Here is a 57,671-nt window from a genome sequence, read left to right as displayed (position 1 = left end):
AGATGGCCAGCGCCTTCAACGCGATGCAGGCGGGTTATCAACGGGTGGTCAACACGGTTGCGCGCACCGCCAGGCAACTGGACGACGGCGCCGCACGCCTGGCCAGCAGCATGAACGAGGTGCAGCACGGCATGCTCGGCCAGCAAAGCGAAACCGACCAGGCCGCCACGGCGATCAACGAGATGACCGCCACCGTCTACCACATCGCCCAGCACGCCGGCGCCACCCGCGACCTGTCCCAGACGGCCGACACTCTCGCCGGCAGCGGCCAGGAAGTGGTCAGCCGGGTACAGCGCTCGATTGCCGGGCTGTCCACCGGCGTGCAGCAGACCGCCGAAATGATCCAGAAGCTGGCCGAGGACAGCCAGAAAATCAATGGCGTGGTCGGGGTGATTCACAGCATCGCCGAACAGACCAACCTGCTGGCCCTCAACGCCGCCATCGAAGCCGCCCGCGCCGGCGAAATGGGCCGGGGTTTTGCCGTGGTCGCCGACGAAGTGCGCAACCTGGCCAAGCGGGTGCAAAGCTCTACCGATGAAATCACCCGCATGGTGTCCGCCCTGCAAGCCGGCACCCGGGACGCGGTGGATTTCATGCAGGAAAGCTCGTTCAAGGCCGACGACTGTGTGCAACAGGCTCAAGAAGCCGGGATTGCCCTCGCCGAGATCACCGGCGCGGTGGCGCAGATGCGCGAGAGCAACACGCAGATTGCCGTGGCTGCCGAGCAGCAAAGCCATGTGGCCGAGGAAATGAATCGGGCGGTGGTGAGCATTCGGGACGTCACCGAAAACACCGTGCAGCAGACGGTAGACTCGGCGACCACCAGCAATGAGCTGGCGACCCTGGCCGGGGAACTGAGCAAGGCCATCGGCCAGTTGCGGCTTTAACCCCTGAAGGGGTGGCTATGGCCCCCATAGCCATCCTTGATTCGCGGCCCCACCCTGCCCGACCTAAACTCTGCTCAAGATGTTTCAACGGACAGAGGAATCACGATCATGGGCAAACGTCATCCAAATATTCCCGCCTGGCAATGGCGCACCCACCCGCAAAATCACCAGCACGGGACCAATCAAGTGTTGCAGCTGATTGCGCTGCCACTCCTGGTCATCGGTTTTCTGTTGATGGCATCGGGCGTGTTCAGCGAGAACCTGGCGAGTGCCGCCATCGGTATCGTCGGCATTCTGGCAGCCCTCGCATTGCAGCATCACGGTCGTCGCCTGGAGGCACGCGGCAGCGACGCCTCCAGCGATCAACACTTGCTGGTCTGAGGACTCAGGCGAACACCACCACCGACTGGCGGCTGATAGCGATCAACTGGCCGTCGGGGCTCCACAACTGCGCAGCCGCATGGCCATAGCCATCGCGGGCGTGCTCGATGTGGACCAGGTATTGGCACCAGTCCAGGGTGCTCAGGTTTTGCAGCGGTTGGACAAACTCGATGGTCCAGGTCAGGGTGCTGCCGGCCGCCGGTTGTTTCAGGTGCGGCAACACCGACGGTGGCCACGCATCCACCAGCGCGAGGATGTGCGCTTCGGTCAGCGGCTCTTCTTTTACATCGCCACGCAAGCGCACCCAGCCGCCCATCTCCCGAGATGTATTGCCGGTGAAAGGCAGGCCACCGACGCTCCAGCGCATCGCCAGGTGGCGCATGAACTCCGGCGTCACGCCTTTGATGTAGGGCAACTCCTGGCATTCATCCCAATGCTTGAAGGTGGGCGCCGGTTCGGCGGCGACGTCAATCTGCGAAGGCCGTGATGCGCCAAAACTGGCCTGCACCAGGGTCATCGTTTCACCGCTCTGCACAACACGTCCCAGCACTTGGCTGACGGCCTTGCCTTCGCGCAGCACTTCGACCTCGTAGCGGGCCGGCACATCCGGCGCCACCGGCCCCACAAAGGTGATCGCCAGTGAGCGCAACGGGCGATCCGCCGGGACTTTCGCCCGCAAGGCCTCGTACTCCAACGCCACAACCAGCCCGCCAAAGCTGGCGCGGCCCTGGGCCCATTCGGCCGGGATCGAAACGTCCAACGGGTGGCTGCGGGCAGCGTCGAGCAAATCACTAAAGCGCATGGCGGTCTCAACTTGAAAAAGGAGTTGAGGGATCTTAACCAGCCGGCCTACACCATGCAGCGCCTATTCCGGCCAAAATCCCGGACAGATAGGTCGCAGGGTCAAGCGAAGCAGTCGGCGTTCAACTTATCCAAAACCCGATCCGCCTGCCCTTCCGCCTCGGCCATGGTGCGGTGCCAACCAGGCACGCACGGCTGCAAATCGGGCTCGTGCCCGGCTTGCGCCAGCCATTGCCAGCAATCGTGCCAATCACCCAGGGCGCCCTGGGCCGCCTTGAGACGCGATATGGCTTTGGGCGGTAGCTTGTTCAGCTCGGGATAAGCCTCGGCCGCATAACGCACGCGCTTGATCAACAGGCGCAGGCGATGACGGTCGTGGTTGGGGTCGTGCAGCGCTTCGCCGAGCTTCTTCCATTGCTTGGCCAGGCGTTTTTCAATGCGCGTGCGCAGGCCCTTGAGCAACTTCTGCCGTTGGGAAGCGCGGATAAAGCGGGGGAATGCTTCGAGGATCAACAGCAGTTGCGCCAGCTCAGGCCCTTGTGCAACCGAGCGGTAGGTGGCCGGCTGCTGCCGGATACGCCGCTCGGCCGCCTCATGATGGCCGTGTTGGTGGAGGTACGCCGCCAGCACTTCGCGGTCGCGAAATGGCGTGGTCAGTTGGCCGACGGCACTGGCGGCCGCCTCGAGTTGCTCGACACCGGGCAACCCGCGCAATGGCCGCAACAGGCTGCGCAAGCGCCGCACCGTGGTGCGCAGATCATGCAGGGCCTCGTCGTCCGTGACGGCGGCGAGGCGCGCCTGGCAGCTCAGTAACCCAACTTCCAGGCCGATGACCTGAGCGACTAGCTGATCGACCAAGGCTGACATCCTTTCCTCCTCAATGATTAAACCTTCGGGCTTGAGGCCGCCGACGCAACCTCGTTGCACTCGACAACTGCTACGCGGGGTTAGCGCCCTGCGCGCGACTCACGAATATAGAAGCGGGCTTTCTCGGCCTTGGTCGAGCAGCCTTCGAAGGCTTCGAACTGCTGCTGGGTCTTGGCGCCAGTCAACAACGACAGAGCCTTGGAGTAACTCACGGTGCCGGCGAAACCTTCGGCCTTGGCCAGGTCCAGCTCGTGCCACGCAGCGTCCAGTTGCGTGCCGCAGCTGTCGCGATAAGCGGTTTTCCCGGCACAACCGGCCAGGGCCAACACGATCACAGGCACACACATCCAGGCTTTCATCAAATGACACCTCAAGAAAAGAAAAAACAGTCACAGGTGTAGACGTTGCCTACACCGAAAAGTGCCTTATCCGACTGCCTGAATCCGCAGTCCCGATTGCCAGAGCATACCCGAGCGTGGTGGCCCGCTCGCGAAAATAATCGGTTGTGACAGTGATGATTGAAGCGCGCCCCTCGATGGGTGCATTGTGGTCACCTGTTTTGCGAAGGATCAGGTCATGAAGAAACGTGTTGCATTGGTGCTGGGCTCCGGCGGCGCCCGGGGCTACGCCCATATCGGCGTGATCGAGGAAATCGAAAAACGCGGCTACGACATCGCCTGCATTGCCGGTTGCTCCATGGGCGCCGTGGTGGGCGGGATCTATGCCGCGGGCAAGCTGGAAGAGTACCGAAACTGGATCGAAAGCCTCGACTACCTGGACGTACTGCGCCTGGTAGACGTGAGCTTTCGCCTCGGGGCGATCCGTGGCGAGAAGGTGTTCGGGCAGATCCGCAAGATCGTCGGCGAGATCAATATCGAAGACCTGCGCATTCCCTACACCGCCGTGGCCACGGACCTGACCAACCAGCAGGAAATCTGGTTCCAGGAAGGCTGCCTGCACCAGGCCATGCGGGCCTCGGCGGCGATTCCCAGCCTGTTCACCCCGGTAATGCAGGGCAATCGCATGCTGGTGGACGGCGGCTTGCTGAACCCTCTGCCGATCGTGCCGGTGGTGTCGAGCCACTGCGACCTGATCATTGCGGTCAACCTCAACTCCACCAACCAGAAGCACTACAAGCTTCCGGTGATCCAGCGTCCGCCGGCGTTCAGGAGCCGCTTCGACAACCTGGTGCGTTCACTGGGTTCGCACTTGCCGTTTCGGCGCAAGCAGGCCGAGCAGTTATTGATGCTGGAACAGGAAGCGCTGCTGGCCCAGGCTGCCGATATCAACCCGTGGCTGGACTCTGCCGAACCCGAAGCGCAACAACCGGCGGCGGCACCGGAAAAGGCCGGGGCGCCAAAGTCGGCGACCGGCTCGTTCATCATCGATAACGTGGGGCCTGCATCGCTGCTGGATTTGATCAACCAGAGCTTCGAGGTAATGCAGACGTCATTGGCACAGTACAAGATCGCCGGGTATCCGCCGGATATTCTGATCAACGTGCCGAAGCGCGTGTGCCGGTTTTTCGAGTTTTACAAAGCGCCGGAGTTGATCGCGCTGGGGCGGGAGATCGCGAGCGATACGCTGGATCGTTACGAGAGCGAGCAACACTGAGGTTTGATAAGCAGGGCTTGTGTGGCGAGGGAGCTTGCTCCCGCTGGAGTGCGAAGCGCTCCCAGGATTCTGGGGCTGCTGCGCAGCCCAGCGGGAGCAAGCTCCCTCGCCACAGGTGAGCTAACGCTTCAGGCTTCGGTGTTCAATAGCCGATACCCAACACCGGCCTCAGTCACGATAAACCGTGGCTGGGTCGGATCATCCGCCAGTTTCTGGCGCAGATGCCCCACCACAATCCGCAGGTAATGGCTGTCTTCGGTATGGGTCGGCCCCCAGATATCCTTGAGCAGTTGCTGCTGGGTGATCACCCGCCCGGGATGCCGCGCCAGTTGCGCCAGCACCGCGTATTCCTTGCGGGTCAGCGCCACTTCGACACCGTCCAGCAGCACCCGCCGATAAGCCAGGTCTACCGTCAGCGGGCCAAAGCGCAACGCCGCTTCCTGGGCCTCCCCCGCCGGCGCCTGGCGCAACAACGCCCGCACCCGTGCAAGAAACTCCTGGATGCCAAATGGCTTGGTCACATAGTCATTCGCGCCGTTGTCCAGCGCCTCGACTTTTTGCACTTCACTGGCTCGCACCGACAACACCAGTACCGGTACCGTGGACCACTCACGAAACTCGCGCAGCACCTGCTGGCCGTCCATGTCCGGCAGGCCGAGGTCAAGCACCAGCAGGTCCGGTTTACTCAAGGCGGCCTGCGCCAGGCCTTCGTTGCCGGTGCCGGCCTCGATCACTTTGTAGCCCTGGGAGGCCAGGCTGATACGCAAGAACTTGCGGATCTGCGGTTCGTCGTCAATGACCAAAATCGTCGCAGTCTGGCTCATGGTGTCCAATCAAAATCCGTGAAGAAAAGAGGGTAGCTCAAGGTTCGCTTTCCAGGCCAGGCTGGGCCTGCAATGGCAGGAATAAAGTGATGCAGGTGCCACGGCCCTCAATGCCGTCGGCCACGCTGATATGCCCGCCGTGGGCGCCGACCATGCCCTGGCAGATCGCCAGGCCGAGCCCGGTGCCCTGCCCGCCGCGATCCCCCCTGGCGGCGGTGTAGAACATATCGAAAATTTTCGCCCGCTCCTCCTCGGGAATCCCCGGTCCCTCATCGGCAACAGCAAAAAACAACTGGTTATCCTGCACGCCCGCGCTGAGTTTCAGCCGGCCTTGTGCCGGCGAGAAGCGTGCGGCATTTTCCAGTACGTTGACCAGTGCCTGCTCGATCAACGCGGCATGCACGTAGAGCAGCGGCAGCTCGGGCGGCACGTCGGTGATCACCTGCAGCGGCGCCAATACCGCACGCAAGCGGCCCAGGGAGCTGCCGACGATATCGCCGGGTGACACCCAGTCCCGCGCCAGCTTCAGGGCGCCGTGGCCCAGGCGAGTCATGTCCAGCAGGTTCTGGATGTAGCGATCCAGGCGCTCAGCCTCATCGCGAGTGCCTTCCAGCAGCTCCCGGCGATCTTCCAGGGGAATCGCCTCGCCGAGGGCCAGCAGGCTGTCGATGCTGCCACGCATGGAGGTCAGCGGTGTGCGCAAATCGTGAGACACCGAAGCCAGCAAGGCGCTGCGCAATTGCTCGGTTTCGCCGTGCAGGCGCGCGGCTTCCAGCTCCTGGCCGAGTTGTGCACGGGCCAGTGCCTGGGCCAAGGGCTGGCTCAAGGCCGTGAGCAGGCGACGGCGCTGGCCGCTCAGTTCAAGCCCGGCCTTCGGGCTGACCCCCAGCAGACCCAACGGGCCTTCTTCGCTGGACAACGGCCACCACCACCAGCGCCCGAACGGCAAGGTGCCGGTGCCCATGCCGGCCGGCTGATCGTGCTGCCAGGCCCAGTCGGCGGCGGCGCGTTCGGCTTCGGTAAAGGTGATCGGGCCACCGGTCTCGACCTTCCAGTCGCCCTGCCCGTCGCGGTTGAGCAGGCACAATTGCAGGTCGCTCCAGCCTTCCAGATGATGCGCGGCGGCACTGATCACTGCCTGGCGATCGGTGGCGGCGGTGAGTTTGCGGGACAGGTCGAGCAGCTCGGTGGTTTCTTCCTGGGTATCGCGCAACGCCTGCAACTGCCGGCGCTGGCGTGCAGCGAGATTACCGGTGAGCGCCGCCATCAGCAGGAAGAACAACAGCGTCAGCACGTCTTCTTCACGCTGGATCGCGAAGGAGAAATTCGGCGGGATGAACAGGAAGTCGTAGCTCAGGAATGACAGCGCCGCACACGCCAGCGCCGGCCCCAGGCTACTGCGCACCGCCACCAGCAATACGGCGGCGAGGAACACCAGCGAGATATTCGGCAACGGCAAGGCACTGGCGACACCCCATGCGACTGCGGCCGCGATCACGGTCGCCACCACCGCCAGGGCATAGTCAAACCACACCAGCCCACGCACATCCGGCAGGCGTGGCGGAGCCGGCACTTCGTCACTGTCGAGGACGTTGATTTCCAGGCCCCGGGCATTGCGCAACAAACGCGACGCCAGGCCACCACCAAACACGGTGCGATGCCAGCGCGGCCGGGACTGCCCCACCAGAATCAAGCTGGCGCGACGCTCGGCGGCGTGCTGGATCAGGGTCTTGGCCACCTCCCCCGCTCGCAGCAACACCACTTCACCGCCAAGACGCTCGGCCAGTTGCTGGGCGTTTTGCAGGCGCAGGCGCGATTGTTCATCCCGCACCCGGCCGTTATCCACATGCACCAGGCTCCACGGCAAATGCCGACGCTGGGCTACGCGGCTGGCATGACGCACCAGGCGTTCGGCCTGGGCATCTCCATCCACGCCCACCAGCAAGCGGCCACGCACAGCCGGTGCGGCCTGACCCAATTGGCGATAACCCTGGGCCAGGTCATCGTCGACATGGGCCGCGGCGGTTTGCATCGCCAGCTCGCGCAGGGCCATGAGGTTGGTCTGGGTGAAGAAGGCATCGATGGCAGCACGGGCCTGTTCCGGCACGTAGACCTTGCCGTCCCGCAGGCGCTCCAGCAGTTCCCGGGATGGCAGGTCGATCAGCAGCAGTTCATCGGCTTCCTGCAAGACCCAGTCGGGCAAGGTCTCGCGCACTTGCACGCCGGTAATGCCGCGCACCTGGTCGTTGAGGCTTTCCAGGTGCTGGACGTTGACCGTGGTGAAGACGTTGATGCCCGCCGAGAGCAATTCCTGGATGTCTTGCCAGCGTTTTTCGTGGCGGCTGCCGGGGGCGTTGCTGTGGGCCAGTTCGTCCACCAGCACCAGTTTGGGCTTGGCGGCGAGCAGGCCGTCGAGGTCCATTTCCTCCAGCATCACGCCGCGGTATTCGGAACGCAGCAGCGGCTGTTGTGGCAAGCCGCTGAGCAAGGCCTCGGTCTCGGCGCGACCGTGGGTTTCCACCACGCCGGCAATCAGCCGCACACCCTGGCGCAGCTGGGTGTGGGCAGCCTGGAGCATGGCGTAGGTCTTGCCCACGCCCGGGGCGGCGCCGAGGAAGACTTTGAGCCGGCCACGGCCGTCCCGGGGTAGATCGGCTAACAGGGCATCGGCGCGGCCGGAGTCGCTCATGCGGGCGGTCTTCCTTCAGGTGTTGATGTGGGTTTCTTGAGTCCGCCTTCGCGAGCAAGCCCGCTCCCACATTTGACCGCATTCCAAAGGTGAAACTCAGTCGAATGTGGGAGCGGGCTTGCTCGCGAAAGCGGCGCCACGGCTTACAGTTTTTCCAGGGCCATATTCAGTGCCAGCACGTTCACCACCGGCGGCCCTACCAGCGGGCTTTCGATGTGCTCATCCATCAAGCGCTGCAGGGTCGCCACCGGCAGATTACGCGCGGCAGCCACACGGGCCAGTTGATAGGCAATCGCCTGCGGTGGCAAGTGTGGATCAAGACCGCTGCCGGAGGTAGTCAGCAATGCCATCGGCACCGGTCCCTGGTCTGGCACCAGCAGTTTCTTGGCATCGTCAAATACACGAGTGGCCAGTGCGGGGTTGCTTGGGCCGAGGTTGCTGGCGCTGCTGGAAACCGTAGCAAACGCACCGGCAGATGGCCGTGGGTGGAACCAGCCGTCACCGGTGAAATCCTGGGCAATCAGGCTCGAACCGCGAACCTTGCCGCTGGCATCGTGCACCAGGCTGCCGTTGGCCTGGTCAGGGAACGCGACTTGCGCCACGCCGGTAACAACCAGGGGATAGGCCACGCCGGTGATCAGGCTCATCAACACCAGCAGGCTCAGGGCCGGGCGGATAATGTTGGACATTTCAAATTCCTCAATTCGGTCATTGCAACCTGCAGGCACCGGTTTGCCGGTACCTGCGGGCATCGAGTCAAACCAGGTGCAGCGCGGTCAACAGCATGTCGATCGCCTTGATGCCCACGAACGGCACCACGATCCCGCCCAGGCCGTAGATCAGCAGGTTGCGACGCAGCAACGCCGCCGCACTCGCCGCCTGTACACGTACACCGCGCAGCGCCAGGGGGATCAGCACCACGATGATCAGCGCGTTGAACACGATCGCCGAGAGGATCGCGCTCTGCGGGCTTTGCAGGTGCATCACGTTGAGCACACCCAGTTGCGGGTAGATCGAGGCGAATAGCGCTGGCAGGATCGCGAAGTACTTGGCCACGTCGTTGGCGATGGAAAAGGTGGTCAGCGCACCACGGGTCACCAGCAATTCCTTGCCGATCTGCACCACGTCCAGCAGCTTGGTCGGGTCGCTGTCGAGGTCGACCATGTTGGCCGCTTCACGGGCGGCTTGCGTGCCGTCGTTCATTGCCATGCCGACGTCAGCCTGGGCCAGCGCCGGGGCGTCGTTGGCGCCGTCGCCGCACATCGCAACCAGGCGACCATCGTTCTGTTCGTGACGAATGCGCGCGAGTTTTTTCTCTGGGGTGGCTTCGGCGAGCACGTCATCCACACCGGCTTCAGCGGCAATCGCGGCGGCGGTCAGCGGGTTGTCGCCGGTCACCATCACGGTGCGGATCCCCAGCTTGCGCAGCTCGGCAAAACGTTCGCGGATGCCGGGCTTGACCACGTCCTTGAGGTGAATCGCGCCGAGCAACTTGCCGTCGGCACACACCAGCAATGGCGTGCCGCCGCTCTGGGCGATCTTGTCGATTTCCCGCGACAGCGCCGGTTGCAGGTCGCGGCGTTGCAGGCCAATGAACGCCAGCAGCGAATCCACGGCGCCCTTACGGAACACACGGCCCTGGTAGTCGACGCCGGACAGGCGGGTTTCCGCGCTGAACGGTACCGAGGTCAGCTCATCCGTCGACGGCTCGGCTTGTGGGTGCTGGCCGCGCAGGTATTCGACGATGGACTTACCTTCGGCCGTGTCGTCCGCCAGGGATGCCAGCAGCGCGCCCTCGGCCAGTTCCTTGCCGCTGACACCCGGCGCGGCGATCACGTTGGTGCAACGACGGTTACCGAAAGTGATGGTGCCGGTCTTGTCCAGCAACAGCACGTGCACGTCCCCCGCCGCCTCCACCGCGCGACCGGATTTGGCGATCACGTTGAGGCGCACCAGGCGGTCCATGCCGGCAATACCGATGGCCGACAACAGGCCGCCGATGGTGGTCGGGATCAGCGTGACCAGCAGCGCCACCAGGAACACCAGCGGCAGGTTGCCATTGGCGAAGTGGGCGAACGGCTGCAGGGTCACCACCACCAGCAGGAAGATCAGCGTCAGTCCGATCAGCAGGATGTCCAGCGCGATTTCGTTGGGGGTTTTCTGGCGCTTGGCGCCTTCCACCAGGGCGATCATGCGGTCCAGGGTCGACTCGCCCGGGTTGGCGGTGATGCGAATCATCAACCAGTCCGAGACCAGGCGGGTGTTGCCGGTGACGGCCGAGCGGTCGCCGCCGGATTCACGGATGACCGGGGCCGATTCACCGGTGATGGCCGCTTCGTTGACCGCGGCAATCCCTTCGATGACTTCGCCGTCACCCGGGATCATTTCCCCGGCGACCACGCGTACCACATCACCTTTGCGCAGGCTGGTGGCCGGCACGACCTTGAAGCTGCCGTCGGCTTCCTTGCGGCGGGCGCTGAGGCCCTCGCTGCCGGCCTTGAGGCTGTCGGCGCGGGCCTTGCCGCGGCCTTCAGCCAAGGCTTCGGCGAAGTTGGCAAACAGCACGGTGAACCACAGCCACACGGCGATTTGCACGGAGACGTAGGTCGGTACGGCCACCTCCGGCACAAAGCACAGGATGGTGGTGAGGATCGCGGTCAGTTCGACCACCAGCATCACCGGCGAGCGTTGCAGCTGGCGCGGGTCCAGCTTGACGAACGCCTGGACCAGCGCCGGGCGCCACAGGGCCGACATTGCGGTTTTGGCCGGCTCCTGGGTTTTCACCGGAGCCGCGTTTTTTGCAGGCATATTCATTTTCATATCCCCTTAGAAGCCCATGCTCAGATGTTCAGCGATAGGCCCAAGTGCCAGCGTCGGCAGGAAGGTCAGGCCGCCCACCAGCAAAATGGTCACGGTCAACAGGGTCACGAACAGCGGGCCGTGGGTCGGGAAGCTGTTCTGGCCAATCGGTGCGGTCTTCTTCATCGCCAGGCTGCCGGCCAGGGCCAGTACAGGGAGGATGTAGCCGAAGCGACCGAGCAACATCGACAGGCTCAACATCAGGTTGTGGAACGCGGTGTTGGCACTGAAGCCGCCGAACGCCGAACCGTTGTTGGCACTGGCCGAGGTGTAGGCGTACAGCAACTGGCTGAAACCGTGGGGGCCAGGGTTACTGATGGCACCGGCCGGGCCAGGCAGGCTGGCGGCGATGGCACCGAGTACCAGGGTGCCGACCGGCATCACCAGCAAGGTCACGACCAGCAACTGCACTTCCTTGGCCTGGAGTTTCTTGCCGAGGTATTCCGGTGTACGGCCAATCATCAAACCGGCGAGGAACACCGCAATCAACACGTTGAGCAACATGCCGTACATGCCGGCGCCGACGCCGCCGAAGATCACTTCGCCGACCATCATGTTGACCAGCGACACCATCCCGCTCAGGGGGTTGAGGCTGTCTTGCATACCGTTGACCGAACCGTTGGACGCGGCGGTGGTCGCCACCGACCACAACACGGTGCCAGTGGTGCCGAAGCGCGCTTCTTTACCTTCCTGCGGTGCCGCCTGCTCAACCGCCGGGTTGTTCAGCGCCGGGTTGGGTTGGTACTCGGCCCACATCGCGGTAGCACCGCCGATGATGAACAGGGCCAGCATGCAACCGAGGATCGCCCGGCTCTGACGCAGGTCTTTCACGTAGTGGCCAAAGGTGAACACCAGCGCCACCGGAATCAGGATGATCGCGCCCAGCTCAAACAGGTTGGCCCAGGCAGTCGGGTCTTCGAACGGATGCGCCGAGTTGACGCCGAAGAAGCCACCACCGTTGGTGCCCAGTTGCTTGATCGCAATCTGGCTGGCAGCCGGGCCCAGTGGGATGACCTGGTCAACGCCCTGCATGGTGACCGCGTTCACATAGTGAGCGAAGGTTTGTGGCACGCCCTGCCAGACCAGGAACAACGCGAACACCAGGCACAACGGCAACAGGCCGTAGAGCGTGGCGCGAGTCATGTCGACCCAGAAGTTGCCCAAAGTCTTGGTGGATTTGCGACCGATCCCACGGCACAACGCGACCAGTACGGCGAGGCCGGTGGCGGCACTGACGAAGTTCTGCACGGTGAGGCCGACCATCTGACTGAGGTAGCTCAGGGACGCTTCACCGCTGTAGTTCTGCCAGTTGGTGTTGGTCATGAAACTGATGGCGGTGTTGAACGCCAGGGTCCATTCCTGACCCGGCAATTTCTGCGGGTTCAGCGGCAGGTATTCCTGGAACAGCAGGATCGCGAACAGCAGCACGAAACCGGCAAGGTTGAACGCCAGCAACGCCAGCGCGTATTTCTGCCAGCTCTGTTCCTGGTCTGCATCGACACCCGAAAGGCGATAGCACACGCGCTCGACCGGGCCGAACACCGGCGTGAGCCAGGTTCGCTGCCCTTCCATTACCTTGTAGTAGAACCGCCCCAGGGCCGGTGCCGGAATCAGCACCAAGGCAAAGAAGGCGATGATCAGCCAATAGTCATAACTGTGCATAGCCTGCTCCTAGTTCCGATCCGCGCGTAACAGCGCAACCAGCAGATAAATGAACAGCGCCACAGCCAACAGCAGTGACACCCCGTCCAGAACGCTCATGGAAGTTTCTCCGTCGTGCGGCGACTGCCGCGTGTAGGAGGATTGTCCGCAGGAGTGGCGTAAAGGAACGAGAGCGACGGTATGGGTGGGGCGTAAAGACGGCGTAAAGAGTGGGTTTATGCGGGGTTTACGGGGGTATGCACTTCAAATGTGGGAGCCGGGCTTGCCCGCGATAGCGTCAGACCAGACACCAACGCCCTCATCTGGTGCAGCGCTTGAAATGATTCAAACGCCAAACCGTTCCCTCGGCGACAGTTCGGCGCCTTTACGACACGGCTTTGGTTAATGGCATGTCCGCTGCAATGCCCTGAAACATTCCAAACCGTTCAGGGAGAGCTACACGATGAACACACAACTCAAACCCACCTTGGGCACTCTGCATTTGTGGGGCATCGCAGTCGGGCTGGTGATTTCCGGAGAGTATTTCGGCTGGAGCTATGGCTGGGGCGTGGCGGGAACATTGGGCTTCCTGGTGACCTCGTTGATGGTCGCCGCCATGTACACCTGCTTTATATTCAGTTTCACCGAGCTGACCACCGCGATTCCTCATGCTGGCGGCCCTTTTGCCTACAGCCGCCGGGCGTTCGGCGAGAAAGGTGGTTTGATTGCCGGGCTGGCGACGCTGATCGAGTTCGTCTTCGCCCCACCCGCGATCGCCCTGGCCATCGGCGCATACCTGAACGTGCAGTTTCCGGCCCTCGATCCGAAACATGCGGCCGTCGGCGCCTACATTGTGTTCATGGGCCTGAACATCCTCGGGGTGAAGCTCGCCGCCACCTTTGAATTGGTGGTCTGCGTGCTTGCCGTGGCCGAGTTGCTGGTGTTCATGGGCGTGGTCGCTCCCGCCTTCAGCTTCAGCAACTTCGCCCTCAACGGCTGGGCCGGCTCCGACACCTTCGGCGCACCGGCGATCGCCGGAATGTTTGCGGCCATACCCTTTGCCATCTGGTTCTTCCTCGCCATCGAAGGCGCCGCCATGGCCGCCGAAGAAGCGAAAGATCCCAAGCGCACCATTCCAAAGGCCTACATCAGCGGCATCCTCACCTTGGTAATCCTGGCGATGGGCGTGATGTTCTTTGCCGGCGGCGTCGGCGACTGGCGCACCCTGTCGAACATCAACGACCCGCTACCTCAAGCGATGAAAACCGTAGTCGGCGACAGCTCGGGCTGGCTGCACATGCTCGTGTGGATCGGCCTGTTCGGCCTGGTGGCCAGCTTCCACGGGATCATCCTCGGTTACTCCCGCCAATTCTTCGCCCTGGCGCGCGCGGGCTACCTGCCCTCCTTCCTCGCCAAACTGTCGCGCTTCCAGACGCCGCACCGGGCAATCATCGCCGGCGGCATCGTCGGCATCGCCGCCATCTACAGCGACGGGCTGATCAACCTGGGCGGCATGACCCTGACCGCCGCGATGATCACCATGGCGGTGTTCGGTGCCATCGTCATGTACATCATGAGCATGCTCAGCCTGTTCAAACTGCGCAAGACCGAACCGCTGCTGGAGCGGACCTTCCGCGCCCCGGGCTATCCAATCGTGCCGGGGATCGCGCTGGTACTGGCCGTGGTGTGCCTGGTGGCGATGGCGTGGTTCAACGCGCTGATCGGCCTGATCTTCCTGGGCTTCATGGTGGTGGGTTTTGTGTACTTCCAACTGACCGCGCAAGACCGCGCCGATGCACCGGCGGACGCTATGTTGACCGGGCTGTAAGGCTACCGGGGCAGAACGGGCCTACAATGAACTACTAAGAAAGCCCGTAACTCAAAGCAGCTATTACCGTGGGGAAATCCCCACGGTTTGCTGCCTCAAGGAGAGCCCTATGCCGTGGTATGCCTGGTTGATTTTAGTGGTCGCGATCGGTTCGATCGTCGGTGGTTTGTTGATGCTGCGAGACAGCGCCAACAAGGTTGAATTGACTGATGAACAACGTAAGCGCGTGGCAGAACGCAATGCCCAGGCGGACGCCAAGGATGCGCAGGATCGTTGAGGCTGAAGCGGCTCCCCGTTGAGCCGCACAATTTTGTAAACACCCGCGTATGCCCCGCCAAGCTTGGTTAATATGGCCTGATGTTTCGGAGGCCTTCCCATGCGCTATTCACAAGACCACAAAGCTCAAACCCACCAGCGCATCATCAAGGAGGCCTCGGTACGCTTTCGCCGCGACGGCATTGGCGCGACCGGTTTGCAGCCATTGATGAAAGCGTTGAACCTGACGCATGGCGGGTTTTATGCGCACTTCAGGTCAAAGGACGAGTTGGTGGAAAAGGCGTTGCAAGAGGCCGCAGCTCAACTGGATGAACATTGCAAAAAGCTGTTCAGCCAACAGCGACCGTTGGACGCGTTCATTGATAGCTACCTGTCGCAATGGCATCAGACATCACCTCATGAGGGGTGCCCGCTGCCCACGATGTCTTCCGAGCTGGGGTTGCGCGGGCAGAACAGCAGGACGACGGATGAGGTGCTTAACGCCCGGCTCAAGCAGGTCGAAGCGGCCCTTGATAGCCCGAATGCCCGCGAACAGGGCCTTGTGCTGATGTCGACGCTGGTGGGAGCGTTGGTGTTGGCAAGAAGTGTGGAGAGCGCCGAATTGGCCACGCGGATTCTTGATGTGGTGCGGGGGAGCTTGAAAGCGGGGTTCTGCGGCCAGAAGAAAGCCGGTCAATGACCGGCCTCCTCGCCTGCTTTTCAGATGTTCAATTGACCTCAAGCCTGTCGCGGTTCTTCTCCAGCAATGCCTTGCCGATACCTTTTACTTCCAGCAACTCATCTATCGCAGTGAAGGGCCCGTTGGTTTCGCGGTAAGCGACGATGGCCTTGGCTTTGGCTGCGCCAATGCCGAAGAGGTCCCGGCGCAGGGTTTCGGCGTCTGCGGAGTTGAGGCTGACCTTGGTGGTGTGGTCGACCTTGGTCATTTGTGTGGAAATGGAGGTTGGCGTTTCGGGTTTGGTGGAAGGTGCGGCAGTAGTGGCTAGGGAGAGGCTGGCAAGAAAGGCAAAGACAAAGGATGAGAAATAAGCTTTACGCATAGGTGACACTCCATGACATCGATAAGGGAAAAGCAGCTTTTCCGAAGCTGCTTTTCAAACTTAGGCGATGTTTGGGGAGAGTCAAAAATGGGTGAGTTACAGGGTGTGAGCTCAGGGCTCAAGACGACGCTGCTGGTAGATCCAGTCGACGATTTCACCGTCCGGGGAATAGCCGCTGACCGTTTCGCGCAGCAACTGACGCACACGCGTGTAGTCATCCTGTTCCACGGCGCTGAGCAGCTCCGTTAATCGGCCCTTCAACACCTCCCAGGGCAAGTAGTCTTCATTGGCACTCATAATCATCGGGTGCGGCGTCGTGACTACGTTGTCGCCGATCAACAGTTCCTCATAAAGTTTTTCGCCGGGACGCAGCCCCGTAAACTCAATGGAGATGTCACCTTGAAGATTTTTATCAGAGCGAATACTCAAGCCGGAAAGGTGCACCATCTTCTCGGCCAGCTCGACGATTTTCACCGGCTCGCCCATATCCAGAACAAATACGTCACCGCCCAGCCCCATGGAGCCCGCCTGGATAACCAATTGAGCGGCTTCAGGGATGCTCATGAAATACCGGGTAATCTTGGGGTGCGTAACCGTCAGCGGGCCACCGGATTTGATTTGCTTGTGGAACAACGGGATCACTGATCCTGATGAGCCCAGCACATTGCCGAACCGCACCATGGTAAAGCGGGTCTTGTTCACACGGGAAACATTCGAAGTCTCACCGAAAAGCACCGGAGCAATTTCACTGCTGAGCGCCTGCAGTGTCATTTCTGCGAGACGCTTGGTGCTTCCCATTACATTGGTGGGACGCACTGCCTTATCAGTAGAAATCAGCACGAAGTTCGCCACATTGGCGCGTAAAGAGGCTTGCGCGGCGCTCAGCGTGCCCATCACATTATTCAGCACGCCTTCAGCAATATTATGCTCGACCATCGGTACATGCTTGTAAGCCGCCGCATGGTAGACCGTGTTCACGCGCCAGGTTTTCATGACGTCAAAGAGCTTTTCCTGATTGCGCACAGAACCCAGGATTGGCAATAACTTAACTGAAAGCGACTCACGCACGATTCGCTGCTCAAGCTCTTGCAGGATGCTGTAGAGATTGAACTCGCTATGCTCATACAACAGCAGTGTCGTGGGTTGCAGCGTGAGAATCTGCCGGCAAAGCTCAGACCCGATTGAACCGCCCGCCCCGGTTATAAGAACCGACTGCTCCTTGATGCAATGTTCAAGCAGCTCGTCCTGAGGAGGGACAGAGTCACGGCCCAACAAGTCAGCAATATCAACTTCCTGGATATCATCGACTTTCACTCGCCCGCTGGCCAAATCCATAAAACCGGGCACGCTTTGCACATGGAGTGCGAACCCCTCCAGGAAGGTCAATATCTCCCGGCGGCGCCCACGATTGGCAGACGGAATGGCGAGAAGAATCTGCTGGGCACCGGTGACGTCAACCATCTGCTGGATATGCTTTGGCTTATAGACATGCAAGCCTGAAATCACACGATCGGCAATGCTGCTGTCATCATCAATAAAGGCGACAGGACGCAACAGCCTCCCCATGCGCAATGCAGCAACCAATTGATTACCGGCTGCCCCCGCACCATAGATGGCCACCTTCGGCAGTCCATCATCTCGATTGGTAAAAGGAACATGTTGCGCAGCCGCGAACCAGTCTCCCAGGAAATACTGGCGCATCGCGAGGCGTAGCCCCCCGATCATGACCATGCTCAACCACCAGTAATTGAAGATGACCGAGCGTGGAACAAACAACTGATGGTTGCCGCTCCAGTAAACCACCAGCGCGAGAATCAACGATGACAGGCTGACGGCCTTGATAATTGCGATCAGCGCATCGTTTCCAAAATAGCGCATGACTGCACGGTACATACCAAACCGTACAAACAGCGGAATAGCGATGACCGTGGCGCTCAGGAATAGCCATAGGTATTCAGTGAAAGGATTGATCAGCTCATCAATCCCCAAACGAACGACAAAGGCCATCCAAAGGGCAAACCAGACAAGAAAAACGTCGGTCACTACCTGGAAGGCACGTTTCTGCCGCCGCGTTAAACCCAGTAATAAGGTTCTCAACTTATCCATAACGCCTTGAAACACCTCTGTTACTCCTAAAGTACATCCGCCACCACCATGGATGATTCCAAGGGACCTCATACCATGATGATGGAAAACTCCATTTGACTGGCCCGCAGCTCAAATCCTTCTGCGTTGCAAACAAAGACGGGCATTCCTGACTGTCTAACTGATTACTCTTCGGTAGCCAACTGCATAACGGCCTTGAGCACCGAGCATGTCTTGTCGATCTCATGCTGCGTCAACGTCGGGTGCACGAGAAACATTACACTTGTTTCGCCGAGCTCCCGTGCTACCGGCAACCGGCTCGCCGGACGCCAGCCAGTATTGTCAAACGCCTTCTCCAGATAGACCTCGGAGCAGGAACCGGAAAATACCGGAACGTCTCGTGCCGAAATCTCCGCCAGAATACGATCACGATCCCATCCGGCCTTGAGAGCCTGAGGCTCGACAAACACGTAGCACTTATACGCCGCGTGAACACTGCCCTCAGGCATGATTGGCACACGCAAGCCTTTGAGTTGGCTGGCGCACTCCCATATCTGCCCGGCATTCGCCAGCCGGCTGGCCTGCCAGTCGGTCATGCGCTTGAGCTGAATCCGACCGATGACGGCCTGAACCTCGAGCATTCTCCAGTTCGTACCGAAGCTTTCATGCAACCAGCGAAAACCAGGAGGATGGTTACGTTCGTAGACAGCTTCCCAGCTTTTGCCATGATCCTTGAACGACCACATGTCCGACCACAACTTACGATCGTTGGTTGTGACCATTCCGCCCTCGCCACCTGTGGTCATGATCTTGTCCTGACAAAAGGACCAGGCAGAGATATGGCCAATTGACCCCACCGGGCGCCCCTTGTAACGGGCGCCATGGGCCTGGGCACAATCTTCGATCACTTTAAGGTCGAATTCCTCGGCCAGGGCCATGATCGGATCCATATCGCAAGGCCAGCCAGCCAAATGCACACAGATTACGGCCCGGGTGCGAGGAGTCAGTACAGCGCGGATAGTCTGCGCGTTGAAGTTTTGCGAATCGCGATCCACATCGGCAAAAACCGGAACAGCCCCGGCATTCACAATGCTCGAGACGGAAGCAAGAAACGTGCGTGAGGTGACAATCACTTCATCGCCAGCACCGATACCCAACGCCTTCAAGGCAAGGTCCAGGGCAACCGTTCCGTTAGCCAGGCCGATGGCGTATTCGGTGCCCGCCCATGCAGCGAACTCCTTCTCAAACTCACGCCCCTGTGTACCAGTCCAGTAGTTGACCTTATTGGACAGAATCACATCACGTACGGCGTCAGCTTCCTCTTCAGTAAAAGAAGGCCAAGGAGAAAATGGTGAATTCAACACAACCAGTACCCGTCAGTTTTCATTCGAAAATATGAAAGACTCGTCAATACGAGCCCCGTTGCAATTCGCTCAATCCGCTGTTCGCGCGGCGCCTATATTTCAAGAACCGTCCAGGCAAGGCGGCTCATGGCTTGGAACCTGTGAACTTCGGCGCGGTAGCTTCGCCTTCGGCACTGATACCGTCACGCACCAGAACTTTCTTGATTGTCAGGAAAATCACCTTCATATCCAGCCAAAAAGACTGATTGTCGACGTACCAGGTATCCAGCTTGAACTTTTCTTCCCATTCAATTGCGTTCCGACCGTTGATCTGCGCCCAACCGCTGACGCCAGGGCGAACCTCATGACGACGATATTGCTCGACGCTGTAGAGAGGCAAGTATTCCATCAGTAACGGTCGTGGACCTACCAGGCTCATATCGCCCTTGACCACATTCCACAATTCAGGCAATTCATCCAGGCTACTGGAGCGCAGAAAGCTGCCAAAGGCTGTCATGCGCTGGGAGTCCGGTAAAGGCTCACCATTTGCATCATGAGCATCTCGCATCGTACGGAACTTGATCATTTCGAAAGGCTTGCCGTTCCGACCTGGTCGTACCTGGCGAAACAAGACGGGAGAGCCCAACTTCTTGCGAATGTTCCAGGCAATAATTGCTATGACCGGCGAAAGCAGAATTAGTCCAAGCAACGACGCAAATAAATCAAATCCACGCTTGATCATCTAACACCACCCTCCAGCCAATCTACAAACCGGTCAGCCAATTTACGCCGGTCAAACTCTCTGACCGCCAATTCTCTGCCTCGTGCGCCCTTCGCCCGCAGCTCGTCACGGTCATCTGCCGCCTGTATCAAAGCATCTGCGAAAAGCGCAGCATCATCTGCAGGTACGACAAAACCGCAGTTCTCGGTGGAAATCATCTCGGCGAGCCAGCCCGGGTAGTTATTTAAAACAGGCAACCCTGACGCGATATAGTCGAAAAACTTGTTAGGCGACGTTCCGTAGTAAAAGGCCGGTACGTTTGCCAATATCTGCAGCCCCAGGTCCGCGCTGGCCATCAAACCGGACAACCGGGCCTTGTTCACCGGGGCATGAAATATCACATTGTCCAGCTGTTCTTCCGCTGCACGCTTCTGAAGCGCGGGCTTGAGCTTGCCCTGCCCGATCAAAACCAGCCGGATATCATCGCGCTTTCGCAGTTTAAGCTCTCGAGCCGCATCGAGCACCGCGTCCAGCTTGTTGGCCACTCCATGAGTACCCGCGAAGACCGCTACCAGATGGCTTTTATCCACTCCTGCCGGCAACCATGGCTCAGCAGGCGTGTTGAAAATATCAAGGTCACAACCGTTTGGGATCATTTCGATTCGGTCACGCGCCACACCGCGGTGCGCAATGCCATCCACAATACCTGGCGACAACCCGATGAGTCGGTGAGCCGAGCGATAACTCGCCCACTCAAGAAAAGACATGGCGGCAAGGATCAATGGATTACGAATGACGCCCATCGCTTTCGGCAGTTCGGGCCAGAGATCCCGGACCTCAAATACAAACGGCTTATTACGAAACCACCGGGCGAATATCCCGGGGATACCGGCTGTCAATGGCGTGGTGGTCGCGAAAACCAGATCGTAGCGCTCGGTTAGCGCAATCCCGATACTGCGCACTGCAAACTTTAAAAAGCTGAGCGCTCGAACGAACAGGCCATCGCTGTTGGAGTACGCCAGGTCAAATTCGATGATCTCGATACCGTCGACGGTACCTTTGCGTTTTCCACCAACGAAAGGGCTCTCCAGCCCCGTTTCGCCGCCACCATAGCTGCCACAGACCATGGTTACCTGGTGCCCTCTCGCAACCAGACGACGGGCCATCTCATAGGACCGGATTCCGATTGTTCCTTTCGGAGTAGAAAAATGCTGATGAAAATAAAGGACTTTCATGTCTACCAGTGATACTCCGTAGTCAAAACGCCCGCCGAAGTCACCTCAACCTCAAGCACCGGCACTTCAGTTTTTTGTAAGTAGTAACGAGACTCCCAACCCTGGACGAGCGCTCGTCGCACGATAGGCATGCTGCCTGCAACCGACAATCGATGGGAGCCGTTGGTCAGGACGTCGCCCTCAAGCCGCCAGTCCCCCGGCTGCAAACGCCAGCGTAGAACTGCACGATCCTTGAATCCGCTAAATTCATCCCTGACCAGCATGCCGGTATCGCTCAGGCTCACATGCCGCTTATGACGGACGCCGTTACCGTCGATATACGTGGCGCCGCAGGCGCTTGTTCCAGCCTGCTCAACCAGGCTTTCGACCTGGCGCGTACGCAACCACTCCCCGAACAGAAACCGGCTGAGCCTCGGCATCTGGTCTCGCCCATCAAATTGAAGGGTGTTGTGGCTGGCGGTACCCGGAAAATAACTCAGCCACTGGGCAGAGGTGTTGTAGCTGAAGGTACCTGCATCCCGGAGCAGGTTAATGCCTGCACGCCATAGATCCACATGCAGGGCATCGGCCTGGCTGGGGCGAAACCGGAAGCGCGGGTAGCGCAATACAGCGAAGGTTTGTTCACGCCGCAACAATGCATAACCACCCTGATCAAACAGCTGGCTACCTGGACGCTCCGCTACCGCCGATGGGCCGGGCAGCAGCAGCCATTGCAGTGGCAAATCCCATTCACCTGCCGCCTCATAGGCTCTCTTTCCGGCAAACAACGCCATGGACAACTGGACCGAAGGCCTGAAGTCGCGATAGTCCGTATCCGTCAGTGGCAGCAGCCGGGCACCATCATTTGCGCCAATGTTCGGAGCATCTCCAGTGTGCTCGTCGACCAACGAAAATAACCAATGCGCGGCTGTGCGAGCCCTGAGTTGGAACGTGGCGGAGAACGCCGGGAGCCCCAGCTTGTTTCTCCAGATTTCAACCATGGAAAATGTGTCGAGCATCACCCGATGATAATTGACGGAGTACTGGCTGAAACTGCCATCTTGCTCGATCAGCCGAGCGGCCCGGTTTTCGAGCCATTTGCGCCCCAATCGCTGCCAGCGTTCGCCCTCGGGGCAACCGCTTGAGGTCAACCAACTGCCGCCGACAAAAAGTGCAGCCGCCTCGGAAGTCCCGTGGTTATTGTCCTGAGCCATCGCATAGCTCAGCGTCGGCTCGATACGCTTGAGGTGCAGTCGGACCAGATCCACAAGCCCCGGCAACGGGTTGGCAAACTGTTCGACAATGACCGAACTCATCGCCAGGTGCAGGACACGAATGGACGCCTCCTGACCGCACTTCCAGTTCGGACCGCAATAGGGAGGATTGTTGACACACCAATCCGTCAACCAACCGTTTAACTGCGCCGTCCCTGAAGACCCGCCAACACAGGACTTCTGGGCAAAGACCAACGTCCAGTCAAATCGCGAAGCTTCCCAGATATTCTTGATATCACCGACAGCGGCATCAAAATCAGGAATCCGCCACCATTCCCGGCCGGGATCAGGCACTCGAACTCCATTCAGCGGATTCAAATGCCAGTCAGGGGGTGCGTCCGATACCGGGCACTCCCAGAACCCGAAATACCGGACCTGGGAATCCCATTGGGACGCACATGGCAACGAGCCGGCCTGCCTCGCACTTTCCGCAAAAAACGGGCCTTGAGGAATTTCAGCCCAAAGGCGTCGGACCGGGTTCAAGCCAGTCTTGACCCCGAGCCGATACGTCAATGCACGCGCCAGATTGCCAAAACCGAGAGCTATCGCAGTTTTGGCTTTAACAAGAAGAAGGCTCATTGCTCGCGCAGAATCCGGGCAACTTCAATGCTCACGCGCGCCACTTCGAAAATCTCATCGGAAGTGATCGGCGTGACCGCCCCGTTTTGCACCGCTGCCAGGAAAGCTGCAGCGCACTCGCTTTGCCCCTTGTTCTGTTTCCAGAGATTCAGCTTGCTGAAGCCCGGCCAGCCGAAACCCTTCAACTTGCGGAAGTTATCCAGTTGCAGGACGCGTCCGGCAGCGAAAACTTCAACTCGCTCTTTTGGAAAGCTTGAAGCGCCATTGGCCAGATAGAGGATGGTGCCGAAAGAGCCATCCTCAAACCCCAGGGTGATCGCCGCTTTATCTTCCGTAATGGCAACAGCAGGCGTATCGCCCATTCTGCGGGCCTGGATCGAAACAATTTTGCTGCCCGCGAGAAAACGCATCAGGTCGATGAAATGACACGCTTCGCCAATAATGCGCCCACCGCCGACTGACGGGTCCTGGGTCCAGTGATTTGCGGGAATCGCTCCGGCATTCATCGTCATGATGAAAGACTTGGGCTCTTTTACAGCCGAGAGCAACGCCTTCATCTTTTGCACCTGCGGCGAAAAGCGTCGATTGAACCCCACCATCAAATGTGGCTTGAGCCCTTGTTCGACAGCCTTTCGATAGGCCTCTTCAACCTTTGCCAGATCCTGGGCTTCAATTGCCAATGGCTTTTCGACGAACACATGTTTACCCGCCTCCAGCGCTTGCGCGACAAAACGGGCATGGCTGTCGTGCCGGGTGACAATTGCAACAGTGTTGATCGTGCTCTCGCCAAGCATCGCACTGATATCAGTCGAGGCTTGTGCAAATCCGGCCTTGCTGCCGTGTATTACACCGTTGATGCCACCGGCAGTCACAATCGTATGGAACTGAGCCCCTGCGGCCTTGAATGCCGGTATCAGCATTCTTGATGCATAGTTTCCTGCACCGATGAAGCCCACCACGGGTTTGACCGGGTCGAAACTGGCTACCGCACCAGGTGCCAGCACCACTTCCTTGATGTTTCGCTCGGTCTCTTCCGAGGTGTACTGAAGAATGATGCCCAGCGCCGAATTATCCGTCGTAAGCGTCTGATAGGCATCCGCGGCGTCTTCGAATGCAACCCGATGGGAGATCAACGAGTTGACCTCCAATTGGCCGCTGGCGAGCATGTCCAGGACGGCTTCGAAGTTGCGCTGCTCAGTCCAGCGAACGAAACCTATCGGGAAGTCGTTGCCTTGATCTTCGTAACTCGGATCGTAGCGCCCGGGCCCGTAAGAACATGAAACCTGGAATGTCAGTTCCTTCTCATAGAAGTCGGCTCGACTCAACTCAAGCCCGGTTACCCCTACCAGAACAATGCGCCCACGCTTACGGCACATGTGTGCCGCCTGGGTGACCGGGTCGGACGACTTGGTCGACGCCGTAATGATGACGCCATCCACCCCTCTTCCGCGGCTGAATGTCATTCCCGCCGAAACAACATCTTCGCCCTTGCCGGGGTTGCAGGTTTCGGCGCCATAACTGCGAGCCAATGCCAGCTTTTGCTCATCGAAGTCAACGGCAAGTACCCGGCAGCCTTGAGCCCGCAGGAGCTGGACCGTCATCAGTCCGATCAGGCCTACGCCGGTGACTACAAAGGTTTCCCCCAATGTCGGCTGAGCCAGACGAATGCCCTGCAAGCCGATGCTGGCAAGCACGGTAAACGAAGCGGCTTCGTCGCTGACCGAGTCCGGAATCAAGGCACACAGATTCTTGGGAATAACAACGATATCGGCATGAGGACCATTGGAAACCACACGGTCGCCCGGCTTGAACCCGGACACATCATTGCCCACGGCCCCCACAACACCCACGTTGCAGTATCCAAGCGGCAACGGCTGCGCAAGCTTCGAGCGTACGGCTTCCACCGTTGTCGCCAAGCCATCGGTCTGAACCTTTTGCAGAACCATGCGGACCTTGTCAGGTTGCTGGCGAGCTTTTTCCAACCAGTTGGCACGGCCAAACCCTACCAGCATGCGTTCCGTGCCGGCAGAAATCAGCGTATTGGTTGTATGGATCTTTAGCGTGCCACTACGAACGGCGGGAGCGGGTGCATTAACCAATGACGTCTCACCGCTAGCCATGTTCTGAACAACCTGCTTCATGCATTCACACCAATAAAGTTAAAAATTCACTCATCACTGAGAAACTTGTATAGAGCTATGTATCCTACCATCGGATAAGGCCGTGGCGTCGCCGCCCACTCAACCGTCGAGGGCGAAATCGCCGTCCAGATACTGTTTGCACCAGAGTTCCATGCAAACGATGCCAAACAACGTATAAGCAGCGTCTATCCGGCCTGAACGATCTGCTTCGACCAGATGCGCCACCGCTTTGGGATCGAATATCCCCCTTTTCAGCAGGGATGCAGGAGAAAGCACCTCATCGACCAAAGGCTTCAGGCGTCCTTGCAACCAGTTGCGAAGCGGTACACCGAAGCCCGTCTTGGGCCGGTAGATGACGTCGTGAGGCAGATAGGGTTCCATGGCCTTCTTGAAAATCCATTTCCCTTCCCGGCCTTTTTGCTTGATATCCGATGGCAGTGAGCCAGCCAGGCGGACCAGGTCAAGATCCAGCAGCGGCACACGCACTTCAACGCCCGTCGCCATACCCATCTTGTCGGTGTAGTTGAGATTGTGATCGGTGAGAAAATGCTTGCACTCCAGGGTGAGCATTTTATCAAGGGGCGTGGCATCCGAAGGCAGCCGCGAAAGTGTTTCTCGCATCGGCGCAAACAGATCATCGGCCGCCAGCTGGCGTCGCAAGTCTGGCGCCAACAGGCCATACGCCTGTTCAGGTTCAAGCCAGAGGAAATAACTGATCAAGCGATCATCAGCAGGCAAGTCCGCATAGCGAAAAGCCTTCCCGAGACGACGAGACAGCGGAGAGGATGCAGGAAGCAGGTTTGAACTGCTGGCCAAAACCGAACGCAGCGGTCGAGGCATTCCGCCCCACCAACGCTCTTGCGCCAACGCGAAATGACGACGATAGCCCGTGAAAATGTCATCTCCCCCGGCACCCGACAGCAGAACCTTGATGCCGTTCTGGCTTGCCAGTTCCGAGATGAACAACGCATTCAGCGCCGCCGGATCCGGCGTAGGTTCATCGAGCAGATAAACCATTTCAGGCAGACGATCCATCATCTCATCGCCGACGCCTACGACATGCAGGTCGACATCCAGATGCTTGGCAACGCGCTGTGCGTACGGAAGGTCATCGGCGAACCCCTCGTTCGCAGTGGAGCCGTTGTCTACACGGATACTGAAGCACTGCAACCGCCCCTTATCGCGCATTTCCTGCGCTGCAAACGCGACGATGGCACTGGAGTCCAAGCCGCCTGACAAGAATGAACCCAAGGGTACGTCAGACACCAACTGACGCTGGACGGCAGTCCTGACGGCATCGGCGACATCAACAGCGACATCAGCAACCGTTTTCGTCAGGGGTTTCTCGGAAATCGGCAGTTCGTAGTAAAACCAGCTCTTCTCGATATGCCCATTACGGACGCATAACGCTTGGCCAGGTAAAACCTTTTTGATATCCCGCACGATCGTCCGATCACCCGGCGACCAGAGAAAACCAAGATGCGCGAGTACGGCTTGCGGGTCGATTTCAGTTTTACTGAAGCCGCCTCGGATCAAGCCCTTCATTTCACTTGAAAATGCAAAACAACCATCACTGGAATGGATATAGAGGGGTTTGACGCCCATCTGATCTCGAGCCACCCAAAGCGTTTCAGTGTCGCGTTCCCAGAATACGACCGCGAAAATCCCGTTCAAGCGGTTTAAACACTCAATCCCATAACGACAGAACAGTGCGAGCAATACTTCGGAGTCGGACTGGCTGGAAAAATGATCACCCGCCGCTTCGAGATGAGCCCTTAACTCCCGAAAGTTATAGATTTCACCGTTAAACACCATGACCACTCGCCCATCGGCAGAGACCATGGGTTGGTGACCGGCGGAAGTGGTATCGAGAATGGAAAGGCGCACCTGGCCCAACCATACACCAACGTCGGTATCGGCCCAGACGCCTTGATCATCAGGCCCACGACGTCGAATAAACGAAAGCGCTGAAGAGAAGTCAATAGATTCCCGCGTTCCGTTGTGAATGTAGCCCAAAATTCCGCACATATCAGTTTCTCTAGATTGGGTTATTGACTGGCTCTTCGCGCTTTGAGCTCAAGAATAAAAAAGGAAGCGATATAGACGCCATGAGAAGAACGACCGAAGCCAGTTCCCCACGAAAAAAATGAAGCATGGATGCGACTGCCAATGCATAGATACCCAATGCTCTATCACTTTTAGGGTTATAGACGACTGCGCCATAAAGCCGCCCACCTATAAGCCCGATAAAAAAGCCGCCGAACAATACGCCTAAGGTGCCAAAATTCATATAAATCTCGCCAAATATGCCCGGCGGCAATGTCGTTCCTTCCGTGAGCCATTTATCTGGCCAAAAAGCACTTGTAAATACGCCGGCAGTGGTAAGCGGCTTGTCAGGAAAAAGCCCCGAAGGTAACAAGATCAATACGACCATCAGCAGCATTGAACCGTTTTGCCACTCTAGCTTCTGTGGCATAGCGTCTATGAGCACGGTCATTGTTTGCAACTGCATCAGATTACCCGTGAACTGTATCGCTAAAAAATGAACAAACGATAAAAAGACACCTTGATTTTCGTCGACAAAATAAAACTTACCTGTTGCGAGATACTCTTGCTTAAACAAGTGGTAAGCCATCAGAGAAACAAACATTACTGCGCCGAGCACAGCACCTTTTACGAGGTTGACACGCTTGACACGATAGTGCCGGACTATAATCAACGACAATATGATAATGAAGATTGTTGACTTCTGCCCTTGAAGCGCGCAAATAAATAACCCGCCCAAAAAGTACAGCCAGAAACAAAAACGCTCGGCACGTGATTTTTTTCCACTACGCGTCAAACGTATGAACCAGGCTAGCGAGACAGAAAGCATCAGGTTTTCCAGAAGAAACAGGCCGTTTAACCCTGCAAACGCCCTTATCCGATCACTGGCGCCATGAAGCAAACCGGATATCCCCCCCAGAATAAAAAGGATAGTTAAAAATCCTAGCAACGCCACCAAGGTAAATATAACTGCCCTTTGAAAAAAAATCCTTGAGCTTACGATTTTGCGAGTTCTACCGGGAAAACTAAGATAAGTTTTTCGCCCCAGCCAGCACCCCATCAAAACGAAAATCAACGTCCCGGCATACAGTAAAACTGCATAACCTATAGAGCTGTCCTTATCGAAAAAAGGATACTCCCAATATTGAGTAAACCCGTCAAACCCCATGATAAAGGGATACAGAGGGACGATGACACCTGCGAACCATATAACCAGAAAGAAAAAACCAAAACTAAAACAATCGAAAACCCCTTTCCCTGGTTTGGGTAACAAGCCCTCTTGCTCTGTATATTTATTTTCCAACGTTTTCACCTCTTGGATCATAATTCAGCGAGGCGGGCTCTCACCGCAACCAGGAGAAGTACTGAGGATAACGCAGCACCAACGAAATATCCCAGGACTCCAGACCAAGCACCCAAAATGGGGATACCTACGTATAGAATCAAAAAAACAAACAAGCCTTCGACGATATTGGTTTTGAGGCTCAAACCAAAAATACGCAACGCGACCAGTAGCGTACCGCTCGTAAGTGCAACGGCCTTCAACGGCAGGGTCAATGCCAGCACAATTACATAGATGGCGGTCTGCTTATAAGCACCACCAACAAACAACGCCCACACTGTAGAGACTGAAATTAGCAACAGTGCAACCGTAGACGAAATCTTCAACATGCTTTTGGAAAGTGCGTGATACCTGTCGCGGAGCTCACTTTTATTATTGATTACTTCTACCAAGTCCGGCAACGCCCTTTGCGCAATTATTGCCAACGGAAGTAAACCAAGTATGAGACTCAATATGGCAATACCAAAAAATCCAATTTCATCAGCTTTTACATGATAGGCGGTCAACATCAAAACAGGCAAACTGTCCACTAACAAACGAACAAATAGACCTGCATTGTTAATCGCCCCGGACTTGGCACTAGCCACCAATCCGCTGCGATTCACACAACGGAAATCCAACGCCAGCACAATATGAGCTCGTAGCTTCCACCATATCGCAGCAAGACAGGAAAACTCTCCAATGTAACGAGCGACCATCCACCCTTTGATGCCAAACAGTTTCGTCAATACAACATGCATAATAACGCCAATGGACGTAACCAGCATCAGCACGAAATAGATTTCGCGCATTGCCTTCGCACCTTGGGCAAATCCCGTAGTCACACGAAGCAGATTAGTTAGCAGGACCAGGCCACAGGCATTAAAAACATATGAACTGATCACTGAAGTGAATAAAAACTCATGCGCTATATATACCCCTGAGATCACTACACCTGAAGCCATCGCAACTAACAAAAAAACCTGGCGAAGCACTTCACTTTGGTGAAAAACACCATTGCTCGCCGCGGTGTCGCGGATAGCGATACTCTGCATGCCCAAGCTGCCCGCAAGTACCACCAGTGCGATAATTGTTTCCAGCGAGCGCACCGTACCGACCACTGAAGGATCAACCCAAGGCGTGATTAAAAACTGACTTATTATTACGCCACCCTGAATACAGGCCGTAATAACAATAAGCTGCAAAAGCTTTGAGTTCTCAAACATGCCGATCAGACGATTCAACACACGGTACCGCCATCAACCTTTATAAATATTCTCAACGACGCTCTCATTTATTTCACCGGTGATAAGGAATCCAGAACACTCTTAAGCGCCACACGACGGGCCGCGATGGAATAATTCGAGGAAATCCACTGATGCCTGGCTTTGGCGTCTTCAGCACAAACCGGTGTCGCCACAACTGCCGCCATGGCCGCTGCAATTTCCTCCTGGCTATCTGGCTGAACCCAGTAAGCGAAGTCGCCTGCGACTTCCGGCACCGCGCCCCGTGGCGAGGTGATTACCCGCGCGCCACACGCCAGCGCTTCGCCGATCGCATGTCCAAAACCTTCATAGAGTGTCGGTTGAACATAAGCCAGGCAATTCCTGTAATGATGCAATTTCTCCTCATCGGAAATCATCCCGACAAACTCCACCTTGTCTGCTACACCCAGGCGCTGCGCCAAATCTTTTAGTTCCTGCAGGTAATCGCCGTGCTTACCAGCAACGACAAGTCGAAGATGACTTGAATGAGACGAAACTTTTGCGAACGCTTCTATCGTCGGAATGAGTCCCTTACGAATGGCGTTTGTACGACTTGTCCAGGTCACTGTAAAAAAATAATCCGATTCGACCGCTGAAAGCTCGCCAGGAGAATAGTAATCCGTATCAATCGCCAGCGTCGCGTACACCGGGTTCCTAACCGGCAGGTTAGATGTAACCTCTTCACACTCGGAGCGTGAGATAAACAAGTTTCGATCGGCTAATAACAACGAGGTGCGCAGTACCGCCTTCTGCCATAATGGGCGATCCAGATAGCAAAGACCCGGAATTTCCTTCCTGCAGGTGGAGTAGTCAAAAGCGCCAGTTACGATCACCGGACGACGACGTAGCTTTCCGGCGAGCAACGGAAATGGTGAATGCCCCCACCACCAGCAAAAATAGAGATCGGCCTTCCAATCTAGAGTGCCCGGCGTCCCAGACAGAACGACTTCGTGTCCGAGCTCCTTGAGAATTCGAATATCAACCCGATAAAACTCAACTTTATCAAACATCTCGCGCCAATTAGCGTGAGCGGACATATTAGCAAAAAAACATATACGCACAGTGCACCAACCCGTTACTTGCCAACCGTATTAAACACGTGCCTTCTGCTGATACATTGACAGCAATGTATCGTGCAAACTAGGCACATTAATTTCACCTACCACATCAAAGAGCTTGGCCGGACTACCATAAAGCTCTTTAACTTCATCTTCCCTGACAAAGGCAGGATCAACTGTTATCGTTGGCCGATAACCTGCAATCTGTTCCATTTCATCAATCACGCTCAGTAAGGAAATGCTGCGCCCCGAGCAGATATTTATAAACTCACCACGTTGATTGGACGTCAACAGCCTTGAATAGGCCTCCACCACAAAACCGACATCAGACAAGTCGCGGGATACATCCAGATTGCCCAATCTGAGCTCCTTTTCTCCACGGGCAAATGCGCCCACGATCTTGGAGAAAACGAATGACTCCGACTGGCCGGGTCCAGTGTAATTGAATGGCCGTACCACCAATATAGGCATACGAGAAAACCACTTGCGGACAAGGGCCTCCATCGTCAGCTTGCTCAGTGCGTAATGATTAACGGGCTGCGGTTCACTGCTTTCTGAAATAGGCGATGAAATAGCGTTCCCGTAAATGTTTGCACTGCTCGCAATGATGATTTTTTCAACGACCACCTCAGCCTCCTTAATCGCATTAAGAAGGCTTTCTGTACCCAATACATTGACTCGGTAATATGACAAGGCATCGCTGCTGGTGACATGCGCCAGCGCGGCCAAGTGAATAACATGGGTGGGCTGAACCTGTTTTATCCAACCACTGAGTCGCGCCGTGTCATTCAGGTCCGCATCCAAGTGGTCAAACTCACAGGCCAGGCGCTCCCCACCAAGGCCGGCAACCCGCCAGCCGGCCTTGGTGAGGCTTTGCGCCAAATGCTTTCCAGTAAAACCCGAGAGCCCTGTAATCAGTACTGTCCGATCTTTACTTTGAAGTGCCATTGCGAACCCTTCTCAAGTCAGCTTCAACCATCAGCTGGCACAGTTGCTCCAGCGTCGTTTCTGGTTTCCAGCCTAACCGCTCTTTTGCAAACGAAGCGTCGCCAATCAACAACTCGACTTCCGCGGGTCGATAGAAGCGTGGGTTAACTTTTACCCGGGTGATGCCGGTACGACGGTCAACGCCGAATTCGTTCTCGCCACTTCCAGACCAATCGATATCAACCCCTACGGCCTTGAAGCTCATGGCAACAAAATCACGAACGGTTTCAGTACGGTTAGTAGCAAGCACAAATGTTTCCGGTGTGTCGATCTGCAACATCCGGTGCATGCCATCTACATACTCTTTAGCGAAACCCCAGTCTCGCTTGGCATCCATGTTTCCGAGTTCCAGCACTTGCTGCTCGCCCATTTCGATGCTGGCAACAGCATCGGTAATTTTACGAGTAACAAACTCTTTTCCTCGCAGCGGAGACTCATGATTGAACAGAATGCCGCTGGTGGCAAAAATATCATATGATTCGCGATAGTTGATGGTTGTCCAATGCGCAAACAACTTCGCAACACCATAAGGGCTGCGTGGGTAGAAAGGCGTGCTTTCAGATTGAGGAACAGCCTGTACCAGCCCAAACATTTCAGATGTCGAAGCTTGATAGAAACGAATCTTCGGATTTACTATTCGGATCGCTTCGAGCAAATTAAGCGCACCGACTCCGGTAATCTGCGCGGTAGTAATTGGCTGATCGAAGGAAACGCCTACGAAGCTTTGAGCCGCCAGGTTATAAACCTCGTCCGGGGCGCAATTCTGAATTAAACGAATAGTTCCGGAGAGATCAGTCAAATCAAATTCGACAAGATGAAGATCATCATGCCCAAAAACACCAAGTTCCTCTAATCGCCAGAAACTTACAGAACTTGTGCGGCGATAGGCGCCATAGACCTTATAACCCTTGGACAGCAGCAGTTCGACAAGGTAAGCCCCATCCTGACCTGTAACACCAGTAACCAGCGCATGCTTCTGCATCTGTACAACTCCTAAAAATTTAAGCCTTAAACACGTCCATAGGTATCGTCAAATCGAACAATATCATCCTCACCCAAGTACGTTCCCGACTGCACCTCTATGATCTCAAGAGGAATGGTGCCAGGATTGGAAAGGCGATGAACATGGCCAATAGGGATATATGTACTCTGGTTTTCGTTCAGCTGGAAAACACGATCTTCACAGGTGACTTCAGCGGTGCCAGACACAACAATCCAATGCTCCGCCCGATGGTAATGCTTCTGCAAACTCAAGGTTGCTTTCGGCTTCACCAATATCCGCTTCACCTGAAAGCGTGAGCCCGAATCTATGCTGTCGTACCAGCCCCACGGGCGATGAACACGACGATGAAGCTTTGATTCTGGCCTGGCCTTGATATTCAACGCTTCGACAATAGCCTTCACACCCTGGCTACGATCTTTATCCGCAACCAATACGGCATCAGGCGTCTCGACGATAACAATATTTTCAAGCCCCACGGCCGTTACCAAACGGTGAGAGGCGTAAACCAATGTATTGGAGCTGGAGTCTATTATTACGTCGCCATGGGTAGCGTTTTGTTTTTCGTCCTTTTCACTCGAACGCCAAACAGCATCCCATGCTCCCAGGTCAGACCAACCGGCATCCATCGTGAGCATTTTCAACGTCAGGCCAGCTGAAGGCGTTTTCGCGCAATGCTCGATCACGGCATAGTCAATCGACTCAGGCGGTATCAGGGAAAACGCGTCAAGTTGTGGTCGAATAAACCCATTATCTTCAACTCGGCCCTTCCACGCGGCCTCAGTGGCATCGAAGATGTCACTTCTGAACGCGCCCAGTGCTTTCAACCAGACTGACGCGCGCAGCACAAAAATACCGCTATTCCAGAAATAGCTTCCATCTTCCAGGTATTTTTCTGCGGTTGTCCGCTCAGGCTTTTCAACAAACGCATCCACCCTCTTGACGGTAGAGGGATCTGCCGAGTGGATATAACCATAACCCGTCTCAGGGCGATCAGGCGTAATTCCCAAGATCACAATGCTGCCGTCTTTCGCAACATCGACCGCTTTACTGACCGTGTCAGTAAAAGCTTGAATATCGAGAATCATCTGGTCGGCCGGGACAACGACCAGAACCGGGTCAATCTCCTCTCCCACCTCATCGCGCGCATAAAACGCCGCCAACGTAAGCGCAGGGGCCGTATTGCGTCCTACCGGTTCAAGAATGACAACAGCTTTAGAAACGTTCATTTCCCGGATCTGGTCGAGACACAGGAAACGATGCTCATCGTTGGCAACGATGCATGGAGCCAATAAATCCGAGCCTTGACCGTCAATCTTCAACAGTCGGGCAATCGCCTGCTGAAACAACGTCTCCCGCCCCGAAATTGCCAGAAACTGCTTCGGGTAAAGAGTTCTGCTAAGCGGCCAGAGTCTCGTTCCCGAGCCTCCAGACATAATAACCGGAAGAATTTTCATACAAGCCAGATTCCCCGGGTATCAACAATCCGGCGACCCTCGAGAAGTGAAGAAGGAACACTTTTGAATGGCTTGTGATCCACCAGTAACAACAAGACATCCGCGCGCTCAAACGCTTCTTCTATTGTGCACAACTCAGCGTTCGGCAACGTCGCAGGCAGAGAATCAATATTAGGTTCTACGACAATAACCTTCCCGGCGTGCCGGCTTGAGATATTTTTCGTAATTTCCAGAGATGGACTTTCCCGCAGGTCGTCAATATCAGGCTTGAATGCCAGGCCGAAGCACGCGATAACAATGTCTTTTTCCGACTTCCCGGGGTGACCCGACAGATGATCGGCCACAGCAGCATCAACTTTCTCCATAACCCACGACGGTTTTGAGTCATTGACTTCACGTGCAGTTTGGATCAGTTTCGCCTGGCCTTCAGCCTGACTCACGATGAACCAAGGGTCGACGGCGATGCAATGCCCACCCACGCCAGGTCCTGGTTGGAGGATATTGACGCGAGGGTGCCGGTTGGCGAGCTTGATAAGCTCCCACACATCGACATCGAACTTATCGCATATCATCGACAATTCGTTCGCGAAGGCAATATTCACATCGCGAAAGCTGTTCTCGGTCAACTTGCACATTTCTGCTGTTCGGGCGTTGGTGATAATGCACTCGCCCTCTACAAACAATTTATACAGACGTGTGGCGGCTTCTGAGCACTTGGGGGTCATCCCGCCGATGACGCGATCATTCTGTACCAACTCGCGCAACACGTGACCGGGAAGCACGCGCTCAGGGCAGTGAGCCACGCGAATGTCCGACGCCTCGCCATGGGTCTGCGGGAACGTCAGATCAGGGCGTGCTTCAGCCAGCCATGCCGACATCTTTTCGGTCGCACCCACGGGAGAAGTGGACTCGAGGATGACCAGATCACCCTTTTTCAATACTGGCGCAATGGATTTGCTTGCGGACTCAATGTAAGAAAGGTCCGGAGCATGACCATCCTTGAAAGGAGTGGGCACCGCAATCAAGAAGGCGTCCGCCGGCTCAGGTCGTGTACTGGCACGCAGATACCCCTCGGTCACGGCCGCGTGCACGACTATGTCCAAATCAGGCTCAACGATATGAATCTGTCCGCCGTTGATCGTATCGACGGCCTTTTGATTAACGTCGACACCAATGACCTTTAACTTTCGCGCAGCAAAAACGGCTGCGGTTGGCAAACCTATATAGCCCAAACCAATTACAGAAATAGTGGAAAAATCCATGACCAAACCTTAATTTTTGAAAGTGGCTAGAGCATTAACAATACGCATGCAGGCGTGACCGTCACCATAAGGATTATGAGCAACGCTCATCTCCTCGTAAGCCTTTTGATCAAGTAAAAGCTCACGCAAGTGGTGAACTATCTTCTCCTTCTCTGTACCGACCAATCTGACGGTACCCGCCTCAATCGCCTCAGGCCGCTCGGTAGTGTCCCGCATGACCAGCACGGGCTTGCCCAAAGAAGGTGCCTCTTCCTGCACACCACCGGAGTCCGTCAGAATCAAGTACGACCGATTCATCAAATAGACAAAAGGTAGATAATCCAATGGTTCGATGAGGTGAATATTTTTTATACCAGCCAACAAACGGTTGACCGGTTCACGGACATTTGGATTCAAATGAACGGGGTACACGATCTCCACGTCATCAAACTCATGGGCAATCGAAGCCAACGAACTGCAGATCCTTTCGAATCCATCGCCGAAGCTTTCACGCCGATGCCCTGTCACAAGGATGACGCGGCGTTGAGCAGGTAAAAATGCGAACTGCTCGGAGAACTTCTGTTTTAACTGGTCATTGGTCTCGAGCTTCTGTACGACCTCAAGCAGAGCGTCGATTACAGTATTCCCAGTCACATGAATCGCGTCAGGTGACACCCCTTCACGCAGTAAATTCTGTTGCGATCGTTCAGTAGGAGCGAAGTGAAGAAGCGCGAGTGCTCCCGTCAACTTTCGATTGGCCTCTTCCGGCCAGGGAGAATATAAATTTCCGGTGCGAAGCCCAGCTTCGATATGAGCCACAGGAATTTGCTGATAGTACGCCGCCAATGTAGTTGCAAAGGTCGTAGCGGTATCACCATGCACCAAGACAATATCCGGCCGATAAGTCCGGAAGACCTCTTTCATTCCCTGAAGAATACCAGTTGTCACGTCGGTAAGGTCTTGACCCGACTTCATGATATTAAGATCAAAGTCAGGTTCAAGTTTAAATAACTCTAACACTTGATCCAGCATTTCACGGTGTTGACCCGTGACGCAGATTTTGGCCTCAAAACGCTCATCTGCATTCAACGCTAAAGCTAATGGAGCCATTTTTATAGCTTCCGGTCGCGTACCGAAAACACTCAAGATCTTTAAAGTCATTAGATTACCAACGATTCCATATCATTATTTAGTCAGAGAATCAGTCTGGAAACCAGCAACGCTGCCATGCCCCTGCCTGACCTACCGATTACGCGCAAGCGAGTTTTCGCCGCTCCAACTGCAACCGCCTCTGCTTTGCAGCGCAGCATATCATCAACAAGCGTGCCAACATAACGCCTGGCTGGCTCAACCACACGCCCCATGAGACCCCATCATCCCCCACTCAGTTCAGGACAGGACAAGGTTTTACCGCACCATTGCGGTGAGTCGCTTCACCGCAATGGTGCGTCGCAACCTCTCATTGAAATTGGGCTTTTGGTTATTGCCCCACAGGAACCCGACTTATCCGAGATCGCAATTGGGCCCACGCCCGACTGTGCCATGCAGCTCGTTGCTAATCGCCAGCGCACTCTGCACGACCGACCTGGCCGAACGGGACGCCCTTATCAAATTCCGAACCAATACTAGCCATAAGCCATTAACCTGGAGACCGCACATAAAAATCCACATCAAACCGTATTAGGCGGTGCACCATCAACTATTAAACCAACAATACAAACCTGTGCAGGACGCTTGACGCCCGCACAAGTAAACAAAGATCAAATGCCGAAACGCCATGAAGACTCGACGCAAAGTCTTAGTAACTTTTGATAGCCGAGAAACCACCCAGGAATGCCCCTCGGCGGTTCACAGTTGCGCAAGCACGTAATGCAGGTTCCGTATGAAAGCAAGAAATACGGCCCCGAGGGGAAAACGCGTGAAGCCAAAAGCTTCACGGCCTTGGAGTTATTTTCGGTTTAACTTATTGCCAGGCTCTTGTTGCCGATCCAACTGAGCGACCGAATGGAGAAGTGAGCCTGCCGGCTCGTGCCCATCGCGTTCTGCATTGTCGCGAACAGCACGTAACCCCTGCCTGACCAACGCAATACCAATCGCGACAATCGCCCCCAGGAGCAGGCCAAGAAAAATGATCAATGGACGATTCGGACTCGACGGAACCAACGGCTCAAGGGCCTGCTGGTCAATACTCACCAGCCGCAGCTTCGCCAGGTCGATATTCAGGCTACTCAAACGGAAAATTTCTGTTCTCAACGGTTGAACGCCCGCAAGAAAGATATCTTCATTTTTTCGAGCATCCAGGACCTCAATCTCTCGGTTGGATGCGAGCAACTGAAGTTCCTTGGCGATTTGAGCGATGCGCGACTCGGTAAAATCATCCGACTTGCGTGACTGCAATGCAGCAAGCTCAGCCTTAAGCGCATCTACCCCCATAAAATAAAGTGGGATCTGCTGGTTGTTCACCTCCGTACGCATCACGCTACCAGCGTTCGTCACGGCCGATTCACCAAGTGAAGAAGGCGTAGCCGGCTTTTGAATGCCCAGGGAACGGGCAATCCCTATAGCCTCATTCAGCTGAGCAATACGGTCGCTACGCAAGGTTTTCAACTGCGAACGCAGCGCCTTCAACTCATCCTGCAATTGCGCGCGTTTCAACGAGTCAGCTTCTCGCAATGACGCTATTTTGGCTTCTTTTTCAATATCGTAGTTTGAGCGAGCCGAATCGAGCTTGCCTTTAAGCTCCCTCAAACGGTTTTTAACGATCACATTCAAATCAGCCGTGACGCGTTCGCGCTCACTTTCGATAGCGTAGTCGACAAAGCCATTAAGAATAGAGACGCCGTCGACGCCTTTCGGATACATCATCTCGAGCTTGATGTAGGAACTCAGCGAGTTTTTCTTATCTGCATCAGGAAGAATCAAACGAATAGAGTCATGATTGAACTCCTGAAAACTCTGCTCCAGAGTCTGCCCAGGACGAACAAATTTCTCGAAAAGCTTCTGATTTTTCTTGAAATAGCTCAGGCGCGTATCATAAGAGTCGAGCGCTGCGCCCACTTTGAGGAGCGCGTCAGCCGGAGGAAGCTGATATATCTCTGTTCGATTTAGCGCATCCAAATCATTAATCGCCGCAGGCCGCAAAACCGTGCTGACCTTATATACAGGGGCAGCTAAAAATGCGTAGGACGCCGCAATCAATCCCGCCCCGAGAGTGACGAAAAGCAGAAGTTTTTTTTGTTGCCAGACAGACGCGAAAAGTCGCACAAAATCAATTTCGTCGGACGATCGAACCGGGGGAGCACGGAAGCTACTACTCACAACAAAAACCTGCCTTCAAAGAGAAACTGCGGGCTCGTTATGCAGACAAGATTGTGTATTTTTATTTTAGTTATATGGCCGAAAAAACCCAGCGTCGCTGCCGGACTTTAGCGCACAAAATGCCTGTTATCGAGAACAGATTCCATTTTGCCATCTCACTGACATATTACAAGTCTTGACATATCTGTAGGAGCCTTCCTACACAGATAGGGGCAACCCTTATATAGGCCGTCCGAAAAGGGCAGAAAAGCAAATTTCGTAGCCGCGAAACAATAGTCAGTGGTATCGCCGGACTTACCACATGCCGATCACTCGACGTAACCGATGCGCACCGCACCAGAAAAATCCGACGAACGGCTCGCGAGTGACACAATAACCATTGAGCCTCTACCCACGCCTTGCGGGCATGGACTTTTGACGTCGGCCCCACCCAACGATGACACTAAACAGTGGTCCCAGCAGCATTCCAATTATCAAGGCCACGACCACAAACACCGACACCGGCATCTGCCCGGTCACCCAGCCCAGGAATGAAAGAGACGCGCCCTGCTGGTTTTCCAGCACGAACCCCAACACTGCCAGCACGACAATTAGCATAGCCAGCACCAGAACAACGCGCTTAACCCCACGCATAACCTTCTCCTACCCCAAAAACACTCAGACGCTTTCTTCTTCGTCTTCGTTCACCCGATCGCGCAATTCCTTGCCCGGCTTGAAATGAGGCACGAACTTGCCATCGAGGCTGACGGACTGCCCGGTTTTTGGGTTGCGACCCACACGAGGCGCACGATAGTGCAGCGAGAAGCTACCAAACCCACGAATTTCAATCCGATCGCCGGTAGCCAGACATTGGGACATCTGCTCAAGCATGGTCTTGATGGCCAGCTCCACATCCTTGGATGAGAGCAGCCCTTGATGGGTGACAATTCGTTCGATCAACTCCGACTTCGTCATATTTTTCCCTTCTTTTTCAAGCAGCTAGGAAAAGCGCTTCGAAGGTTTTAGCATGACCGGAGGAATTTGAACAGCCCATGTATTGACTTATATTCAAAGACTTGGGGTGCAACTCGAAGAGAGTTGGCATTGCGCACCACGACAGCCAGCTCTCGCTCAGTCTCACTGGAGGCACTCCAGCGCGATCGCTGCCAGATAGAGCCTATAAGCGCGAACGCGCTGCCAGCGCGACGACGGCGCTCCAACCGCAGAACACCAAGGCGACGTTGCGCACAACACTAAATCCCAGGCACAAAAAAGGGCGACCGAAGTCGCCCTTTTTCTATGGTCTGACAGAACTTAGTTCTGCTTTTCCATTTGTGCACGCAGCAGGTCGCCCAGAGTGGTAGGACCAGCAGAAGGCTCAGAGGTAGCTGGCTTGTCGCGCAGGCTCTGGATGGCTTCTTTCTCTTCAGCATCGTCTTTCGACTTGATGGAGAGCTGGATTACGCGGCTCTTGCGGTCAACGCTGATGATCTTGGCTTCTACTTCTTCGCCTTCTTTCAGAACGTTGCGCGCGTCTTCAACGCGGTCACGGCTGATTTCGGAGGCTTTCAGAGTCGCTTCGATATCGTCGGCCAGAGTGATGATGGCGCCTTTAGCGTCAACTTCCTTCACGATGCCTTTAACGATTGCGCCTTTGTCGTTCTCTTGAACGTACTCGGAGAACGGATCGCTTTCCAGTTGCTTGATACCCAGGGAGATGCGCTCGCGCTCTGGGTCAACCGACAGGATAACGGTGTCCAGCTCGTCGCCCTTCTTGAAACGACGAACAGCTTCTTCGCCAACTTCGTTCCAGGAGATGTCGGACAGGTGAACCAGACCGTCGATGCCGCCGTCCAGACCAATGAAGATACCGAAATCGGTGATCGACTTGATGGTGCCGGAGATTTTATCGCCCTTGTTGAACTGGCCAGAGAAATCTTCCCATGGGTTAGATTTGCACTGCTTGATGCCGAGGGAGATACGACGACGCTCTTCGTCGATGTCCAGAACCATAACTTCCACTTCGTCGCCGACTTGTACGACTTTCGAAGGGTGGATGTTCTTGTTGGTCCAGTCCATTTCGGAAACGTGTACCAGGCCTTCCACGCCTTCTTCCAGCTCTGCGAAGCAGCCGTAGTCGGTCAGGTTGGTAACACGCGCGGTGACGCGAGTGCTTTCTGGGTAACGAGCCTTGATAGCGACCCATGGATCTTCGCCCAGCTGCTTCAAGCCCAGGGAGACACGGTTGCGCTCACGATCGTACTTCAGAACCTTGACATCGATCTCGTCGCCAACGTTGACGATTTCCGATGGATGCTTGATACGCTTCCAAGCCATGTCGGTAATGTGCAGCAGGCCATCGACGCCACCCAGATCGACGAATGCGCCGTAATCGGTGAGGTTTTTGACGATACCTTTGACTTGTTGGCCTTCCTGCAGGGATTCCAGCAGAGCTTCACGCTCGGCGGAGTTCTCTGCTTCCAGGACGCTGCGACGGGAAACGACAACGTTGTTGCGCTTCTGGTCGAGCTTGATGACCTTGAATTCGAGTTCCTTGCCTTCCAGGTGCGTGGTGTCGCGCACAGGACGAACGTCGACCAAAGAACCTGGCAGGAACGCACGGATGCCGTTAACGTCGACAGTGAAGCCGCCTTTAACCTTACCGTTGATAACGCCCTTGACCACTTCTTCAGCTGCGAAGGCTGCTTCGAGAACAATCCAGCATTCAGCGCGCTTGGCTTTTTCACGGGACAGCTTGGTTTCACCGAAACCGTCTTCAACCGAGTCCAGAGCAACGTGAACTTCGTCACCGACATTGATAGTCAGGTCACCAGCATCGTTGTAGAACTGTTCCAGCGGGATCAGAGCTTCAGACTTCAGACCAGCGTGAACGGTTACCCAGCGAGCTTGGTAATCGATATCAACGATAACACCGGTGATGATGGAGCCTGCCTGAAGGTTCAGGGTTTTTAGGCTTTCTTCAAAGAGTTCCGCAAAGCTTTCGCTCATTTTAATTCCTGTTGATAAGGGCGAAGAATACGCCCATCTCCACACCCCAGACGGTGTGGGTCAGTTTCAATTAAAAGAAGCACCACAGGACTATGACTGGTCCCCTGCGGCCTTCTTGGTCACCCGGCGATATCGCGAATGGCGATTTCACTCAAGATGCGTTCCAGCACCTGCTCGATGGACAACTCCGTGGAATCCAGCTGTATGGCGTCAGCCGCCGGCTTGAGCGGGGCTACCGCACGCTGGGTATCACGCTCATCGCGTGCACGGATCTCATCTAGCAGACTCGACAGACTAACACCATCGACTTTGCCCTTCAACTGCAAGTAACGGCGACGGGCCCGCTCCTCGGCGCTGGCCGTGAGGAAAATCTTCAGCGGCGCCTCGGGGAAGACCACCGTGCCCATGTCGCGGCCATCGGCCACCAGACCCGGCGGTTCCTGGAAAGCCCGCTGGCGCTGCAGCAAAGCATCGCGCACCGCCGGCAATGCGGCGACCTGGGAAGCCCAGGAGCCGACCTGCTCGTTGCGCAGGTCGTCGGTCACATCGTCCCCTTCCAGGATGATGCGCTGGGGATGACCTTCGGTCGCCCCGACGAACTGCACGTCAAGATGCGCAGCCAGCAGCTTCAGCGATTCTTCGTTGGTCAGGTCGACGCCATGGTTGCGGGCGGCAAAGGCCAGCAAGCGGTATAGCGCCCCGGAATCCAGCAGGCACCAGCCCAGGCGCTTGGCCAGGATGCCGGCGATCGTGCCCTTGCCCGAGCCACTTGGCCCGTCGATGGTAATCACCGGTGCTTTGATATTCACAATTGAGCCTCTTGGGCAACACGGATGCCGACTTGGGCACACAGTGTAAGAAAATTCGGAAAAGACGTAGCCACGTTGGCGCAGTCATGGATACGAATCGGCGCAGCCGCTCGCAGGGAAGCCACGCTGAAGGCCATGGCAATCCGGTGATCGCCATGGGCGTGGACTTCACCACCGCCGATCACGCCACCATCGATAATAATCCCATCAGGTGTCGGTTCACACTTCACGCCCAGCGCAAGCAGACCGTCGGCCATGACCTGGATCCGGTCGGACTCCTTGACCCGCAGCTCCTCTGCCCCACGCAATACCGTCCGGCCTTCGGCGCACGCCGCAGCCACGAACAACACCGGGAACTCATCGATAGCCAGCGGGACCAGGGCTTCAGGAATCTCGATCCCCTTCAACGGCGCCGCACGAACACGCAAATCAGCGACCGGCTCACCCCCCACTTCCCGTTGGTTTTCCAAGGTGATGTCCGCGCCCATCAGTCGCAGGATATCGATCACGCCGGTACGGGTCGGATTGATACCCACATGTTCAAGCAACAGCTCGGAGCCTTCGGCGATTGAAGCCGCCACCAGAAAGAACGCCGAGGAGGAAATATCCCCAGGCACCTCAATATGGGTCGCGGTCAACGCATGGCCCGACTCGACCGAAGCCGTAGCGCCCGCCACGTCCACCGGATACCCAAAACCACGCAACATCCGCTCGGTATGGTCGCGGGTCGGCGCCGGTTCGGTAATCGAGGTTTTACCCTCGGCATACAACCCGGCCAACAACAGGCAGGACTTGACCTGAGCGCTGGCCATCGGCAATGCGTAGGTCAGCCCCTTGAGTGCCTGGCCGCCACGAATGGTCAGCGGCGGACGCCCTTCCGGCCCGGTCTCGATCACCGCACCCATTTCGCGCAATGGCTTGGCCACGCGATTCATCGGGCGTTTGGACAGCGAGGCGTCACCCGTCAACACACTGTCGAAGCGCTGGGCCGCCAGCAAACCGGACAACAACCGCATGGAGGTGCCGGAGTTACCGAGATAGATCGGACCTGGCGCCGGCTTCAAGCCATGCAGGCCAACCCCGTGGATGGTGACGCGCCCATGGTGCGGGCCTTCAATCACCACGCCCATGTCGCGGAACGCCTGCAAGGTCGCCAGGGCGTCCTCACCCTCCAGAAAACCTTCGACCTCAGTGACACCGTCCGCCAGAGAACCGAGCATGATCGAGCGATGGGAGATCGACTTATCCCCAGGCACGCGAATCTGCCCGCTCAAGCGGCCACCGGGACTGGCGAGAAACACCAGGTCATCCGCGTTTACTGCAGCATCCATATAGGCCCGACGCGCCAGAATCTTGCTGAAATGCTCCCGTGCCACCCGCGCACGGGTGAACACGCCCAACAACTGGTGCCCGTCGCCAGCATCGACCGCGTCGCGCAAGGCGTCGAGGTCGCTGCGGAACGTGTCCAGGGTGCGCAACACCGCATCGCGGTTGGCAAGGAAGATGTCGTGCCACATCACCGGATCACTACCGGCGATCCGGGTAAAGTCGCGGAAACCACCGGCGGCGTAGCGGAAAATCTCGAGGTTCTCGTTGCGCTTGGCCAGCGAATCCACCAGGCCAAATGCGAGCAAATGCGGCAGATGGCTGGTCGCTGCCAGCACTTCATCGTGGCGCTCGACCTGCATATGCTCGACATCCGCCCCCAGCTCGCGCCAGAGCCGATCCACCACGGCCAGTGCCGCAGGATCGGTTTCATCCAGCGGTGTCAGAATCACTTTATGGCGACGGAACAGCTGCGCATTGGACGCCTCCACCCCGCTCTGCTCGGACCCGGCAATCGGATGCCCAGGCACAAACCGCGCAGGCATGCCACCAAAGGCCAGCCGCGCCGCACGCACCACATTGCCCTTGGCACTGCCGACATCGGTCAGGATTGCCTGGCCCAGATCCATGCCGGCCAACAGCGCCAGCAACTTCTCCATGGCCAGGATCGGCACCGCCAGCTGAATGACATCCGCGCCCTGGCAGGCTACAGCGAGGTCAGCCTCGCAACGGTCCACCACACCCAACTCCACCGCCAACTTGCGCGATTGCGGGTCCAGGTCCACACCGACCACTTCGCCACACAGGCCGCTTTCCCGCAGGCCCTTCGCAAAGGAGCCGCCGATCAATCCCAGACCGACCACCACCAGGCGACCGATCATAGGTACAGCAGGTTGCAATGCAGTGACATCAACCACGAGCCAGAACCTTGGCCAGCGCTTCGAGGAAGCGGCTGTTTTCAGCAGGCAGACCGATGGTGATGCGCAGGTGGTTCGGCATGCCGTAATTGGCCACCGGACGCACGATCACACCCTCGCGCAGCAAGCCCTGGAACACAGGAGCCGCCACTTGGCCGAGGTCGACGCAGATGAAGTTGCCCTTGGACGGAATCCAGCCCAGGCCCAGCTCACGGAAACCTTCCTGCAACTGCAGCATGCCGCTTTCGTTGAGGCGACGGCCTTCTTCCAGGTACTCGGCGTCCTGCACCGCAGCGCAAGCCGCCGCCAGTGCGAGGCTGTTGACGTTGAATGGCTGGCGCACACGGTTCAACACATCGGCTACCACCGCAGTGGACAAGCCGTAACCGACCCGCAGCGACGCCAGGCCATAAGCCTTGGAGAAGGTGCGCGAGACCAGCAGGTTCGGATAAGCCGCGAGGAAGTCCAGGCCGTCCGGCAAGTCGCTGCCTTCGGCGTACTCGATGTACGCCTCGTCCAGCACCACCAGTACATGCTCCGGCACGTCCTGCAGGAAGTTATCCAGCACCTCGGCGCTGAACCAGGTGCCGGTCGGGTTGTTCGGATTGGCGATAAACACAACACGAGTATTGCCATCGATGGCCGCCAGCATGGCTGGCAGGTCATGACCCCAGTCTTTCGCAGGAATCACACGCGCCTCGGCGCCAACGGCCTGAGTGACGATCGGATAGACCGCAAACGCGTGCTCGCTGAACACCGCGTTCAGGCCCGGCGCCAGATAGGCGCGGCCGACCAGCTCCAGAATATCGTTGGAGCCGTTACCCAGGGTCACCTGGTTGATATCAACGCGGCAGTTTTTCGCCAGCAGGGACTTGAGCTCAAAGCCGTTACCATCGGGATAACGGGTCAGTTCGGCCAGCGCCTCACGAATCGCAGCCAGTACCTTGGGGCTTGGGCCCATCGGGTTTTCGTTACTGGCCAGCTTTACGATCTTCGACGGATCCAGATTCAACTCGCGCGCCAGCTCGTCCACAGGCTTGCCCGGAACGTAAGGCGACAGTTGTTGCACGCCCGGCTGTGCCAGGGCGAGGAAGTTGCCACTCATGTTAAAGCCTCACAAAACCGCTTTCGGGTAGGAGCCCAGCACCTTGAGTGCCACGGCTTCCTGACTGATTTTCTCGAGCACACCCTTGACCAGAGGGTCGCGGTGATGGCCGACGAAGTCGATAAAGAACACATAAGTCCATTTACCGCTGCGCGAAGGACGAGTCTCGATTCGCGTCAGGTCAATCCCGTTGTCGTGGAACGGCACCAGCAGCTCATGCAGCGCGCCGGGCTTGTTGCTCATGGAGACGATGATCGACGTCTTGTCGTCGCCGGTCGGCGGCACTTCCTGGCTGCCGATCATCAGGAAGCGCGTGGAGTTATCCGGGCGATCCTCGATTTTCTCGGCCAGGCGCGTCAGGCCATACAGGCCAGCGGCCATGTCGCCGGCAATGGCCGCCGAATTCCACTCACCCTTGACCCGCTTCGCCGCTTCGGCGTTGCTGGACACCGCCACGCGCTCCACATTCGGGTAGTGCGCGTCCAGCCACTTGCGGCACTGGGCCAGGGACTGGGCGTGGGAGTAGATGCGGCTGATGCTGTCGGTCTTGGTGTTTTCGCCCACCAGCAAGTGGTGGTGAATACGCAACTCGACTTCGCCGCAGATCACCATGTCGTGCTCAAGGAAGCTGTCGAGGGTGTGGTTGACGGCACCTTCGGTGGAGTTTTCCACCGGCACCACGCCAAAATTCACCGCCCCGGCGGCCACTTCACGGAACACTTCGTCGATCGCAGCCATTGGCTTGCTGATCACCGCGTGACCGAAGTGCTTCATGGCCGCGGCTTGAGTGAAGGTGCCTTCCGGGCCCAGGTAAGCCACTTTCAGCGGCTGCTCCAGTGCCAGGCACGAAGACATGATTTCACGGAACAACCGCGCCATCTCTTCGTTGCCCAACGGGCCCTTGTTGCGTTCCATCACGCGCTTGAGTACCTGGGCTTCACGCTCCGGACGGTAGAACACCGGCACTTCGCCTTCAGCCAGGGAAGCCATCTTCACCCGTGCAACTTCCTGGGCGCACCGCGCGCGCTCACTGATCAGCTCCAGGACTTTCTCGTCCAGGCTGTCAATGCGTACGCGCAGGGCCTTGAGTTCTTGCTCAGACATTAGCCGTGTTCCTTTTCGAACTCTGCCATGTAAGCCACCAGCGCCTTGACGGCGTGGATATCGACAGCGTTATAGATGGAGGCGCGCATGCCACCTACCGAACGGTGGCCCTTGAGGTTCAACAGGCCGCGCTCGTCGGCGCCGGCGAGGAAAGGCTTGTCCAGGCGATCATCCGCCAGGCGGAACGGCACGTTCATCCACGAACGGTCGGTCAGGTTGATCGGGTTGCTGTACAGGCCGCTGGCGTCGATGAAGTCGTACAGGGTACGTTTCTTCTCTTCGTTGAGCTTGCCCATGGCAGCCACACCGCCCTGCTCTTTCAGCCATTCGAACACCAGGCCCGACAGGTACCAGGCGAAGGCCGGCGGGGTGTTGTACATCGAGCCGTTATCGGCCGCGACCTTGTAGTTGAGCATGGTCGGGCACAGCGAGCGCGCACGCCCCAGTAGGTCTTCACGGATGATGTTGACCAGGATGCCGCTCGGGCCGATGTTCTTCTGCGCACCGGCGTAGATCATGCCGTACTTGGACACATCGATAGGCCGCGAGAGGATGTCCGACGACATGTCGCACACCAGCGGGACATCACCCACTTCCGGCACCCAGTCGAACTCCAGGCCGCCGATGGTTTCGTTCGCCACGTAGTGAACATAGGCCGCGTCTTTCGACAGCTTCCACTCGTTCTGACCGGGGATGGCGAAGTAGTCGTAGGGCTTGGCCGTGCCTGCCACATTGACGTGACCGTAACGGGAGGCCTCTTCAATGGCCTTCTGCCCCCAGATACCGGTGTCGATATAGTCCGCAGTGCCGTCTTCCGGCAGCAGGTTCAGCGGGATCTGGGCGAACTGCTGGCTCGCACCACCCTGCAGGAACAGCACTTTGTAATCGGACGGGATGTCCAGCAAGTCGCGCATATCCTGCTCGGCCTTGGTGGCAATGGACACGAACTCATCGCTGCGATGGCTCATTTCCATCACGGAGAGGCCTTTTCCATGCCAGTCGAGGAGTTCACCCTGCGCGCGCTGCAGGACTGCTTCAGGAAGCGCCGCGGGACCGGCACAGAAGTTATAGGCTCTCTTGCTCACATCCAATCTCTCTGATCTGGTGGGACTGCAATCAACATCCCGCAACGCGGAACCCTGTAGGAGCTGGCTTGCCAGCGATGCAAACGACTCGGCGCTTCACTTGAATCGAGTTGATGCCATCGCCGGCAAGCCGGCTCCTACAAGAGCGGCGCGGCGTCGTATTTCAAACGGGACAAACAACAAGGGGGCGAATCTTCATCCGCCCCCTGTGTGTCCGCTTATTCCTGCGGTTCTTCTTCGTCTGCGGCAGCGTCGAGTGTTGGCTCGTCGACGCCGTCATCGGCATCGCCGATCACTTGCCCCTCGAGTGCAATCCCCTCTTCACCTTCCAGCTCCTCGCCTTCGACTTCCGATGGCTCCTGGACACGCTCCAGGCCTACCAACGTTTCGTCGCTGGCCAGCTTGATCAAGGTCACGCCCTGGGTGTTACGCCCCAGGCTCGACACTTCATCAACCCGGGTACGTACCAGGGTGCCCTGGTCGGAAATCAGCATGATTTCCTCACCATCCAGCACCTGGACCGCGCCGACCAGACGGCCGTTGCGATCGTTGCTGACCATGGCGATAACGCCCTGGCCGCCACGCTTGTACTCGGGGAACTCGCTGATGGCCGTACGCTTGCCGTAGCCGCGGGCCGATGCAGTGAGGATCTCGCTGCCTTCTTCCGGGATCAGCATCGAAATCAGCTTCTGCCCTTCCGGCAGGCGCATGCCGCGCACACCGCGGGCGGTACGGCCCATGGCACGAACGTCGGATTCCTTGAAGCGCGTAACCTTGCCGCCGTCGGAGAACAGCATGACTTCACGCTCGCCGTCGGTGATGGCCGCGCTGATCAATACGTCGCCTTCGTCCAGTTCGAGGGCGATCAGGCCCACGCTGCGTTGACGGCTGAAGGATTCCAGCGGGGTCTTCTTCACGGTGCCTTTCGCAGTGGCCATGAAGATGAAGTGACCTTCGGTGTACTCGTCTACCGGCAGCATGGTGGTGATGTATTCATCACTGTCCAGCGGCAGCAGGTTGACCAGCGGACGACCACGGGCAGCGCGGGACGCTTCCGGGATTTCGTAGGTTTTCAGCCAGTACACCTTGCCCTTGCTGGAGAACAGCAGCAGCGTGGTGTGGCTGTTGGCAACCAGCAGGTGAGCGATGTAGTCCTCATCCTTGACGCCGGTAGCCGATTTGCCTTTACCGCCACGACGCTGGGCCTGGTACGCCGCCAGAGGCTGGGTCTTGGCATAGCCACCGTGGGAAATGGTCACGACGCGATCCTCTTCCGGGATCATGTCACCCAGGGTCAGGTCGAGACGGGCGTCGAGAATCTCGGTGCGGCGCACATCGCCGTATTCGGCGCGGATCACTTCCAGTTCTTCGCGGATCACTTCCATCAGGCGCACGGCGCTGTTGAGGATGCGGATCAGCTCGCCGATCTGGTTGAGGATCTCCTGGTACTCGGCCAGCAGTTTCTCGTGTTCCAGGCCGGTCAGACGGTGCAGACGCAGTTCCAGAATGGCCTGGGCCTGTTCCGGGGACAGGAAATACTTGCCGTCGCGCAGGCCGTATTGTGGGTCCAGGGTCTCCGGACGGCACGAATCGGCACCGGCACGTTCCACCATCGCTACTACGGCGCTGGATTCCCACGGCATCTTGATCAGCGCTTCCTTGGCTTCCGACGGCGTCGGCGAAGCCTTGATCAGGGCGATGACCGGGTCGATGTTCGACAGCGCAACAGCCTGGCCTTCCAGGATGTGGCCGCGTTCACGGGCCTTGCGCAGTTCGAATACGGTACGGCGGGTTACCACTTCGCGGCGGTGACGCACGAAGGCTTCCAGCAGATCCTTGAGGTTCAGGATGCGCGGGCGGCCGTCGATCAGCGCTACCACGTTGATACCGAATACGCTTTGCAGCTGGGTCTGGGCGTAGAGGTTGTTGAGGATCACCTCAGGCACTTCGCCACGACGCAGCTCGATCACCACGCGCATACCGTCCTTGTCAGACTCGTCGCGCAGCTCGGTGATGCCTTCCAGCTTCTTCTCTTTAACCAGCTCGGCGATCTTCTCGATCAGACGCGCCTTGTTCAACTGGTAAGGGAGTTCGGTGATGACGATCTGCTGGCGGCCACCGACCTTGTCAATGTCTTCGATGATCGAGCGGGCACGCATGTAAATGCGGCCGCGACCGGTACGGTAGGCTTCGATGATGCCGGCGCGACCGTTGATGATCGCGGCGGTCGGGAAGTCCGGACCCGGGATGTACTGCATCAGCTCATCGACGGTCAGCTCGGGGTTGTCGATGAGGGCCAGGCAACCGTCGATGACTTCACCGAGGTTGTGTGGCGGGATGTTGGTGGCCATGCCCACGGCGATACCGCTGGAGCCGTTGACCAACAGGTTGGGAATACGGGTCGGCATGACCGCCGGGATCATTTCGGTGCCGTCGTAGTTCGGCACCCAGTCCACGGTTTCCTTGTGCAGGTCAGCCAGCAGCTCGTGCGCCAGCTTGGTCATGCGCACTTCGGTGTATCGCATGGCCGCAGCGTTGTCGCCGTCGACCGAACCGAAGTTGCCCTGGCCGTCTACCAGCAGGTAGCGCAGGGAAAACGGCTGGGCCATCCGAACGATGGTGTCGTACACCGCAGTGTCGCCGTGAGGGTGATACTTACCGATCACGTCACCGACAACACGGGCAGATTTCTTGTACGGCTTGTTCCAGTCGTTACCCAGCTCGCTCATCGCGAACAGCACACGCCTGTGCACGGGCTTCAAGCCATCGCGCGCATCAGGCAGTGCCCGACCGACAATTACGCTCATCGCGTAGTCGAGGTAGGACTGTTTCAGCTCGTCTTCGATATTGACCGGGAGGATTTCTTTGGCCAGTTCGCCCATGAGAAGCCTGATTCCTTTTTCGGGTGAAACCTCGTCACATCCTATGGGACGAACGAAGCTCGCCGCTGCCGGCATGATGCCTGGCAACGACTTACGACAAATCAACGAGTTATGACACGGATCTGCGCATTAAAGGTTACCCCTTGGGGTGACCCTGGAAACCGCCGGATGTTATCACAATCGCCGCCACGCACCTATCCCCCTGATGCGCATGGAGCATAGTAAGTTGACGGATGACAGGCTTGACGGCGACGAGAGGGCCTTAGAGCTGGATCCAAGGGGATTTTTGCGGGCAAATTGCCTCAATGCAGGCGTTTACGACACATCAGCTGCGCCAACTTCGCCGTGTCGGGGCGTTCGACGATGCCTTTTTCAGTGACGATCACATCAATCAGGTCCGCCGGCGTCACGTCAAACACCGGGTTGAAGGCGTCTACATCAGCAGCTACGCGGGTGCCGCCGACTTCCAGCAGTTCACGGGCGTCGCGCTCTTCAAGCGGCACGTCATCACCGCTGGTCGCCATCAGGTCGATGGTGGAGCTGGGCGCTACCACCATGAAACGCACGCCGTGATGCATGGCGCACACCGCCAACTGATAGGTACCGATCTTGCTGACCACGTCACCGTTGGCCGCAATGCAGTCGGCACCGACGATCACCCAGGTCACGCCCTTGGTCTTGAGAATATGCGCGCCAGCCGAATCGGCATTCACGGTGACCGGAATGCCTTCATTGGCCAATTCCCAGGCCGTCAGCCGCGAACCTTGCAGCCAGGGCCGGGTTTCGTTGGCGTAGACCCGCTCCACCATGCCTTCCAGAAACGCCCCGCGAATCACGCCGAGTGCCGTACCCACGCCGCCCGTGGCCAGCGCACCCGCATTGCCATGGGTCAGGATCGCCTGGACATTGCCCTGGTGCTTGCGGATCAGCTCTACACCCAGCTGCGCCATGGTCAGGTTGGCTTCACGATCACTTTGGTGAATCGCCACCGCCTCGGCCTCCAGCACCTTCAACGGATCGGCGTGTTTCTTGAGGCGATCGAGGCAATCGCGCATGCGCTTCATGGCCCAGAAAAGATTCGACGCGGTCGGGCGGGTATCCGCCAGCAGCGCGTAGTCCTCTTCCCAGGCGGCCTGCCAGTCATCGCCCTCGGCGATGTGGGCACGAGCGGCTAGCACCAGGCCATACGCCGCACTGATGCCAATGGCCGGCGCACCGCGCACCACCATCGTGCGAATGGCCTCGGCCACCTCGGCAGCACTGGTGCAGGCGACCCAGGTTTCTACAGACGGCAAAATACGCTGATCGAGCAGGTACAGTGCGCCATCACGCCAGTCGATGGCCTTCACTTTCTCCGCAGCCAACAGTCGATCGCGCATCCCTCACCCCGCACTCATGAACAAAAGCCGCCGATTATAGCGATCCGCCAGCCAGGACGCTCGGGTATACTTCGCCGTTCTTTATAGATGCCTGGGAAACTGCCCTCGATGACACCGACTGCCGCCCCGCTCGACTTATTGCTGCTGCCCACCTGGCTGGTACCTGTCGAGCCTGCCGGCGTAGTGCTCAAGGAGCACGCCCTGGGCATTCGTGACGGGTGCATTGCGTTTATCGGCCCACGCGCCGCGGCCTTGAAGCTCGCAGCGAGCGAAGTGCGTGAACTGCCGGGCATGCTGCTCAGCCCCGGCCTGATCAACGCCCACGGCCACGCGGCCATGACGCTGTTTCGCGGCCTGGCCGACGACCTGCCGCTGATGACCTGGCTGGAAAACCACATCTGGCCCGCCGAGGCCAAGTGGGTCGACGAAGCCTTCGTCCGCGACGGCACTGACCTGGCCATCGCCGAGCAGATCAAGGGCGGCATCACGTGTTTCTCGGACATGTACTTCTTCCCGAAAGTCGCCAGCGAACGCGTGCACAACAGCGGCATGCGTGCGCAAATCGCCATCCCGATCCTGGATTTCCCGATTCCCGGCGCTGCTGACGCCGACGAGGCGATTCGCCAGGGCGTCGAGCTGTTCGGCGACCTCAAGCATCACCCACGGATCAAAATCACCTTCGGCCCGCACGCGCCGTACACCGTCTGCGATGAAAACCTGGAAAAAATCCGGGTGATCGCCGAGGAACTGGACGCCTCGATCCACATGCACGTGCATGAAACCGCCTTCGAAGTGCAGCAGTCCGTTGAACAGCGTGGTGAACGCCCGCTGGCACGGCTTGGCCGCCTGGGTTTGCTGGGGCCGCGCTTCCAGGCCGTTCACATGACCCAAATCAGCGATGACGACCTGACTTTGCTGGTAGAAAGCAACACCAGCGTGATCCATTGCCCGGAATCCAACCTGAAACTGGCCAGCGGCTTCTGCCCGGTGGAACGCCTGTGGCAAGCCGGCGTCAATGTGGCAGTAGGCACCGACGGCGCGGCCAGCAACAATGACCTCGACCTGCTGGGCGAGACCCGCACCGCCGCGCTGCTGGCCAAGGCCGTCGCCGGCTCGGCCACCGCCCTGGATGCCCACCGCGCCCTGCGCATGGCCACCCTCAACGGCGCCCGGGCCATGGGCCTGGAAAGTCAAATCGGCTCGCTGGAAGTCGGCAAGGCCGCTGACATCGTGGCCTTCGACCTGTCGGGCCTGGCGCAACAACCGATCTACGATCCGGTCTCACAGCTTATATATGCCACCGGACGCGATTGTGTGAAACACCTTTGGGTCGGCGGCAAGCAATTGCTCGACGACCGGCAACTGACCCGCCTGGATGAACAACAGTTGTGCGCCACGGCCATCGCCTGGGGCCAGCGCATCAGCGGACACAGCGAATAACACCCGCCCTGGCAACGCATGCCAGGGCCGGCAAAACGTTTTATCAGATTTAGAGGATTCCCCATGAGCAACGTCGACCACGCTGAAATCGCCAAATTCGAAGCCCTCGCCCATCGCTGGTGGGACCGCGAAAGCGAGTTCAAACCCCTGCACGACATCAACCCGCTGCGGGTCAACTGGATTGACGAGCGCGTCAACCTGGCCGGCAAGAAGGTACTGGATGTGGGTTGCGGCGGCGGGATCCTCAGTGAATCCATGGCCCAGCGCGGCGCCACCGTGATGGGTATCGACATGGGCGAAGCGCCATTGGCCGTGGCCCAGTTGCACCAACTGGAGTCCGGCGTGAACGTCGAATACCGGCAGATCACCGCCGAAGAGCTGGCCGAAGAGATGCCCGGGCAGTTCGACGTGGTCACTTGCCTGGAAATGCTCGAGCACGTGCCGGACCCGTCCTCGGTGATCCGCGCCTGCTTCCGCATGGTCAAGCCCGGTGGCCAGGTGTTCTTCTCCACCATCAACCGCAATCCGAAGGCGTACCTGTTCGCGATCATCGGTGCCGAATACATCATGAAGCTGCTGCCCCGCGGCACCCATGACTTCAAGAAATTCATCCGCCCTTCCGAGCTGGGCGCCTGGAGCCGTCAGGCCGGGCTGACCGTCAAGGACATCATCGGCTTGACCTACAACCCGCTGACCAAGCACTACAAGCTGGCCAGCGACGTTGACGTCAACTACATGATCCAGACCCTGCGCGAGGAGTAAGCCTGTGAAGTTGCGAGCGGTTCTTTTCGACATGGACGGTACCCTGCTGGACACCGCGCCAGACTTTATCGCCATCTGCCAGGCCATGCGCGCTGACCGCGGCCTGGCACCGATCAACGACCAGCACATCCGCGATGAAATCTCCGGCGGCGCCCGGGCGATGGTCGCCGTGACCTTTTCCATGGACCCCGAGTCCCCGGGCTTTGAAGAGCTGCGCCAGGAATTCCTCGAGCGTTACCTCAAGGGCTGCGCGATCCACAGCAAGCTGTTCGAGGGCATGGAAGAGCTGCTGGTGGATATCGAGAAATCCAGGCTGATCTGGGGCGTGGTCACCAACAAGCCACTGCGCTTTGCCGAACCGATCATGCAGCAGCTGGGCCTGGCCGAGCGCTCCGCGCTGCTGATCTGCCCGGACCACGTGAAGAACAGCAAGCCAGACCCGGAACCGTTGATCCTGGCGTGCAAGATGCTCGACCTGGACCCGGCCAGCGTGCTGTTCGTGGGGGATGACCTGCGGGACATCGAGTCGGGCCGCGACGCCGGCACTCGTACCGCGGCGGTCACCTACGGCTATATCCACCCGGACGACAACCCGCGCAACTGGGGTGCCGATGTGGTGGTGGATCACCCGCTGGAATTGCGCAAAGTGCTGGACAGCGCGCTGTGCAGCTGCTGATCGGGACTGCCTGAGGTTGCTGCAATTTTGTGGCGAGGGAGCTTGCTCCCGTTCGACTGCGCAGCAGTCGCGAAAAGCTGGGGCTGCTTCGCAACCCAACGGGAGCAAGCTCCCTCGCCACAGAAGCCTTGGCCAGCCTTAGCCGCAATCAATCACATGGATTTTCTGTGAACTTTGTCGAGGTTGTTTATGTTTGATTACTCCGCACGTCCAGAACTGCTCAAGGGCCGGGTCATCCTGGTCACCGGCGCCGGTCGCGGGATTGGCGCAGCGGCGGCCAAAACCTATGCGGCCCACGGCGCCACCGTGCTGCTGCTGGGCAAGACCGAAGCCAACCTGGCCCAGGTCTACGACGAAATCGAAGCCGCCGGCCAGCCGCAGCCGGTGGTGATCCCGTTCAACCTGGAGACCGCCCTGCCCCATCAATACGATGAGCTGGCAGCGATGATCGAAAAGGAGTTCGGCCACCTCGACGGTTTGCTGCACAACGCCTCGATCATCGGCCCGCGCACACCGATCGAGCAGTTGTCCGGCGAGAACTTCATGCGGGTGATGCATGTGAACGTCAACGCGATGTTCATGCTGACCAGCACGCTGTTGCCGCTGCTCAAGCTGTCCCAGGATGCGTCGGTGGTGTTCACCTCAAGCAGCGTGGGCCGCAAGGGCCGGGCTTATTGGGGGGCTTACGGGGTGTCGAAGTTTGCCACCGAAGGCCTGATGCAAACCCTGGCGGACGAGCTGGATAATGTCGCACCGGTGCGCGCCAACAGCATCAACCCAGGCGCCACCCGCACCAGCATGCGGGCCCAGGCGTATCCAGGGGAGAACCCGACCGATAACCCGACACCGGAGGAAATCATGCCGGTGTACCTGTACCTGATGGGGCCGGACAGTACCGGCATCAATGGGCAGGCGTTTGACGCGCAATAAGTATCTGGAACACAGTACAACCTAATGTGGGAGCGGGCTTGCTCGCGAAGGCGGAGTGTCAGTCAACAGAGATATCGACTGATCCACCGCCTTCGCGAGCAAGCCCGCTCCCACATTTGTATTGCGGTGATCTCTAGAACTTAGTTCTTCACCACTTCCTCAAGCGTGAAGCGCCCCAACGGGTTTTGCAGGAAGTTGCTCACGTTCTTGCGTGAGATGTTGATGTACGGGCTGTAGTACAGGTCGATCCAGTTCACATCCTGTTTCGCCATTTTCTGCAGGTCCACATACATCTGCTCACGCTTGACCGGATCCGCCTCGATCCGCGCGGCCGCCACCAGGTCCTTCACTTTGTCGTTCTTGTAGCGGGTCATGTAGTTCTGATTGGTGTCGTGGCCCAGCACGAAGGTGGTCTTCTGGTCCGGGTCGAGGATGTCGTTGGTCCAGTACATCACCGAAATATCGTAATCGCCGTCCACCAGCATCTGCCAGCTTTGGGTCGGGTCGACCTTTTGCAGGTTGGCCGTCACACCGACCTTGGCCAGTTGATCCTTGATCATCACCGCAATCTGCTCGTCGGCTTCGTTGCCGGCGTTGACCACATAGTTGAGCTTCAAATCCTGGGCGCCGGCAGCCGCCAGCAGCTTCTTGGCTTCGGTCGGGTCATACGGGCGTTGCAGGTTGTTGGCGTAGTGGTACAGCGAGCCTTTTGGGATGTAGGAATAGGCCACGGTGCCCTGGCCGAAGGTGGCGGTTTTCACCAGCGATTGTTTATCGATGGCCATGTCCAGCGCCTGGCGCACTTCCGGCTTGGCCAGCAGGCCGTGGGCGTGGTTGATCAACAGGTGATCTTCACGGGTGGACGGATCAGAGTGCACCACCACGTTCTTGTCTTTTTTCAGCTCTTCAACCCGGGAAAACGGGACGAAGATCGCCGTGTCCAGCTCATTGTTCTGCACCATGCGCATGCGCGTGTTGTCGTCGGTGACGGAGACCCATTCCACACCATCCAGGCTGACGTTGCTGGCCTGCCAGAAGTTCGGGTTCTTCTTCAGGATCACCCGATCGCCCTTGCGCCACTCGTCCACGGTGAACGCGCCGGAGGTCACCGGGTTTTCCGAGTAGGCGTCTTCGCCCATCTGGGTCATGGCTTTTTCCGACAGGATCGACACCGTCGGCGAAGCCAGTTGCGAGAGGAAGGCGACCGCCGGGGTTTTCAAGGTCACTACCAGGGTTTGCGGGTCGCTGGCCTTGGCGGTGTTGATCAGGCTGAACGGGTCGCTCCACAGCGAGGCCTTGTTGTCGCGGATGCGCAACAGGCTGAAGGCAGCGTCGTCGGCGGTGATCGGCGAGCCATCCGAGAACTTCGCGGCACGCAGCTTGAAGGTGTACGTCAGGCCGTCCTTGGAAATGTCCCAGCTTTCTGCCAGCCCCGGTTCCATCTTAGTGCCCAGGTTGTCCACGCGCACCAGGGTGTCGTAGACGTTGGCGAATACCCAGGTGTCGCGGTT

General features: G+C 57.7%; 46 protein-coding genes and 1 pseudogene (2 of these 47 only partly in view). 10 read left to right on the top strand and 37 right to left on the bottom strand.

The features are described 5' to 3' along the window. A protein-coding gene (locus HX805_RS21285) for a methyl-accepting chemotaxis protein (protein ID WP_177068723.1) crosses the window boundary here: on the top strand, nt 1-887 show its 3' portion. 595 nt of this gene lie to the left of the window's left edge; 887 of the gene's 1,482 nt are visible here — the last part of the coding sequence; its start codon lies off the left edge, out of view; its stop codon occupies nt 885-887. Nucleotides 888-995: 108 nt separating this feature from the next. Then, nucleotides 996-1,253: pseudogene (locus HX805_RS21280) on the top strand (terminase); the annotation flags it as partial. A 19-nt stretch (nt 1,254-1,272) separates the two neighbouring features. Here the strand turns inward: HX805_RS21280 and HX805_RS21275 are convergent. From HX805_RS21275 to HX805_RS21265, 3 genes are all read right to left on the bottom strand, one after another. Beyond that, entirely contained in the window at nt 1,273-2,070 is a 798-nt protein-coding gene (locus HX805_RS21275) for an acyl-CoA thioesterase II (RefSeq protein ID WP_177068722.1), read from the bottom strand. Nucleotides 2,071-2,171: 101 nt separating this feature from the next. Next, nucleotides 2,172-2,936, bottom strand: coding sequence for a CHAD domain-containing protein (locus HX805_RS21270; protein WP_134325986.1), 765 nt, complete (start codon nt 2,934-2,936; stop codon nt 2,172-2,174). 80 nt (nt 2,937-3,016) lie between these two features. Then, nucleotides 3,017-3,295 (bottom strand): hypothetical protein, encoded by a 279-nt coding sequence (locus tag HX805_RS21265; protein ID WP_003218744.1) that lies wholly within the window; start codon nt 3,293-3,295, stop codon nt 3,017-3,019. 217 nt (nt 3,296-3,512) lie between these two features. On the opposite strand from HX805_RS21265, the gene HX805_RS21260 reads away from it, so the two are divergent. Continuing rightward, nucleotides 3,513-4,550: a patatin-like phospholipase family protein gene (locus tag HX805_RS21260; RefSeq protein ID WP_087693690.1), complete on the top strand. Its 1,038-nt coding sequence runs from the start codon at nt 3,513-3,515 to the stop codon at nt 4,548-4,550. 128 nt (nt 4,551-4,678) lie between these two features. Here the strand turns inward: HX805_RS21260 and HX805_RS21255 are convergent, their stop codons facing one another. From HX805_RS21255 to kdpF, 6 genes are all read right to left on the bottom strand, one after another. Further along, nucleotides 4,679-5,374 (bottom strand): response regulator, encoded by a 696-nt coding sequence (locus HX805_RS21255; protein WP_003218747.1) that lies wholly within the window; start codon nt 5,372-5,374, stop codon nt 4,679-4,681. Nucleotides 5,375-5,411: 37 nt separating this feature from the next. Beyond that, a complete protein-coding gene (locus HX805_RS21250) occupies nt 5,412-8,063 on the bottom strand; it encodes a sensor histidine kinase KdpD (RefSeq protein WP_177080485.1) in 2,652 nt (883 codons plus the stop codon). Nucleotides 8,064-8,206: 143 nt separating this feature from the next. Next, complete coding sequence (gene kdpC, locus HX805_RS21245; RefSeq protein WP_008437728.1) at nt 8,207-8,752, bottom strand: potassium-transporting ATPase subunit KdpC; 546 nt, start codon at nt 8,750-8,752, stop codon at nt 8,207-8,209. A gap of 67 nt (nt 8,753-8,819) precedes the next feature. Beyond that, nucleotides 8,820-10,877 (bottom strand): potassium-transporting ATPase subunit KdpB, encoded by a 2,058-nt coding sequence (gene kdpB / locus HX805_RS21240; RefSeq protein ID WP_003218752.1) that lies wholly within the window; start codon nt 10,875-10,877, stop codon nt 8,820-8,822. Between the two features lie 12 nt (nt 10,878-10,889). After that, nucleotides 10,890-12,584 carry a potassium-transporting ATPase subunit KdpA gene (gene kdpA / locus HX805_RS21235; RefSeq protein WP_003218753.1) on the bottom strand — a complete coding sequence of 565 codons (1,695 nt, stop codon included), beginning with the start codon at nt 12,582-12,584 and terminating at the stop codon, nt 10,890-10,892. Nucleotides 12,585-12,593: 9 nt separating this feature from the next. After that, nucleotides 12,594-12,683 carry a K(+)-transporting ATPase subunit F gene (kdpF, locus tag HX805_RS21230; protein WP_003218754.1) on the bottom strand — a complete coding sequence of 30 codons (90 nt, stop codon included), beginning with the start codon at nt 12,681-12,683 and terminating at the stop codon, nt 12,594-12,596. A gap of 343 nt (nt 12,684-13,026) precedes the next feature. Between kdpF and eat the strand changes: the two genes are divergently transcribed. The 3 genes from eat to HX805_RS21215 all read left to right on the top strand — a co-directional run bounded on the left by eat (nt 13,027) and on the right by HX805_RS21215 (nt 15,346). Next, the gene (gene eat / locus HX805_RS21225) at nt 13,027-14,391 is read left to right on the top strand and encodes an ethanolamine permease (protein WP_003218757.1); all 1,365 of its coding nucleotides are present in this window, start codon (nt 13,027-13,029) and stop codon (nt 14,389-14,391) included. A 109-nt stretch (nt 14,392-14,500) separates the two neighbouring features. Next, nucleotides 14,501-14,668: a DUF2897 family protein gene (locus HX805_RS21220; RefSeq protein WP_008437727.1), complete on the top strand. Its 168-nt coding sequence runs from the start codon at nt 14,501-14,503 to the stop codon at nt 14,666-14,668. Nucleotides 14,669-14,767: 99 nt separating this feature from the next. Further along, entirely contained in the window at nt 14,768-15,346 is a 579-nt protein-coding gene (locus HX805_RS21215) for a TetR/AcrR family transcriptional regulator (RefSeq protein ID WP_177022862.1), read from the top strand. Between the two features lie 28 nt (nt 15,347-15,374). Here the strand turns inward: HX805_RS21215 and HX805_RS21210 are convergent, their stop codons facing one another. From HX805_RS21210 to mtnA, 27 genes are all read right to left on the bottom strand, one after another. Then, complete coding sequence (locus HX805_RS21210) at nt 15,375-15,707, bottom strand: ComEA family DNA-binding protein (protein WP_008437725.1); 333 nt, start codon at nt 15,705-15,707, stop codon at nt 15,375-15,377. A 111-nt stretch (nt 15,708-15,818) separates the two neighbouring features. Then, a complete protein-coding gene (locus HX805_RS21205; RefSeq protein ID WP_008437723.1) occupies nt 15,819-17,813 on the bottom strand; it encodes a nucleoside-diphosphate sugar epimerase/dehydratase in 1,995 nt (664 codons plus the stop codon). Nucleotides 17,814-17,977: 164 nt separating this feature from the next. Beyond that, nucleotides 17,978-19,156, bottom strand: coding sequence for a DegT/DnrJ/EryC1/StrS aminotransferase family protein (locus HX805_RS21200; protein ID WP_008437721.1), 1,179 nt, complete (start codon nt 19,154-19,156; stop codon nt 17,978-17,980). Nucleotides 19,157-19,280: 124 nt separating this feature from the next. Then, nucleotides 19,281-19,877 (bottom strand): sugar transferase, encoded by a 597-nt coding sequence (locus tag HX805_RS21195; protein WP_032899673.1) that lies wholly within the window; start codon nt 19,875-19,877, stop codon nt 19,281-19,283. Then, on the bottom strand, nt 19,874-21,091 hold the full coding sequence (locus tag HX805_RS21190) for a glycosyltransferase family 4 protein (protein WP_087693685.1): 1,218 nt from the start codon (nt 21,089-21,091) through the stop codon (nt 19,874-19,876). Before HX805_RS21190 ends, HX805_RS21195 begins: the two co-directional genes overlap by 4 nt. Nucleotides 21,092-21,093: 2 nt before the next feature. Beyond that, nucleotides 21,094-22,923, bottom strand: coding sequence for a heparinase II/III-family protein (locus HX805_RS21185; protein ID WP_177117292.1), 1,830 nt, complete (start codon nt 22,921-22,923; stop codon nt 21,094-21,096). Then, nucleotides 22,920-25,064: a bi-domain-containing oxidoreductase gene (locus HX805_RS21180; RefSeq protein ID WP_087693683.1), complete on the bottom strand. Its 2,145-nt coding sequence runs from the start codon at nt 25,062-25,064 to the stop codon at nt 22,920-22,922. The genes HX805_RS21185 and HX805_RS21180 overlap by 4 nt, the downstream gene beginning before the upstream one ends. 99 nt (nt 25,065-25,163) lie before the next feature. Continuing rightward, nucleotides 25,164-27,092, bottom strand: coding sequence for an asparagine synthase (glutamine-hydrolyzing) (gene asnB, locus HX805_RS21175; RefSeq protein ID WP_102368426.1), 1,929 nt, complete (start codon nt 27,090-27,092; stop codon nt 25,164-25,166). A gap of 10 nt (nt 27,093-27,102) precedes the next feature. Beyond that, nucleotides 27,103-28,422, bottom strand: a complete 1,320-nt coding sequence (locus tag HX805_RS21170) for an oligosaccharide repeat unit polymerase (RefSeq protein ID WP_371132929.1) — start codon at nt 28,420-28,422, stop codon at nt 27,103-27,105. 8 nt (nt 28,423-28,430) lie between these two features. Further along, a complete protein-coding gene (locus HX805_RS21165) occupies nt 28,431-29,678 on the bottom strand; it encodes a hypothetical protein (protein WP_177068718.1) in 1,248 nt (415 codons plus the stop codon). Nucleotides 29,679-29,725: 47 nt separating this feature from the next. Beyond that, nucleotides 29,726-30,706 (bottom strand): glycosyltransferase, encoded by a 981-nt coding sequence (locus tag HX805_RS32430; RefSeq protein WP_238544257.1) that lies wholly within the window; start codon nt 30,704-30,706, stop codon nt 29,726-29,728. A gap of 81 nt (nt 30,707-30,787) precedes the next feature. Then, complete coding sequence (locus HX805_RS21155) at nt 30,788-31,702, bottom strand: GDP-mannose 4,6-dehydratase (protein ID WP_008437699.1); 915 nt, start codon at nt 31,700-31,702, stop codon at nt 30,788-30,790. Next, entirely contained in the window at nt 31,686-32,723 is a 1,038-nt protein-coding gene (gmd, locus tag HX805_RS21150) for a GDP-mannose 4,6-dehydratase (RefSeq protein WP_008437698.1), read from the bottom strand. The genes HX805_RS21155 and gmd overlap by 17 nt, the downstream gene beginning before the upstream one ends. Nucleotides 32,724-32,749: 26 nt before the next feature. Then, complete coding sequence (locus tag HX805_RS21145) at nt 32,750-34,198, bottom strand: mannose-1-phosphate guanylyltransferase/mannose-6-phosphate isomerase (RefSeq protein ID WP_177117291.1); 1,449 nt, start codon at nt 34,196-34,198, stop codon at nt 32,750-32,752. Continuing rightward, nucleotides 34,195-35,460, bottom strand: coding sequence for a UDP-N-acetyl-D-mannosamine dehydrogenase (wecC, locus tag HX805_RS21140; RefSeq protein WP_177117290.1), 1,266 nt, complete (start codon nt 35,458-35,460; stop codon nt 34,195-34,197). The genes HX805_RS21145 and wecC overlap by 4 nt, the downstream gene beginning before the upstream one ends. A 9-nt stretch (nt 35,461-35,469) precedes the next feature. After that, nucleotides 35,470-36,600 carry a non-hydrolyzing UDP-N-acetylglucosamine 2-epimerase gene (gene wecB / locus HX805_RS21135; protein ID WP_177117289.1) on the bottom strand — a complete coding sequence of 377 codons (1,131 nt, stop codon included), beginning with the start codon at nt 36,598-36,600 and terminating at the stop codon, nt 35,470-35,472. A gap of 786 nt (nt 36,601-37,386) precedes the next feature. Further along, nucleotides 37,387-38,757 carry a Wzz/FepE/Etk N-terminal domain-containing protein gene (locus tag HX805_RS21130; protein WP_177117288.1) on the bottom strand — a complete coding sequence of 457 codons (1,371 nt, stop codon included), beginning with the start codon at nt 38,755-38,757 and terminating at the stop codon, nt 37,387-37,389. 387 nt (nt 38,758-39,144) lie between these two features. Next, nucleotides 39,145-39,390 carry a lipopolysaccharide assembly protein LapA domain-containing protein gene (locus HX805_RS21125; RefSeq protein WP_008437692.1) on the bottom strand — a complete coding sequence of 82 codons (246 nt, stop codon included), beginning with the start codon at nt 39,388-39,390 and terminating at the stop codon, nt 39,145-39,147. 24 nt (nt 39,391-39,414) lie between these two features. After that, a complete protein-coding gene (gene ihfB, locus HX805_RS21120; protein WP_008437689.1) occupies nt 39,415-39,711 on the bottom strand; it encodes an integration host factor subunit beta in 297 nt (98 codons plus the stop codon). A gap of 339 nt (nt 39,712-40,050) precedes the next feature. Next, a complete protein-coding gene (rpsA, locus tag HX805_RS21115) occupies nt 40,051-41,745 on the bottom strand; it encodes a 30S ribosomal protein S1 (RefSeq protein ID WP_003218806.1) in 1,695 nt (564 codons plus the stop codon). A gap of 119 nt (nt 41,746-41,864) precedes the next feature. Further along, a complete protein-coding gene (gene cmk, locus HX805_RS21110) occupies nt 41,865-42,554 on the bottom strand; it encodes a (d)CMP kinase (RefSeq protein ID WP_003172653.1) in 690 nt (229 codons plus the stop codon). Continuing rightward, a complete protein-coding gene (locus tag HX805_RS21105) occupies nt 42,551-44,761 on the bottom strand; it encodes a bifunctional prephenate dehydrogenase/3-phosphoshikimate 1-carboxyvinyltransferase (protein ID WP_256348250.1) in 2,211 nt (736 codons plus the stop codon). The genes cmk and HX805_RS21105 overlap by 4 nt, the downstream gene beginning before the upstream one ends. Before the next feature lie 28 nt (nt 44,762-44,789). Continuing rightward, nucleotides 44,790-45,902 carry a histidinol-phosphate transaminase gene (gene hisC / locus HX805_RS21100; RefSeq protein WP_003218810.1) on the bottom strand — a complete coding sequence of 371 codons (1,113 nt, stop codon included), beginning with the start codon at nt 45,900-45,902 and terminating at the stop codon, nt 44,790-44,792. Nucleotides 45,903-45,911: 9 nt separating this feature from the next. Next, nucleotides 45,912-47,006 carry a prephenate dehydratase gene (pheA, locus tag HX805_RS21095; protein ID WP_003218812.1) on the bottom strand — a complete coding sequence of 365 codons (1,095 nt, stop codon included), beginning with the start codon at nt 47,004-47,006 and terminating at the stop codon, nt 45,912-45,914. Beyond that, nucleotides 47,006-48,091, bottom strand: a complete 1,086-nt coding sequence (gene serC, locus HX805_RS21090; protein ID WP_076017292.1) for a 3-phosphoserine/phosphohydroxythreonine transaminase — start codon at nt 48,089-48,091, stop codon at nt 47,006-47,008. The genes pheA and serC overlap by 1 nt, the downstream gene beginning before the upstream one ends. A gap of 218 nt (nt 48,092-48,309) precedes the next feature. Next, the gene (gene gyrA, locus HX805_RS21085) at nt 48,310-50,973 is read right to left on the bottom strand and encodes a DNA gyrase subunit A (RefSeq protein ID WP_003218817.1); all 2,664 of its coding nucleotides are present in this window, start codon (nt 50,971-50,973) and stop codon (nt 48,310-48,312) included. Between the two features lie 302 nt (nt 50,974-51,275). Further along, nucleotides 51,276-52,352 (bottom strand): S-methyl-5-thioribose-1-phosphate isomerase, encoded by a 1,077-nt coding sequence (mtnA, locus tag HX805_RS21080; RefSeq protein ID WP_177040075.1) that lies wholly within the window; start codon nt 52,350-52,352, stop codon nt 51,276-51,278. A 108-nt stretch (nt 52,353-52,460) separates the two neighbouring features. Between mtnA and HX805_RS21075 the strand changes: the two genes are divergently transcribed. From HX805_RS21075 to HX805_RS21060, 4 genes are all read left to right on the top strand, one after another. Next, nucleotides 52,461-53,792, top strand: a complete 1,332-nt coding sequence (locus HX805_RS21075) for a TRZ/ATZ family hydrolase (protein ID WP_003218823.1) — start codon at nt 52,461-52,463, stop codon at nt 53,790-53,792. 63 nt (nt 53,793-53,855) lie between these two features. Beyond that, complete coding sequence (gene ubiG, locus HX805_RS21070; protein ID WP_003218825.1) at nt 53,856-54,554, top strand: bifunctional 2-polyprenyl-6-hydroxyphenol methylase/3-demethylubiquinol 3-O-methyltransferase UbiG; 699 nt, start codon at nt 53,856-53,858, stop codon at nt 54,552-54,554. A gap of 4 nt (nt 54,555-54,558) precedes the next feature. Beyond that, the gene (gene mupP / locus HX805_RS21065) at nt 54,559-55,230 is read left to right on the top strand and encodes an N-acetylmuramic acid 6-phosphate phosphatase MupP (protein WP_003218827.1); all 672 of its coding nucleotides are present in this window, start codon (nt 54,559-54,561) and stop codon (nt 55,228-55,230) included. Between the two features lie 189 nt (nt 55,231-55,419). Beyond that, nucleotides 55,420-56,160 carry a YciK family oxidoreductase gene (locus tag HX805_RS21060; RefSeq protein WP_003218829.1) on the top strand — a complete coding sequence of 247 codons (741 nt, stop codon included), beginning with the start codon at nt 55,420-55,422 and terminating at the stop codon, nt 56,158-56,160. 140 nt (nt 56,161-56,300) lie between these two features. Here HX805_RS21060 and HX805_RS21055 read toward each other — a convergent pair whose 3' ends face one another. After that, nucleotides 56,301-57,671: the 3' portion of an ABC transporter substrate-binding protein gene (locus tag HX805_RS21055; RefSeq protein ID WP_134325978.1), read on the bottom strand. It continues 144 nt past the right edge of the window; 1,371 of the gene's 1,515 nt are visible here — the last part of the coding sequence; its start codon lies beyond the right edge, outside the window — the gene reads right to left on this strand; its stop codon occupies nt 56,301-56,303.

Source organism: Pseudomonas sp. G5001 (genome assembly GCF_013385475.1).
Classification (GTDB): domain Bacteria; phylum Pseudomonadota; class Gammaproteobacteria; order Pseudomonadales; family Pseudomonadaceae; genus Aquipseudomonas.
This window is presented reverse-complemented; position numbering and strand designations above follow the sequence as displayed.

What these genes read in the sequence shown, in the direction of transcription:
- wecB (WP_177117289.1), bottom strand. Translation starts at nt 36,600, where the DNA reads ATGACTTTAAAGATCTTGAGTGTTTTCGGTACGCGACCGGAAGCTATA.
- wecC (WP_177117290.1), bottom strand. Translation starts at nt 35,460, where the DNA reads ATGGATTTTTCCACTATTTCTGTAATTGGTTTGGGCTATATAGGTTTG.
- HX805_RS21270 (WP_134325986.1), bottom strand. Translation starts at nt 2,936, where the DNA reads ATGTCAGCCTTGGTCGATCAGCTAGTCGCTCAGGTCATCGGCCTGGAA.
- kdpA (WP_003218753.1), bottom strand. Translation starts at nt 12,584, where the DNA reads ATGCACAGTTATGACTATTGGCTGATCATCGCCTTCTTTGCCTTGGTG.
- HX805_RS21060 (WP_003218829.1), top strand. Translation starts at nt 55,420, where the DNA reads ATGTTTGATTACTCCGCACGTCCAGAACTGCTCAAGGGCCGGGTCATC.
- HX805_RS21215 (WP_177022862.1), top strand. Translation starts at nt 14,768, where the DNA reads ATGCGCTATTCACAAGACCACAAAGCTCAAACCCACCAGCGCATCATC.
- HX805_RS21205 (WP_008437723.1), bottom strand. Translation starts at nt 17,813, where the DNA reads ATGGATAAGTTGAGAACCTTATTACTGGGTTTAACGCGGCGGCAGAAA.
- HX805_RS21125 (WP_008437692.1), bottom strand. Translation starts at nt 39,390, where the DNA reads ATGCGTGGGGTTAAGCGCGTTGTTCTGGTGCTGGCTATGCTAATTGTC.
- pheA (WP_003218812.1), bottom strand. Translation starts at nt 47,006, where the DNA reads ATGTCTGAGCAAGAACTCAAGGCCCTGCGCGTACGCATTGACAGCCTG.
- HX805_RS32430 (WP_238544257.1), bottom strand. Translation starts at nt 30,706, where the DNA reads ATGTTTGATAAAGTTGAGTTTTATCGGGTTGATATTCGAATTCTCAAG.
- HX805_RS21195 (WP_032899673.1), bottom strand. Translation starts at nt 19,877, where the DNA reads ATGATCAAGCGTGGATTTGATTTATTTGCGTCGTTGCTTGGACTAATT.
- HX805_RS21180 (WP_087693683.1), bottom strand. Translation starts at nt 25,064, where the DNA reads ATGAAGCAGGTTGTTCAGAACATGGCTAGCGGTGAGACGTCATTGGTT.
- asnB (WP_102368426.1), bottom strand. Translation starts at nt 27,092, where the DNA reads ATGTGCGGAATTTTGGGCTACATTCACAACGGAACGCGGGAATCTATT.
- kdpC (WP_008437728.1), bottom strand. Translation starts at nt 8,752, where the DNA reads ATGTCCAACATTATCCGCCCGGCCCTGAGCCTGCTGGTGTTGATGAGC.
- HX805_RS21075 (WP_003218823.1), top strand. Translation starts at nt 52,461, where the DNA reads ATGACACCGACTGCCGCCCCGCTCGACTTATTGCTGCTGCCCACCTGG.
- HX805_RS21220 (WP_008437727.1), top strand. Translation starts at nt 14,501, where the DNA reads ATGCCGTGGTATGCCTGGTTGATTTTAGTGGTCGCGATCGGTTCGATC.
- HX805_RS21275 (WP_177068722.1), bottom strand. Translation starts at nt 2,070, where the DNA reads ATGCGCTTTAGTGATTTGCTCGACGCTGCCCGCAGCCACCCGTTGGAC.
- rpsA (WP_003218806.1), bottom strand. Translation starts at nt 41,745, where the DNA reads ATGAGCGAAAGCTTTGCGGAACTCTTTGAAGAAAGCCTAAAAACCCTG.
- mtnA (WP_177040075.1), bottom strand. Translation starts at nt 52,352, where the DNA reads ATGCGCGATCGACTGTTGGCTGCGGAGAAAGTGAAGGCCATCGACTGG.
- HX805_RS21190 (WP_087693685.1), bottom strand. Translation starts at nt 21,091, where the DNA reads ATGAAAGTCCTTTATTTTCATCAGCATTTTTCTACTCCGAAAGGAACA.
- HX805_RS21155 (WP_008437699.1), bottom strand. Translation starts at nt 31,702, where the DNA reads ATGGCACTTCAAAGTAAAGATCGGACAGTACTGATTACAGGGCTCTCG.
- HX805_RS21145 (WP_177117291.1), bottom strand. Translation starts at nt 34,198, where the DNA reads ATGAAAATTCTTCCGGTTATTATGTCTGGAGGCTCGGGAACGAGACTC.
- gmd (WP_008437698.1), bottom strand. Translation starts at nt 32,723, where the DNA reads ATGCAGAAGCATGCGCTGGTTACTGGTGTTACAGGTCAGGATGGGGCT.
- gyrA (WP_003218817.1), bottom strand. Translation starts at nt 50,973, where the DNA reads ATGGGCGAACTGGCCAAAGAAATCCTCCCGGTCAATATCGAAGACGAG.
- HX805_RS21210 (WP_008437725.1), bottom strand. Translation starts at nt 15,707, where the DNA reads ATGCGTAAAGCTTATTTCTCATCCTTTGTCTTTGCCTTTCTTGCCAGC.
- ubiG (WP_003218825.1), top strand. Translation starts at nt 53,856, where the DNA reads ATGAGCAACGTCGACCACGCTGAAATCGCCAAATTCGAAGCCCTCGCC.
- ihfB (WP_008437689.1), bottom strand. Translation starts at nt 39,711, where the DNA reads ATGACGAAGTCGGAGTTGATCGAACGAATTGTCACCCATCAAGGGCTG.
- HX805_RS21250 (WP_177080485.1), bottom strand. Translation starts at nt 8,063, where the DNA reads ATGAGCGACTCCGGCCGCGCCGATGCCCTGTTAGCCGATCTACCCCGG.
- kdpF (WP_003218754.1), bottom strand. Translation starts at nt 12,683, where the DNA reads ATGAGCGTTCTGGACGGGGTGTCACTGCTGTTGGCTGTGGCGCTGTTC.
- HX805_RS21265 (WP_003218744.1), bottom strand. Translation starts at nt 3,295, where the DNA reads ATGAAAGCCTGGATGTGTGTGCCTGTGATCGTGTTGGCCCTGGCCGGT.
- HX805_RS21185 (WP_177117292.1), bottom strand. Translation starts at nt 22,923, where the DNA reads ATGAGCCTTCTTCTTGTTAAAGCCAAAACTGCGATAGCTCTCGGTTTT.
- kdpB (WP_003218752.1), bottom strand. Translation starts at nt 10,877, where the DNA reads ATGAATATGCCTGCAAAAAACGCGGCTCCGGTGAAAACCCAGGAGCCG.
- hisC (WP_003218810.1), bottom strand. Translation starts at nt 45,902, where the DNA reads ATGAGTGGCAACTTCCTCGCCCTGGCACAGCCGGGCGTGCAACAACTG.
- HX805_RS21255 (WP_003218747.1), bottom strand. Translation starts at nt 5,374, where the DNA reads ATGAGCCAGACTGCGACGATTTTGGTCATTGACGACGAACCGCAGATC.
- eat (WP_003218757.1), top strand. Translation starts at nt 13,027, where the DNA reads ATGAACACACAACTCAAACCCACCTTGGGCACTCTGCATTTGTGGGGC.
- HX805_RS21105 (WP_256348250.1), bottom strand. Translation starts at nt 44,761, where the DNA reads ATGATCGGTCGCCTGGTGGTGGTCGGTCTGGGATTGATCGGCGGCTCC.
- HX805_RS21260 (WP_087693690.1), top strand. Translation starts at nt 3,513, where the DNA reads ATGAAGAAACGTGTTGCATTGGTGCTGGGCTCCGGCGGCGCCCGGGGC.